Origin of the sequence: Streptomyces sp. NPDC051136 (assembly GCF_044455745.1) — a bacterium.
Classification (GTDB): Bacteria; Actinomycetota; Actinomycetes; order Streptomycetales; family Streptomycetaceae; genus Streptomyces.
In genome coordinates this window covers 1-55891 of sequence record NZ_JBITFE010000017.1, presented here as the reverse complement: position 1 = coordinate 55891, position 55891 = coordinate 1, and the positions used below count along the sequence as shown (strand labels likewise).

Here is a 55891-nt window from a genome sequence, read left to right as displayed (position 1 = left end):
GGCACGGGCCGGAGTAAGAGGCCGGGTCCGTCCGCTAGGCGTGGACGAGCAGCCGTGGGCGGGTCGTCCACCCACGGCACGCAGGCACTTCTTGGCTCAGGGGATCAGGACGCAGTGGTTCTCGATCACTCGGCCGCTACGGTCCAGCCCTCCGCAGACAGCCAATCGGCCGCTTCCGGGCTGGCCCAGTTCCCGGTTGACGGTGAACACGTGGCGGTCGTCGTTGGCCCTGGAATTCCGGTAGTCGGCCGCGAAGGCCCGCAGCGTCCCCGGCAGCCCGTCCCTGGTGAAGACGGTGATGTCCTGGACGTAGCGGGTGCCCTGGTAGGCGGTGGCCACGCAGATGTAGGTGCCGCATGTCTGCTTCACCGCGGCGCTCGCCGGCGCTGCGGTCACCAGGCCGCAGACACTGGTCGCGGCTAGCGCTGCTGCGGTCGTGGCGAAGCGCCACCGCGTGAACCTCGTCCGCGTGGCCTGGTCCTGATGCGGCTCTGTCGTGTTCCTGCGTTCTCTCATCGTCTCGTCCTCTGCGTTGATCGTGCTCGGAAACGCCCTCGGCCTGTTGCCCCGGCCCGGCTCGCGGGGACGGGCGGCAACTTCGATCACCGTCTCGTACACCGTCCTCATGGCGTCATCACCGCGTCACCATCGGCATTGGGAGGGCCTCTCCGTGCACGCTATGCTCCGATCGGATTGCTCTCAGTGAAGAGGGACGTTCGGAGGATGGACTTTCGCGTACTCGGCGCGCTCGAGGTGTGGACTGGACGACAGCGAATGCCGGTGCCCGGAGCGCGTCGGCAGCGAGTGCTGGCCGCCTTGTTGCTGACACCGAACTCGGTGGTGCCGCTGTCCAGGCTTGTGGAGATGACGTGGGAGGACGAGCCGTCTGGTACGGCTGTCAAGCAGCTGCGGAACTCCGTCTCTGCACTGCGTGAACGGTTGGGTGACACTGAGCAGCGACTCATCCGTACGGAGGCGCCCGGCTACCTGATCCGTATCGGTGAACAGGAGCTCGACTGGCTTCGGTTCGCCTCCGGGGTCGCCGGCAGCCGCCGTCACGCCGCTGAGGGAAGGATGGAGCTGGCGGTCGGGACGGTCCGGACGGCCTTGAGCCTCTGGCGTGGACCCGCGCTGGACGGACTGGGCACGGCATCGTTGAACAGGGCGGCAGCACGGCTGGACGAGCAGCGGCTCAGCGCGTTGGAGTTGTCTGTCCGGTGGAGGCTGGAACTCGGTGAGCATCAGGAAGTCGTCGAGGATCTCGTCGGTCTCGTGCACGACCATCCACTGCGCGAGGGGCTGCACGCGCAGCTGATGACGGCGTTGGACCGCTGTGGCCGACGTGCGGACGCGCTGCAGGTGTTCCACCGTCTCAGCACCCGGCTTGTCGAAGAACTCGGAGTCGGCCCCGGATCCGACGTACAGCGGCTGCATGAGCAGATCCTGCGAGGTGAGCCCCGATCCCGTGGCCGGACCTCCGACGCGGTGCCCAGCCCGAGGCGGCCCCGGAACATCGCTCCGCCGGTACCGAGGCATCTTCCCCCGTCGATCCGCGACTTCACCGGCCGTCTCGATCACCTGGCCGAGCTGGACGCCCTGTTGCCGCCGACCGGCGGGCAGGCCGTGGTGATCACCGCACTCGACGGATCAGGCGGCGTGGGCAAGACGACGCTCGCGGTGCACTGGGCCCACCGCGTGCAAGGTCGCTTCCCCGATGGCACGCTCCACGCCAATCTGCGCGGCTACGGTCCCGGGAAGCCCGCGCTCCCGGAGGAGGTGCTCCACGACTTCCTCGTCGCACTCGGCATTCACCCCGCGGCGGTACCCGCCGGGACAGGAGCGCGCTCCGGACTCTTCCGTACTCTTGTGGCGGGACGACGCATGCTGATCGTGGCGGACAACGCCAACAGCGCGGAGCAAGTCCGCCCTCTCCTGCCCGGAACACCCGGCTGCATGGTGCTGGTGACCAGCCGCGACAGCCTGACCGGTCTAGTGGTCACCGAAGCCGCGCACCGGCTCACGCTCGACGTGCTTCCGCCGGCCGAGGCCCTGAGCCTGGTCGTCGGCATCATCGGCCCCAGCCGAGCCCAGGCAGAACCAGCTGCGGTGGAGAACCTCGTTCGCCTGTGCGCGCGTCTGCCGCTGGCACTGCGGATCGCCGCCGGGCGCGCGGCCGCTCACGGGCACGCCGCCGTCGCCGACATCGTTGCCGAACTCGCCTCCGAGGATTCCAGACTCGACGCACTGAGCTGGGGCAAGGATCCCTACGCTGCGGTTCGTAAGGTGCTCGACTGGTCCTACGAGCAGTTGACCGCAGCGCAGGGATCTCTCTTCCGGCGTCTCGGCCTGCACCCCGGCCCGGACATCTCCACGCCCGCCGCGGCGGCCCTCGCGCACCTGACACCACGCGAGGCACGGCACCTGCTCAAGGCGCTGGGCGACGCGCACCTCATCGAACCGGTCACGTACGACCGGTACCGCTTCCACGACCTCCTGCGTGCCTACGCGAAGGAGTTGGCCGAGGAACACGAGACCGAGGACGAGCGCCGCGACGCCCTCGAAGCGATGCTCACCTGGTACAGCCACACGGCTCACGTTGCCGACAGCCGCCTGTACCCCACCTGCACGCGCGTGGTGACGGATCCCGCCCAGCCTGCCCATCCTCAGGCCATGCCCGACCGCACGCACGCCTGGACCTGGTTCACCGCGGAACGGGCCAACCTGACTGCAGCCCTGTACCACGCCGTCGATCACTCCATGGACCGCCACGCCCTGTACCTCATCGACGCGCTCGGGTTCCTGGTCCTCATGGGCGGCTGGGAGGAACGCATCGACACGGCCACCGCCGCCCTGCGCGCTGCAAAGAGGTCCGGCTGGACCGAGCACGAAGCCAACGTGCTGCTTGCTCGAGGAGAAGCGCTGGCCCACCTGCACCACCCCGACGCCCAACCAGACCTCACCCGCGCCTGCGCACTCGCACGGGACGTCGGCAACACCCATATCCAGATCGCCGCCCGCACCGAACTCGGCAGGTTGCTGCGGCGGCAGACCCGATTCTCCGAGGCACTGCACCATTTCGACGAAGTGCGGGCTCTCAGCCGAGGATTCGACACCGGACGCTGGGAAGCCGTGGCGGAAGGCAACACCGCTGCCCTCCACGCCGATCTCGGCAACCACCGGCAGGCCATCGACCACGGCATACGCAGCGCGGCGTTGCGCCGACAACTCGGCGACACGGACGGCGAGGCATGCGCGCTCGCGGACATCGCCAGAGGCTGGCAGGGGATCGGCGACCACGGCACGGCGATCGTCCACTGCCGGCGCGCCATCGCACTCGGGCGAACGTCCCTCGGCAGCCAGGACGAAACCCTTGCCGTGCCCCTCGCCGTGCTGGCCACCTCGTTGGCCCATCTCGGACGCGTGAACGAGGCCATCGACTGCTGGCAAGAGGCCGCCGCGATCTACACCGAGCGAGGACTGGATGCCGACGCTGCCAGGATGCACCACCACACCCACACGGCAGCCCGGCTACCTGGGGCGTCGAACGCCTACTTGCGTGGATGAAGCGGGCCCGTGGCCATGGTGACGGACCACGTGGCGGCTGCCGTCGAACGGACTGCTTCACCGGCCGCCGGCCGCCGGCCGTCTGCCCGGCGACCGGTCCCGCGTCCGCCTCCCCGTATGCCTGTGGCGGGGGAGGGGTTAGGCGGCGAGTCCCCAGCTCACCTGCTGGCCCGGGCAACTGCCCGCCGCCGCTCGCAGCGCTGCCGCCTCGGTCTCGTCTGCCGTCAGGTGTTAGCGCAGCTTCGTGCCGATCCATTCGGCGCTGTACCGGCAGTGCGCTTCGGCGGCCGGTGGCATCCACCGGGCCGGGCCGTAGTCGGCCTTGGACCGGTTCGAGTGCGCCGTGACCGCTGCCAGTGAGGTCTGCGCGCCCTGGTCGTTGGCGTGCGTCTCGCGCCGCTGGGCGGTCCAGGCGGAGGCGCCGCCGTTCCGGACCTCGGCGAGGGGCACCATGTGGTCGATGTCCAGGCCGGAGGCAGAGGTCACCCGGACGTGGTCGCAGTAGGACCGCCAGCGCTGGCCCGTCACCCGGCACCGGGGACGGACGGTCGGCGGCTCGGCGGCCTCGGCTGGAGCGCGGTACGCAGGGTCCGCAGCCGGTCGTCGCTTGTACGCCTGCGCGCCCATCGGCATGGTGCAGAGGACGCCGCAAAATCCGACAGAAGATGTCGGGTTTTGTGGACACAGTGGGGGCGCCGGTCGATGCCGTGGTGGCGCGGGCCGGGACGACGGACAGACAAGGACCCTCATGCGCGAAACACCCGACGATCTCCACCGGCTCCAAGCCCTCCTCGACGCCTCGCTCTCCCGGTCCACGGCGCACCTGCGGTCGATCATCAGCAGTGAGCGCACACTCACGGCCGAACAGCTCACCCGTGTGCTCACCGGCATGTGCACGCTTGCGCTGTCCACCGTGACGGCGAAGGGCGAGCCGCGGATCAGCGGCGTGGACGGGCACTTCCTGAACGGAAAGTGGCACTTCGGTACTGCGCGCGGCGCCGCCAAAGCCCGGCACCTCGCTGCCCGGCCCGCCGTCAGCGCCGCGCACATGCGCGGGGAGGACCTGGGCGTGTTCACGCACGGCACCGCAGAGGTCCTCAACCCCCACCCCGGCGAGCCGGCCGCCGACTGGCCGGACCTGCTCGCGTACTTCCGGGACTTCTACGGCGACGACGCCTTCGACTGGGACAACGACGTGGTCTTCTACCGGCTTCACCCGCAGTGGATGGCCGTGTTCGCCCCCGACCTCGCCAAGCTCGGCGCGAAGGGGGGCGGCGCGTGACCTCGCTCGTACCGGACCCGTGCCTGCCGGCCCCACACGCTGCCGGAGCCGGCAAGACGCGCAACACCATCGACGTCGTGGGCGCCCGCACCAACAACCTGCGCGACGTGTCCGTCAGCATCCCCAAAGGCCGGCTCGTCGCCTTCACCGGCGTCAGCGGCAGCGGCAAAACCTCGCTCGCCATCGACACCCTGCACAGCGAGGCGCAGCTGCGGTACTTGGAGGGCCTTTCGCCGTTCGTACGCCAGTACATCACCCAGCGCAACCGCCCCAAGGTCGACCGCATCATCGGCCTCGGCGCCACGCTCGCGGTCGACCAGCGCCGCCTGAACCGCAACCCCCGCTCCACGGTCGCCACGATCACCGGGATCGACGGACACCTCGGACTGCTCTACTCGCGCCTTCCGCGGATCGGCCAGGACACGGACACGGACCCGGCCGCGGACGTCGGCGCCCTGACCACTGCGCACTTCGACCGTCACACTCCCGAAGGCAGCTGCCCTGACTGCCATGGGGCCGGCGGACACTGGAAGGCCCAGGAAGACCTCGTCATCACCCGCCCGGACCTCCCGCTCTTCGAAGGTGCCTCCCCCTGGTACGCCAAATGGCGCTCAGGAGAGCACGTGTTCGTCCCCGCGCTCGCCGCCAAGCGCGGCGTGGACCTGCGCCGCACCTGGCAGTCACTGCCCGCGGCGTTCCAGCACGAGGTCCTGTACGGCACCGGCGAGGAGGCAGTCGAGGCCACCGTTGACATCCCGAACAGGAACGAGACGGCTCGTATGACCTACACCTCCAGCCAACCGTTGCGCGGCGCGCTCGCCGAGGTGGAACGGGTGTTCGTCAACGCCCGGACGGCCGACGCCAAGCAGCGCTACCTCCCGTACATGCGCAAGCAGCCCTGCGACACCTGCCACGGCAGCGGATTCGATCGGGTCGCCCGGTCCGTACGTCTCGGTGGCCTGACCTACCCCGAGTTGCTGGACGTGCACGTACGCGAGGTCCGCCGCTGGGCCGGGCATGTCGCCGACGCCCTCGACACCCGGCAGCACACCGTGGGCGATCCCCTGCTGCAGGACCTCGGACGCCGGCTCCGCCTCCTGGACCGGCTCGGCCTGGCCCACCTGCAGCTGTCCCGCAGCGCCGCCACACTGTCCGGCGGCGAGTTGCAGCGCACCCGGCTCGTCGCTCAGCTCGGCACCGAGCTGAGCGACGTCATCTTCGTCCTGGACGAACCCGGCGCCGGGCTGCACCCGGCGGACAAGGAGCACCTCCTCGACATCGCCCTGGAGTTGCGCGAAGCCGGCAACACCGTTCTCCTCGTCGAACACGATCCCGAGCTGATCGCGCGCGCCGACTGGATCGTCGACATGGGACCCGGCGCGGGCCGCCTCGGCGGCGAGGTCTTGGTCTCCGGACCGCCCGCACTGGCCGCCGACCTCGCCTCGCCCACTGGCCGCTACCTGGCCGGCAACGGGCCGCGGCTGCGCCGTACCCCCCGCCCGGTCCGCGATGACGCCGACTGGGTGGAACTGCACGGCCTGCGCGCGCACAACACGGCCGCGGAGCTGCTGCGTCTCCCTGCCCGGCGGCTCACCTGCCTGACCGGGGTCAGCGGCAGCGGCAAGAGCAGCGTCCTGGGCGCACTCGCCGCGGGCGCGGCGGCCGCCCTCAAAGGCACAGCCGCCGACACCGTGCGCGAGGTGACCGGACTCGACGGATTCGGCTGGGTCGCCGTGGTCGACCAGGAACCCCTCGGGCGCACGCCGCGGTCCAACCCGGCCACGTACAGCAAGGCGTTCGACCTCGTCCGCAAACTGTTCGCCGCCACCGACGCGGCACGCGCGCGCGGCGTCGACGCCTCCTGGTTCAGCTTCAACACCGCTGACGGCGGCCGCTGCGAGACCTGCGCCGGCCACGGCCGCAGGCTCGTCGACATGCACTTCCTCCCCGACATGTGGGTGGTGTGCGACACGTGCGACGGACGGCGCTACGGGCCCGAGGTCCTGGAGGTCACCTACCGGGGGCTGACCGTCGACCAGGTGCTGGACCTGACCGTCGCCGAGGCCGGGGAGGTCTTCACCGAACCCCGGCAGCTCGCGGAGACCCTCACTGCGCTCGACCGGGTCGGGCTCGGCTACCTCCGACTCGGGCAGAGCGCCACCGAGCTGTCCGGCGGCGAGGCCCAGCGCCTCAGACTCGCGTCCGCGATCCAGCGCGGTGCGGCGAGCCGCAAGGCCGGCCTCGTCATCCTCGACGAACCCGTCTCGGGCCTGCACCCGTCCGACGTCCAGCGGGTCGTCGACGCGCTCGACATGCTGCTCGACTCCGGCAACACCGTCGTCGTGGCCGAACACGACATCCCCGTCGCCGCCTCCGCGGACTGGGTGATCGACCTCGGACCGGGAGCCGGCGCCGACGGAGGCACCGTGGTCGCGCAGGGCACCCCCGACAGCGTCGCTGGCGCGGACACTCCCACCGCCGGATACCTCCGCCGCTACGCGGCCGGCCGGCCACTCCTGGACGCCTCGAAGGACACACGGCGCTGACGTACGGCGTGCCAACTCGACCGGGTGTCGTCAACGGCAGGTGATGATCAGCGAGGTCACCACGGTGCACGTGCGGGTGGCCGTGTCGTTCGCGGGCTGCGGGTCGACCGGGTTGCCGGCAGTGCGTGTCACTCTGACGGTGTAGGGCAGCCCCAGGGTGAGTGTGCCGACGGGAACCCGGAAGGTTCGGGTCGTGACAGCACCGGACGAGAGAGCTCCTACGGTGCAGACGACGCGGCCGCTCGTGGTGGTGCAGGAGCTGCTGGTGGCGGTCATCGGTGCGGGGAGGGCCGCGGTGACGGTGGCGGAACTCAACTCCGAGGGACCGTGGTTGCTGAGCGTGACGGTGTAGTCGATGTGTCCGTTGAGCAGGCCGGGGGCCTCCTTGGCCACCAAAGTCACACTCAGGTCTGCTGTGGGAGTGGGGACGAAGGCGATCCCGGTCGGCCGGCTGCCGACGGCGAACGTGGCGGTGGCGGCGCTGGTGGCGGTGTCGATCACTGTCACCGTGTTGCCGTTCGCGTTGGCGACGTAGGCGCGGCTCCCGGCCGGATCGAAGGCCACGGCCTCCGGTGCGCCGCCGGCCGGGACGGTGGCGGTGACGGTGCCGGTCACGGCGTTGATCACCGAGACGGTGTTGCTGCCGTTGTTGGTGACGTAGATGAGTCTCCCGTCCGGGGAGGAGGTCACCGCGTGCGGGGCGACTCCGACGGGGACGGTCGACGTCATCGTGCCCGTCGCGGTGTTGATCACCGCGAGGGATCCGCCGTTGACGAGTGTGACGTAGGCGAGGGTGCCGGAGGCGTTGAAGGCGACCCCGTACGAGTGGGCGGGCAGCGGTACGGAGGTGACGGTGTCGGTCGCGGTACTGATCACGCGGACGGCGTTGCCGTCGCTGTCGTCGGTGACGTAGACCTGCGAACCCGACGGGTTCACCGCCAGGGCGACGGGCCGCCCGCCGACCGTGATGGTGTCCGTGACGGTGCGGGTGGCGGCGCTGATCACGGAGACGGTGCCGTCGCCGGGGTGCGTGACGTAGATCCGGGCGTCGTCCGGAGCGACGGCCACCGCGTAGGGCGTCTGCCCGACCTGGATGGTGGCGGTCACTTCCGAGGTGGCCGTGTCGATCACGGAGACCGTGCCGTTGTCCGTGTTCGTGACGTACGCGAGGCTGCCGGACGCGTTGACGGCCACACCGTAGGGGACGGAGCCCACCTCGATGCTGGATGTGGTGGTGTTGCTGCTGCTGTCGACCGACGAGACGCTGCCGTCACCGCTGTTGACGACGTAGAGTGCGGGCCCACCGGGAGCAGCGGCCGCGGCGTCGGTGGTGGGCACAGCGGACATGGCGGTGGTCGCCAGCACCAGGCTCGCCAGCAAGCCGAAACGGCGACCGGCTCCGACCTTGCGTGGCGAACGGTTCCGTAACGTGAGGAACATCGACAACATCCCTTCCCCTGTGTCCCGCACCACGACCGCGGGAACCGGAGGGCCCCGGGAACCGGCGGCGGCACCGTCACACGGTCCCACCACCACCGGCCCCCTGACCACCTGCCGTCCTTCGCCGATCGTGGGCTCTCGCGGCGAGTTGAGGGGAATGGTTGCTGTTGGGAGCCTCCCTAATGACCTCGCAGGCGGGCACGCTGGGGACTTCGGGACACCGGGCAGGCGTCCGGGCCGTCGGCGACCAGTGTGGCCCTGTCGCAGTAGCCGGCCCGTGGGCAGTACTCCCCATCACCGCGGCCGTCCCCGCCGCGTCGCTGGCCGGAGGTACGACGTCTGGGCCGGTCGCTAGGCATAATCGGTGACTCCTCACTCCGGGCCGTAGTACAGCCGGAGGAACTCCTCCATCGCCGCGTCGACGCCGGCGCGGTCACCGGTGGCGAGCAGATCCAGCAGCAGGCCGCGGACGGTGGCGAGTCCGAGCCTGGCCCGGCTGCGGGCCAGGGCAGGGTCCGCCCCCGCTCCGACCTCGGCCGCCACGAGCGGCTCCAGCCAGTCCGTCACCAGCCCTTCGAGGACCGGAGCGGCCTCGGGGCGGCCGCGCAGCGCGTGTCCGCAGATTTCGAAGAAGAGCCGCTGCTGGCCGCCCAGCTGAGGAGCTGTGAGCTGCCGCCACAGCAGCCGGGCGGCATCGGCGGGCGAGAGGCCGGGCTCCAGGCGGAGCCGGGACAGCACGTCGCGCTGGCGTCGCTCCGACGTCCGGACGATCTCAACCAGCAGCTGTTCCCTGGAGCCGAAGTAGTGGATCAGCATGCGGTGGCTGACGCCGATCGCGGCGCCCAGCCTGCGCAGGCTCAGGTCCGCGATGCCGTGTTCCGCGACGTGGTCGACAGCCGCGTCCACCAGTTGTGCGCGCCGAGCCCCGTGCGCGCCTTGCTCGGCCTCGCCCTCGGGATGCGAGTCGTCCATGGTCACCACATCACGACTGTACCAATCGGTACATGGTGCATGTACCGTGTGGTACATGAAGTCTGTCATCGTGTCGATCGACGTACCTCAGACTCCCGAGCAGGTCTACGGTTTCCTCGACGTCATGGCGAACCACGAGCGGTTCACCGACCACTACCTGACCAACTGGCGCTGCACCGGCCCCGCCAGAGGCATCGGATCGTGCGCCACCGTCACCGCCGCGCTGGGCGGCACGAAGACCGACGTCACCATCGATGTCGTCGAGGCCGAGGCCCCTCGGCGCATCGTCGAACGCAACGTCAGCGCGGCCGGCCGGCGGCAGGGCCGCGGCACCTACACCATCGAACCGCTCCCCACCGGCGGGGCCCGCGTCTCGTTCACGTACACGTGGGTACGCGCCCCGCTCGCCGACCGGCTGCTGGCCCCCGTCGTACGGGCCACGATGCGGCACGCCAACCGCATCGTCATGCGACGCCTGGCCACCGAGTTGGCCTGCCACGTGTCCACCACCGAATCCTGACGGCGGCAGGCGCCGCCCCTTTGCCCCGGCGCAGGCCCGACTCCCACCGGGGGCCCTGCCCTCGGCCAAGGCCTCCTCCAGCCGACGCTGCGTCCCGACCAAGTGCTCACGCCTGCTCTTGGCGCAGGCCGTGCACATACCGGCCTCCTCGTCCCGAGGGAAACACCCCACCAGTACGCCGAAGTCCGGAGCCGCCAGGGGCAGGACGAGTTCGGCAGAACCTGCGCGCAGACGTCTCCCACCAATGCGAGCGAACCAGCCGTGGTGTACATGCGGTCCGCGGTTTCCACCAGGTCCTCCACCAATACGAGTATGTCGTGCAGTGGCCCGCGAGTCCCCCACAGGGCGTCGAGGCGCCGTGCCTCACGCAGGCGGTGTCGGGCGGTGACGGAGCGGAAGCCGAAGCCGCGTTCGTGCCCAGCCAGGGCGTCGCAGCGGCGGCCGCGCCGAGCGCAAGCACACTGCGGCGTGTGGTGGATGAATCGGGAGTACTCATGAGCAGCACGGTAGGGACGTGGGCCGCGCGGTGCGCTGGGGCTGCCACCCGGATCCGGCCGGGTGCACTCCCAGCACCACGGCACGCGCCAACCCGAGTTGCGGAACGATCCGGTCGCGAATGTGCTGCCGCTTCGAAGGCTGACCGTTCGGCAGGTCGCACGGGTCGGCTCTTCGCGCGGACCGCTCGGGAAATCTCGCATCCTCGCCCAGGTCCGCCACAGCGCCAGCCTCGACGAACGACAGCGCACCCTGACCGCCCTGGCTGCTCTTGAACACGACGGGACGGAACAAGACGCTCTTTGACTCTCGCTACCATCGACACCGAACCGAGAGATCGCGCCCTGATTCCTCACGCCTCGTCAAAGGCCTCGAGTAAGCGCTCGTACGCCGGCTTCGGCCGCAGGGCCACGTCCCACGGCAGGGAATCGGCCGTGCGCGGAGGATAGACCTTGGTCTCGGCGGTGGAACCGTACCGGTCGGTGAATCCCCATGTGGAGAACGATGTGCAGTTCGGCTCCTCCAGGCAGACCCGCAGCTTGCCCGCCATCTCATCAGCCTGGGTCTGCTGCCCGTCTTCCTCGTCCTCACCTATGGGGACGTCCATCTCCGACACCCGCGCCTGAACCCCGAGTTCCGCCAGGTCCCGCACATGGCTGCGGAAGGTCTCCGGGTCGATGCGGTCGCCGGGCGCATACTCATGGTTCTGGAAACCCACGCCGTCGATCGGTACGCCGCGTTCCTTGAGCCGCTTGACCAGATCGTAAAGGGCGTCCCACCGCTCGCCTTCCTCCTCGACCCCGTACTCGTTGAGGAACAGCCGTGCCTTCGGATCGGCCCGGTGGGCGGCCCTGAACGCCTCGTCGATGTACTCCTCGCCCATGGCCTCGTACCACGGGCTCTGCTCGGAGCGCAGACCGAGGTCCCCGTTGATGTAGCTCTTCGGGTCGTCGGACATGGGCTCGTTGACCACATCCCATTCCGCGACCTCTCCCTTGAAGTGCCCGGCGACCGTGGCGATGTGCTGGAGCATAGTCCGGCGCACCTCCTCGGGGTCGTCGTCCTCCCGCATCCAGTGAGGTAGGGCCTCGTGCCATACGAGGGTGTGCGCGTGCACCTTCATGTGGTTCGCGCGGGCGAAGCGTACGAGTAGGTCCGCGTCGCGGAAGTCGTAGACGCCCCGGCGCGGGTGGAGGAACTGTGGCTTGAACGCGTTCTCCGGAGTGAGCATGGAGAACTGACTTCCCGCGAGCGCCCGGTAGCGTGAGTCGGTGAGCAGCGGGTTCTCGGCCAGAGCGGTGCCGACGTCGAACGGCCGCCCCACGTCAGCGGCTCGCGCACGCAGCGAGTCGTCGGACTGCTCCTGGCGTAGCTGCGGCGCCTCGATCACACGGAGCGAGTCGCCGCTCTCTGCCCGCGCGATCAGCTGCGTCAGACGCCATCCCTCGCGGCGCTCGTCTTCGCCCGCGTCCGCCTCCAGGCCGAACCAGACCGTGCCCTCGGCGAACACCTCCGGGTCCTGCACGGTTCCCAGCCGCCGCCCGTCGGCTTTCACGCGGAAGGTGTCACCGATGCTCGACACGGCGAGCGTCACCGTCCCGGAGCAGCCACAGTCGAAACTCTTGGAGGTGGCTGGTTCATCGCCTTCGCCCTCCCAGATCTGTACCTTCACTTGTCCGTCAGCGGTCACACCGACGCGGAGTGAGGGCCGCTCCTGTCGCCACTCGTCGTAGATGACCGGTACACGTCCGTACAGCCGCAGCCATGAGTCGCCGTCATCATCACCCACACCGGACATGCGCGCGGTGACGGTGAAGTCGCCGTCGGACCTGAGATGCGGGCCGGCCAGGTTCACCGGGGGATTGGGCTGGCCGCCGGAGGAGTCCTGCTCCACGATGTGCCGATCCAATGCGCTGACCCGCAGGATGTCGTTCCGCACGGTGGTGCCCGGCATCTGCGTCCAGTCGTGACTCCGCAGCAGGTCTTCGTCTTTTCCGCCGTCCGTGCCGTCGCCCTTCCCCGTACACCCGGCCGCCACCGCCACGACGAGCACCAGGGCGGTCAGCCGCTGCCACGTCCCCCCACCAAGGCCCACGGTCCCTCTGCTCTCTTGTACGAGACGAGATCAACGTCTCGAAACCGGGCCACAGTTCATCACACGTGAGGTACGGGGGTGACGAGGTGGGCCGGGTCTGGAAGAAGTAGTTGGACCTGACCTGTTTCAGGGCAGACAGGACGGGGCGAGGATGCCGGTCACCGCGGCAGGAACAGGACGACTGTGCCGCGCGCCCTGCCGCGAGGAGTGCAGGGCGCCCGAGAAACGCACTTCCCAGCCTCCGAGCGTCAGGAAGATCTTCCCCAAACCGCGGCTCACCCGGGCTTCACCAGCCGACGCCGCGTCTACTCCGGGCCCGTGCTCCTGAGCCACGGCCGGGACCTTGAGAGAGGGGCGTGTCAGTGCTCGTTCGTAGGATCACGGCATGTCTGATGCCTTCACCGTGTTGTGGACCCATGACGTGTGCCGTGCGCTGCGCAAGGCCGGCCGTGTGGGGGAGCGGCCGCCGGTCGCGTTCAGCGGCGTTCACTCTTCCCTGCCCGCATGGACGGGCGCCGGCGCGGGGGATGAGGTGTACGCGCTGCATGTCAACCGGCGTGAGGTGTTCGTGGTGAGCCGGATGCGGGTGACCGACCGCGAGCGGCGCGGCTGCTGCGGCACGGCTCCTGCAACGGGGGAGGATCCTGCCTACCCCGGGCACGACGACTGGTCGATGCTCGGCGCCGAGGGCTGCGGCGCCGACGCGGTGCACGTGGACGCCACACCCGTACGTTTCGATACGCCCATCCCCGGCGAACTCCTCGCGAGGCTCACCTGGCGCAACCGCCGGGGCCAGACCCGCCAGCTGAAGTACGTGGTGGACGGCCGTCTTGAGAACTCGGTCAGCCTTCAGGGCTTCTACCGTCTGACTCCCGAGTCGGCCACAGAACTGGCAGACCTAGGGCGTGTCCGTCAAAGGCGAATCCAGACCAGCACTGCGGCGAGAACTGCGGCCGAGCGGTAGACGATCCCGAGCCCGTCGAACCTCCGAGCCAAGGCCCCGCCACCGCTTGAGCAGGGCGAAGGACCGTTCGACCACCCGCCGGTTCTTGTAAGCCACCGGATCGAAATTCGACAATGACCGCGGTGATCTCGCGGGTCTTGCCTTCTGCGCCGGTACGGTCACGGCAGCGCAGCGGCAGCGGCCGTAGCGGCGCTTCGCACGGCGCCGCCTCGGGATGCCGGTCAGCGTCATCTGGAGCTGGATGGACGAGTGGCTCTCTTGCCGCCCGGACCAAGAAGGAACATGCAGGAAGGGACTGAGACACGTCATGCAGAAGCGCAGTCTGAGGGACCTCGAGGTGTCGGCCGTCGGCCTGGGATGCATGGGGATGTCCGCGTTCTACGGCTCCGCCGACGAGGACGAGGGCATCGCCACCATCCGGCGCGCCCTCGATCTCGGCATCAGCTTCCTCGACACGGCCCAGATGTACGGCCCCCTCACCAACGAGTCACTGGTCGGCGAGGCGATCCGGGGACACCGTGACGAGTACGTGATCGCGACCAAGTTCAACTACCGGATGGACGACGCCGTACCCGGCGACGCCAGCACCGTCGGCCCGCAGGACGGCTCCGCCGAGCACGTGCGCAGCTCGGTCCACGGCTCCCTGCAGCGTCTGGGCACCGACCACATCGATTTGTACTACCAGCACCGGGTCGACCCGAACGTGCCCATCGAGGAGACGGTCGGCGCGTTGGGCGAGCTGGTGGCCGAGGGCCGGGTGCGGTACATCGGGCTGAGCGAGGCGAGCGCGGAGACCATCAGGCGGGCTCACGCCGTGCACCCGGTCACCGCCGTGCAGAGCGAGTACTCGCTGTGGTCGCGGGACGTGGAGGCAGAGGTGCTGCCCGCCTGCCGGGAGCTGGGGATCGGTTTCGTGCCGTACTCGCCGCTCGGGCGGGGCTTCCTCGCCGGTCGGTTCACCACGCCGGACGAGCTGGACGCAGACGACTGGCGCCGTCAGAACCCGCGCTTCCAGGACGCCAACTTGGAGGCGAACCTGCGGCTCGCGGCCAAGGTGAAGGAGATCGCCGCCGAGAAGGAGGTGACCCCCGCCCAGCTGGCCATCGCCTGGGTACTGGCCCAGGGCGAGCACCTGGTGCCCATCCCGGGCACCAAGCGCCGCACCTACCTGGAGCAGAACGCAGGAGCGGTCGGCATCGAGCTGACCGAGGACGACCTGGCGCGCATCGCCGCGGAGCTGCCGCCGGCGGCGGGGGAGCGGTACGACGAAGCGGGGATGCGGTCGGTCAACCGGTAGCCGCGCGGCCGTGCCTCCGCAGCCCGTGGTGAGCCGTCCGCCGTGACCGCGACGGACACCGTCCCCGGCCCGCCGGGGGCGGGGACTTTCGCGGGCGGGACTGCGAACGCGCCGGCCGGCACCGGCCGCCCTTCTCGCGTACGGAAACCGTACGGTTCACACGACGTGGACCGGGTGGCGGACGACCGCGTCGAACAGGTAGCCCTGCGTGTTGGCGGCGGTGGCGTCCGGCTGGGTCCGTCCGGTGCTGTCGGTGGCCCGGGCCAACAGGGTGCGGGGGCCGGTGGTCGACGGCCGCCACCGGGTGGACCAGCGGACCCAGCCGTCCCGCCGCGGCCTGTCGTGCAGCCGGGCCTCGTCCCAGGTGGTGCCGCCGTCGGTACTGACCTCGACCTGGACGACGCCCCCGGCCCCGGACCAGGAACGCCCGGTGAGCCGGTGCGTGGTGCCCGCGGGCAGGCGCGCCTCCCAGTTCAGCTCGAAGGCGCTCTTGACGGTCTGCCGGGTCAGCGGGGCGCTGCCGCCGGCCGGGTGGGCGTCCCCGAAGAGCCGGTAGAAGTCGGTGTTCCAGGGTGAGTAGAGGGGCTGCGCCGCCACCTCGATGTCGCCGATCCACTTGATGGAGGCGATGCCGATCCAGGACGGCACCAGAAGCCGCACGGGGTGCCCGTGGTCGGGCGGCAGGGGTTCGCCGTTCATCTCGTGGACGAGCAGGACGTCGTCGAGGGCCTTGGACAGCGGCAGCGGACGGCGGACCCGGCCGAGGTCGGTGCCGTCGGCGGTGGCGTAGGGGGCGTCGAGACCGCGCGGCATGACGTCCACGGCGCGCCGGTCCAGGCCGGCCCGCCTGAGGACGTCGGCGAGGCGGACACCGCGCCAACGGGCGGCGCCGATCGCGCCGAGCGTCCAGGCGGTGCCGCTGACGGACTGACCCTGTTGGGTGGTGAACAGGCTGCGCCCGTTGCCGGCGCACTCCACGAACGCGCTGTGTGAGACGGCCGGAAACGTCTTCAGGTCGTCGAGGGAGAACTCGACGGGACGCCGGTGGCGGAGGCCGTCCCCCCAGACGGTGAGCGACCAGTCGGCGGCGTCGAGGACGGGCGTCGTGGTGTGGTTACGGACGAAGAAGCGCTCGTTGGGGGTGTGGTAGCCGGTTCCGGCGAGGGCGGCGAACCGGGTCTCGGCGTTGGTGCCGCGAACGGTGAACCACGCCTCGGGCAGGGGCTTGACGATCCCGGCCGCGGTGGCGCCCCGGCCGGCGGCCCACGCGAGGGGGCTTGGCGCCGCGGTGGCGGCGCCGGCCAGTCCGGCGGCCGTCAGGAGGCGGAGCATGTCGCGGCGGGTGACGCCGTCGGCGCGGACCTCGCCGGCCAGCCACTGGCGGAGTCTGCGACGGTCGTGAGCGGTTTCGGAGGGATGCATGGCGGCCTGCCTTTCGTCCGGAGCACCGCCCTTGCCGGAGCACGGACGGTGCGTCGGGGACGCGGAGAACGAGGGGAAGGCTCCCGGGGCGGAGAGGCGCCCGGAGAGGCGCCCGGAGAGGCGCTCGGCATCGGCGCGGTGCGCCCACCTGGTGGACGGACGGGAACCGCGCGGCGCGGATCAGACGGTGGGGATCAACAACAGCCGTGGAGCACGAGCACACGGGACCGCGGGGCGGTGGTGCGGCGTCGGCTGGGGATCATGGCGCCATCCTACGAAAGCGGCGGCACGCGTGGGCCGGAACCGGCGTACTCGCCCAGTGGCTTCGCCGGTCCCGCGCGGTCCCGGTGACCCGCAGCCGCCACCCCGTCGGCGAGGCGTACATGGCGCACACGACGGCCGCACCGGACCCGGCCCGCAGCGCGAGCGCGGCGGGATGTCACGCCGGCGACGTCGCCCGGCGGGAGACCGCCGCCGTGGGTAAGCAGGCCGCCGTGCGGCCGGCCCCGGAAGGAGGACCGCGGCCAAGGGCCGGGCACGCCGCGCCGTGCCCTGCTCCGCGGCCGCGGTCAGGGCCGGCCGGAACGGCCGGCGCCGTCGCGCCCGCCGGGCCCGGGGGAGAGGCCGGCGTCACGGAAGAGGCAGGCCGCCCGCCTCTGGCCCGACCTCGGGCCGCTGATCACCCACCGGCCGAGGTTCTCGGGGCCGGGTACCGGGTGCCGGGTGCCGGGCGCAGCAACGTCCGCGTCATGCTGTGTCGGGACCATCCCGCTGTGGACCTTCTGCGTCCCGCCTCGTGCGATCGGCGGTCGCGGCAGCATGGCTCCGGCTTCCCGCCGCGGACTCCCTTTCGGCCCTCGCTGCACGGGTCAGGGAGAGGGACCGGGACGTTGACCGGTCGTGCGGGCCCTCCGCCGCAACCGTCCGCTGACGGAAGGAGCACGGCCACCGCTTTCCCGGCCGTGACGAACTGTCAGGCCGCCGCGGTGCGGTAGACGCTGGGGCTCAGGCCCCGGTGGCGTTTGAACGCGGCGCTGAAGCCGAAGGCATCGGCGTAGCCGACGAACCTGGCGATCTGTGAGACGGCGAGGTCGGTGTCGGACAGCAGCGCCGCGGCCTCGTCCATGCGGCACTCGGTCAGGTAGGCGAGCGGAGGACGGCCCATGACCTCCGTGAAACGCTTGGCGAACAGCGCGCGCGAGACACCGGACTCGGCGGCGAGCGAGGCCACCGTCCACCTCTGGGAGGGCCGGGCGTGGAAGGCGTGGAGCGCGGGGGCGAGCAGCGGGTCGGCCAGGCCGCGGTACCAGTGCGGGGCGTGCGAACCCGCCTGCTCGAACCAGGCACGCAACGTGCACACCAAGGCCCAGTCCAGGAGCCGGTCCATCAGCGCCTGCGAGCCGGCCGAGCGCTGGGCGGCGTCGGCGGCGGCCTGCTCCAGCCAGTCGCAGACCTCGGCGTCCTCGCTGACCACCAGCACCGGCGGCAGGCCGCGCAGCAGTCGCTCGTGGCGACGGCCCGAAGCACGGTAGGCGCCCACGATCAGCGCGGTCGCCCCGTCCGGATCGTCGCCCCAGCGGATGCCGCCGAGCTCCCGGACGGTGCGCTCGGCGGATTCCGTGAAGCAGGCGATCCCGTACTCGGCGTGGGGACGGTCGAAGGAGGCCGGCCCGTCCGCGAGGTGGAACGTGCCCGGACCGCGTACGACGGCCGTGTCACCGGCGCGCACCGCTCGTTCGGTTCCGTCGGGCAGGCGCAGGGCGCCGCCGCCGCGCAGCACGCTGACCATGGTGAGCGGAGCACCGTCGGCGAAGCGGACGGTCCAGGGCGCTTCCAGCACCGCGTGGCTGACCACCGAGCCCTCGGCCCGGATTCCGCTGAGCAGAGAACTCAAGGGATCCACGCGGGCCATCGTAGACGAACTCCTATGTCATGGAGCGTTTCTCCCATGGATCATCCAATCGATCACCCGTGTACTGGACGGGCAGCACCGACGGAGACCAGTCAGGAGAAACGATGCCGCACCCTGCCAGCGCAGCCCGGACCGCCCTCGTGGTCATGGCTCACCACCGCGCCGATTCCCTCACGGCGCACACGGCCCGCCGTACCGTCGCGCAACTCCGGGACGCCGGGTACGAGGTCGACCTGCTCGACCTGCACGCCGAAGGCTTCGACCCGCGGATGAACCCGGCGGACCAGCCCGACTGGGGTGACCGGGACAAGCCCTACTCGGACGAGGTCCGGGCCCACATGCGGCGCATCCTCGACGCCGGTCTCGTCGTCGCCGTGTTCCCCGTGTACTGGCAGAGTGTGCCCGCCCTCCTCAAGGGCTGGATCGACCGGGTCTGGAACTACGGATTCGCCTACGGCCGCAGCAAGCCCCGCCTGGCCGGCAAGCGCATGCTGTGGCTGGGTCTGGCCGGTGCCACCTCCGACGATCCCGTCACGGACGGGATGCGTGCCGTGCTGGAGGCCAACCTGAGCGAAGGCATCGCCTACTACTGCGGGTTCTCCCACTCGTCCGTCGCGCTCCTTCCCGACGCCGAGGAGCGCCCGCAGCGACTGGACACCGAGGGGAACCTGCTGGTCGGCGACGCGGTCGCGGGAGCCGAACGCGAGGCGCAGTACGCCGAGTTCGACCGCCGCGCGAGGAAGGCCGTGGAAGGCTTCCTCGCGACCGAGCCGGTGGCGGGCTGAGGACCCCCCGATCACGGCGGGCCGGCCGCCGCGGGGAGCCGGCCTCACCGGCCGGCTCCCCGCGGCGTCCTGCCTCACCTTCGCCAGAACAGGTGGTGCTTCACGCCACTCGGGCTGGGCACGACCTCCAGGTGGAACCGGTCGAGCAGCTCGTCGGGGGACTCCCACAGCCGTAGCCCTGACCCGAGCTTCACCGACGAGACCGCGACGTGCATGGTGTCGACGAGGCCGGCGTCGAGGAACTGCCGGATGGTGGTGACCCCGCCGCCCAGGCGGACGTCCTTGCCCCGCGCCGCTTCCCGCGCCCGCTCCAGGACCGCGGCCGGGTCGTCGCCGACGAAGTGGAACGTGGTGTCGGACAGCGTGAACGACGGCCGCTCGTGGTGGGTCATGACGAACACCGGGGTGCGGAAGGGAGGCTCCTCGCCCCACCAGCCGCGCCACTCATGATCCGGCCAGGGCCCGCGCTGCGGCCCGAACTTGTTGCGGCCCATGATCTCGGCACCGATGTTGCGCGCGAAGTCTCTCGTGAAGTAGTCGTCCAGGCCACGGCTCCCGCCGGGATCCGTGCGCATGGGCCAGTTCGCCGTGGCGCCGGCCCAGGCGAACAGCCTCTCGGGACGGTCCAGGCCGAACGGTTCCTCGAGACTCTGGTGCTCACCGGCACCGATTCCGTCACGCGAGACATTGAAGTTCATGACTCTCAGCAGTTGATCCACGGTCCCTCATCCGTTCCTGTCGCGGTGCGCGGCGAGACGCCGCACACCCATACGTCGAACGGGACGCACCCGGACAGACAGCGGCCCGCTACGCGCAGGATCGTCCACTCCACAGCGGAGGAACGCACCGCCTGCTCGGTGGTGAGGCACTCAGCTCGGCCCAGCACCGGGCGGACAGCAGCACCAGCCACTGGACGCCGACGCGGGCGACGAGTTGGCCCCGCCCGGTGCCGCGAAGTCGCGGACCTCGTCCGGCGCCTGGCGCCGTACCCGCCGGACTGGGCCGTGATCGTGTGTGCGCGCTACTCGGACCGGTGGCGGATTGCCGCAAGGAGGCGCCGCATGCCCACCGCGTGCCCACCCGTCCCGATCACCAGCCGCCGGTAGAGGCCGCCGGCCGGCCCGGGGAAAACGGCTCGGCTCTCGGCGCGCAGCCGTGACCGGCGCGGACTGACCTCTTCGAGGCGAAAGACCAGGGCGTAGGAGGAGAAACGATGACGGCCCACAAGGGCCAACTCCCGTCCCGGGACGGCGGCGAGCACCCGGAAACCGGGCAACGTCGAGCCTTCCGCCAGGGGCCGTGGCCCGGAGGCCGTGCAGTCGGCGGATCCCACCAGTCTGGCGTAGCATGCCATGCCGGGACCCGCGAAGGACCGGTCCAGGGTCTCGCCCAGACCCCGCCAGACGTCCTCGACCCCCGCCGCGACGACCGTCGCGTGCTCATCGATGTACGGCAACGAAGCGATCGGCATCAAAGCCTCCGTCTGGTTCCGTCCCCCGCCGCGGCGTCCGCGGTGCGAAGAACGGGAACGGCTTCTCCGTCCACGCGGTCATCGTCGCAGACCGCCCGGGGCACGTGCTGCCTGACGAGGCAATGGTTGCCCCGCCGTTGAGGGCCCGCCGCGCCGCCATGGGCTGGTCGGCATGCTTCCGGGACACGTTCAGCCGGCCGACGGGCCCCGGAAGCCGGGGGTGCCTCCGCAAAGAGGCGCGTCAGGCGCCGCCGTGCCCGGCCCCGCCATATCCCGGTCCACGGTCCCGCGCCCATGCCGCCCCGCTCGCCCGACGGCTTTCCGCCGCGCGCACCGGCCTCCCCCGCCCGGCCGCCGACTCATCTCGTCCGGTTGACGATATCTACGCCTCCCAGTTATCGTCGCACTGACGAAATCGAGGGGGTCCGTCATGGCCGACATCACCCGGCGCTTCGGATGGCGCCATCTGCGCTCCGCGCCCACCGCCCACATCCGCCACCACAAGCGGGGCCGGCTCGTCCACGACGGCCGGGGGCTCAGCTTCTGGTACCGGTCGCTGTCGGCGGCGCTGTCCGAAGTGCCGGTCGACGACCGGGAGCTGGCCATGGCGTTCCACGCCCGGACGGCCGACTTCCAGGACGTCACCGTGCAGGCCACCGTCACCTACCGGATCAGTGACCCGGCCGAGGCGGCGAACCGGCTGGACTTCTCCGTGGACCCCGACAGCGGGAGGTGGCGCGGCACCCCCCTGGAGCAGATCGCCACCCTCCTGACCGAGACCGCGCAACAGCACACGCTGGACGTGCTGGCCCGCACCCCGCTGGCCGTCGCGCTGGTGGACGGCGTCGCCTCCGTGCGGGAACGGGTCGCCGCCGGTCTCGCAGCCGAACCCCGCCTGCCGGCCACCGGCATCGACGTGGTCGCCGTACGCGTCGTGGCGATCCGGCCGGAGGCGGAGGTGGAGCGCGCCCTGCGCACCCCGGCCCGCGAACAGATCCAGCAGGAGGCCGACCGGGCCACCTACGAGCGGCGGGCCGTCGCCGTCGAGCGCGAGCGTGCCATCGCCGAGAACGAACTCGCCAGCCAGATCGAACTGGCCAGGCGCGAGGAGCAGTTGGTCGACCAGCGAGGCACCAACACGCGGCGCGAGGCGGAGGAGAAGGCGGCGGCGGACGGCGTACGGACCGAGGCCGAGGCGGCCCGCACGGTCCGCCTGGCCCGCGCGGAGGCCGAGGCCGCGCGCGCGACGGGCGCGGCGCGCGCCGAGGCCCAGGCCGCCTGGCTGCGGGTGCACGGCGAGGTCGATCCGGCCACGCTGCACGCCCTGGCGGCGACCCGGCTGGCGGAGAACCTGCCGCGGATCGAGAGCGTCACCCTTTCCCCGGACGTGCTCACCGGGCTCCTCGCCAGGATGGGGCGGCCGGCAGGTGGGGCGGACGTGTGAGCCTGGCCCCGCGGGCGGTGCTCGTGCACCGCAGGACCGAGTACGAGGAACTGCTCGCCCGGCACGGGACGCACGGGCAGGCGGCGTTCTTCCTCTCCAGCCGCGGCCGCTCGATAGACGAGGTGGCCCGCCGCCACGACGTCACCCTGCGGGCGCTGCGGGAGGTGGCGTCGGCGGTGCCGCTGACCTGGCGCAGCACCCGGGTGGAACGTGCGGACCTGGATCGGTTCCTGTTCGCTCCGGAGGACGTGGTGATCGTGGTCGGCCAGGACGGCCTGGTCGCCAACACCGCGAAGTACCTCTCCGGGCAGCCGGTGGTGGGCATCGACACCGATCCGGGACGCAATCCGGGGGTCCTGGTCCGTCACCGCTGCCCCGACGCGGCGGGCCTGCTGCGCGCCGCGACCGCGGCCCGGGACGGCGGCGGCGGGGTGGAGGAGCTGACCATGGTCGAGGCGGTCGCCGACGACACCCAGCGCCTCCTGGCGCTGAACGAGATCTATCTGGGGCCGCCCGGACATCAGACGGCCCGTTACCGCCTGGGTACCGTCACCGGGACGGATCCGGGCGAGGCCCAGGCTTCCTCCGGCGTCCTCGTCGGCACCGGCACCGGCGCCACCGGATGGCTCCGCTCCCTGTGGCTGGAGCGCGGCGCCACCGTGCCGATGCCCGCGCCACGCGATCCGCGACTGCTGTGGTTCGTGCGCGAGGCCTGGCCTTCGCCCGCGACCGGTACCTCGAGGGTCTCGGGTGAACTGGGGCGGGGACAGGCGCTGCGGCTGACCGTGGAGTCGGACCGGATGGTGGCCTTCGGGGACGGGATGGAGGCCGACGCCCTGGAGCTGACCTGGGGCCAGAGCGTGCGGGTGGGGATCGCCGCGGCGTCACTGCGCCTGGTGACGTGAAGGGACCTGCCGGCGGGCACCGGTGACCGGTGGGGGGCGATCGCGGTCGACCCCCACCGGTCACCGGGAGGAGGAGCCGTCGCCCGCGTGAGGCGCCCGGACCGCCGGGGGAGCCTACGGTCTCGGGCGGGGGAGCGGTGCACCACCGTACGGCGGGCGTGCCAGGGCCGCGTCCGGCCGACACCGATCGGCACCGAGGCGGTCAGGACGTTCCCGGCGTGTCGTCATGGACCAGAACGTCGACAGCACCACCTCCGTCGAGGACTACGCCGGCGCCCTCCTCGACGAGATCGAGCAGCCTCGCCACCACCGCCGGCGCTTCACCGTGGGTTACTGACCACCCACACCCACACCCACACCCACACCCACACCCGCCCCGGCACCGCCGGTGAGGCGCCGATGGCAACCTGGCGGCGACCGGCACGCCGCCTACCGTGCACGAGCTACGGGCCACCAACTCCGGTGTGAGCGAGGCCTACCGGTAGTCCAACTCGGCCAGTCGGCGCGCCAGCTTGTCGCGGACGGCCGGGATCCGCCCCAGGTACGGGAGCACCGTGTTGCGGGCGGCTCGTAGAATCGGGTTCCGCGTGGTGGCGATCTTGGTCATCCGGTCGGTGAACGCGACGACCTCGGCCGCGATCGGCCGTCGGCGGCCCTCGTACTCTTCGACGCGCGCCGCCGCTATGGCGCGCCCGAGGGCGACACCGTCCTGGATGCCGGTGTTCATGCCCTGCCCGCCGGCCGGGCTGTGCACATGCGCGGCGTCCCCGGCGAGCAGCAGCCGACCCGCGCGGTAGGAGTCCGCCACCCGGTGGTGGATGCGGAATCGCGAGGACCAGGTCACCCGGTGTGCCCGTGCCTGATCCGGCAGGCGTTCGTCGAGCAGCCGCTGCAAGAACCTCAGTTCGGGCTCCGCCGGGGCCTCGGCACAGGTGGCGACGACACGGTAGTGGCCGCCGGGCAGCGGCGCGACGACGGTCAGACCTGCCGTGCCGAAGGTCAGCGAGACCTCCTTCGGCCCCGGTGCCCAGTCCATCTCGACGTCTGCCAGTACGAAGGACTCCTCGTACGCACTGCCGCTGAAGCCGATGCCGGCCGCCTCGCGCACCGAACTGTGCATGCCGTCGGCACCGACCGCGTAGTCGGCGCGCAGAGTCTGCCCGCCGGCCAAGGTGAGGGTCACACCGTCCGCGTCCTGCGCGAGAGACTCGACCTCGTAAGGCCGGTGCACATCACGGCCGAGCTGGCGAAGGCGGGCGAGCAGCAGAGCCTCGGTCTTGTACTGCTCGAGCATCAAGGTGTACGGGTAGGCGGTCGGCAGCGCGCCGAAGGGGACGGTGAGCAGTTTCCTGGCTCCGTCGCGGACCGCGAACTCCTCGACCTTCAGGCCCTCTTCGACCAGCGGGGAGGCCGCACCCAACTCGTCGAGCACCTCGAGGGTGCGGGCGTGGACGACAGCGGCACGGGAGGTGTTGGCGCCCTCGGCGAGCCGGTCCAGCAGCACGAAGTCGACGCCCTCGGTAGCGAGGGTGAGCGCGAGGGCCAGGCCCGTGGGACCGGCGCCGACGATGGCCACCCCGGTTCGGGCGGGGAGAGCAGCGGGCTGTGCGGTGGCGTTCACGGCTTTGCCTCCGATTTTTCTTGCCAACAGCCGTTGGCAAACAACTGTTGGCATTGAGAATGAACCTGCGCCGATGGCATGTCAACACCTGTTGGCCTACAGTTGTTGGCATGACTGGGAACAGGGAGACAGCACCCGAGAACGAGGGTGCGGCGCGCCGCTCGAGCCGCACCCGGGCGGCGATCCTGGACGCGGCCAGGCGGCGCTTCGCGGAGCAGGGCTACGACCGCACCACCATCCGCGCCGTCGCCGCGGACGCGAACATCGACCCGTCGATGGTCATGCGCTACTACGGCAACAAGGAACGCCTCTTCGAGGCCGCGCTCGCCGTCGACCTGCACCTGCCCGATTTCACGGCCGTGCCGCGCGAACAGCTTGCGCGCACGCTGGTCGTGACCTTCCTCGACCGTTGGGAACGGGCCCCGGCGGGCGACACGCTGCTGCTGCTGCTCCGGTCCGCCGTGACGGCCGACCATGCGGCCGCCCGCATGCGGGAAGTCTTCGCCAGCCAGGTGGGCCCGGCGCTCGTCCCAGTCATCGGCCCGCAAGGAGCGCCGGCCCGGGCGGCACTGGTGGCCTCACAGCTCCTCGGCCTGGCCCTGGGCCGCTACATCCTGCGCATCCCCTCCCTGACACACCCGTCTCCGGAGGAGATCGCGGACCTGCTCGCTCCGGCCGTCGCGGCAACGCTCGACTGACACCGCGACGGCCGTTCCTGACCGTGCGGAGCCGCTGCGGCTGGCCTGGGGCGCTACCCCCTGGTTGGGCGAGGCGCGCCTTCTCGGTGCGGTGCGGCGCGATGGCGCGACCACGGTGCGGGATGCGAGGTCGTCAACACGGCCGACGGTAGGGCACGTTGCTCAGGTAGCGCCGCCACTGCTCGTGGGTCAAGGGTCGGCCCGCGTAGCTGCACGCGTGGGCGACGGCCCCGCCGAAATCGGCCGACAGGGTATGGGTGGTCCCGTCGAAGACACCGGTGACCACCTGTTTGCCGTCCGGAGTGAACCTGACCCCCAGCACCGCCGTGGTGAATCCCGTGAGCACGGCCTCTCGCCGCGGCCGTCCGTGTGCCGGCACTCGCCAGATCCGGGCGGTGCGGTCGTCACTGCCCGCCGTCAGCAGGCGGCCGTCGGGGCTGAAACCCACACTGCCGACCACGTCGGTGGGCCCGTCCAGCGCGGCGAGCAGCACCGGTTGGCGCGTCCCCGCGACACGCCACAGTTTCACTGGCCGGTCCCCGCCGCCGGACGTGGCGAGGACGCCGGTGCGCGGGTTGAAGGCAACGGAGAGAGCGGTCGTGCTGTGCGCCCGCCAGTCCGCACGCTCGACGGGGTGGTCCGGAGAGGTGGTGTCCCAAAGGATGACGCGTTCGTCGCCGCCCCCCGCGCTCGCCAGCAGCCGTCCGTCCGCACTGAAGGCCACGGACCGAACTTCGTCCCGATGACCGCGCAGACTGACGCCGCGGACGGGCTTGCTGACAGACCGGGTGTTCCACAGCACCACGTTCCCCTCGCTGCCGGCGCTGACGAGGGTCTGCCCCGAAGGGCTGAAGGCGAGCGCGCGTACGGTCTTCATGTGTGTCCGCAAGGTGGCGGTCCGGTGCGGCCGGTGCGGGTCGCTGATGTCCCACAGGATCAACGATCCGTCGGCTCCCGCGCTGGCCAGTACGGGGCGATGCGGGTGCATGGCGACCGCGTAGACGGCGTCCCTGTGGCCGGTGAGCACGGCTGTGCCGTTGGCGCGCCGTGCGGTGTGCAGGTCCCACAGGCGCACGACGCGGTCCCGTCCTGCCGTCGCCAGGATGCCGCCGTCCGGGCTGACGTCCATGGCGTACATCTCGGCTCGGTGCGCGGTCCACGGGAACATCAGGGTGCTGAGAAGCGCGTCGCGGCTGTGCTGGTTGGGCTGCAGTCGATGGGCGGCCAGGGCGATCTGGATGGCGAGGCCGGGTGACCGGCGCGTCAGCGCGGTTGCCGCCGTGCTCGCATTGTGGGCAACGGCTTCGTCGCGCTGCGCCGTAACCTTGCGGCCGGCGTGTATGGCGAGGACGGAGGTGGCCAGGGAGATGGCGAGCAGCACCGCCGACGCGGCGATCAGCAGGCGCCGTAAGCGTTTGCGTCGGGTCGCGGCGGTCCGGTCCGCGCGCTCCGCCGCCAGGCTCGCCTCGAGGAATTCCCCCTCGCGCGGGGTGAGGCCCGCGTCCTCGGCCTGGGCCAGAGGACGAACCGCCTCCAGGCGGGTCCCTCGTAGCAGGGCGCCCGGATCCTGTTCCAGGTGCGCCCAGGTAGCGGCCGTTTCCGTCAACTGCCGACGGGTGTGGAGGAGTTCGCGGTTCTCGGTGAGCCAGTCGCCGAGTCTCGGCCACCACCGGATGAGGGCTTCGTGGGTCAGATCCACGTGCTGGCCGTCCACGGTGATCAGCCGTTCGGTGGCGGCCCGTTCGACGACCGTCACCGTGTCCGGGTCGGGGGGCAACTCGAATCGGGCGACGCGGCGCTTGCTGTACTCGATGCCCTCCCCTGGGGCGACGAGCCGAAGGAAGAGGTGCCTGGCTGCTTCCTTCTGGGGCAGGCTGAGCGCCTCGTAGAAGCGTTCGGCGGTATGCGCCAGGGCATGCTCGATGAATCCCGCACTCCGGCAGGCCTCCATCGTCAGCAGCGTGCCCCGGCGGTGCCTCCATGTCTCCCGGAGTGCATGGGAGAGCAGTGGGAGCATCCCGGCGTTGCCCTTGGCCTGAGCGATCAGGTAGGCCAGCAGCCGCCCTTCGGCTCGGCACCCGACCGCCTCCGCGGGACGGCAGATGGCTCGGTGGAGTTCCTCGGAGTCCATCGGGCCCAGCGTCACCATCGCCGCGTCCAGGGCCCTGGCGAGGGCGACATGGGCGATGCAGGAGGCGTAGAAGTCCGCCCGGACTCCCAGCACGATGCGGCACACACTGCTCTCGGCGCGGGCGGCCAGGAGGAGGGCTTCGATGAAGTGGTCACGTTCCTCACGGCGGGAGCAGAGCGTGAAGAGTTCCTCGAACTGGTCGACGATGAGGATCACTTCGTCCCGTCCGGGATCCTCGGCGACGATCTGACGGAGCAGGGGGTGCAGGTTCCTCGGGTCTGCTTGCAGCTCTTTGAGCAGCCGCCCCGGCGTGTTGGCACCATGACCCGACAGACGCACGGCCAGTTCCTCCAGGGGCCGGACACCTGGGGTGAGCGTGACGACGGCCTGGCCCCCGGCTCGCAGATACGGTGACAATCCGGCGTCCAGCACAGAGGACTTACCCGCCCCCGAGGCACCGAACAGGGCGATGAACCGTTGCTCCGTGAGCCGCCGCCGCAACTGCTCCACCACTCGTTCGCGGCCGAAAAAGATCCGGCTGTGCCGAGAACCGAAGGAGGCCAGCCCCGGATAAGGCGAGTCGTCCTGATCCGGTGGGGGAGCGGCGTCGTCCGCCGGATCCCCGGCGAGAGCGACGGCGGCGGCCGTGGTGTGCCAGAGGGCTTCCCACCGCTCCACGTCGCCACCGCAAGCGCCGACATACCCCCGCGTCACCTCCAGGGACGGCAGCCGCCGGCCCGCCGCAGCGCTCGACAGCGTCGCCACCGAGTAGTGCGCCCGTCTCGCGAGATCGCGGTAGGAGGGCCCGCCCGCTGCCCGGCGAAGTTCCCTGAGCTCCGCGGCGAACTGCACCACCGGGCCGTCGTCCAAAGGAAGCGGTGACTCTTTACGTGGCATGTCTCCCCCGATCCGAGCTGTTCCCCCACAAGTGTCGTGGCCTGCGGAGATCACCGGCAGCGGGGAGACGACTTTCGGCCCGGCCCTCTCGGTCCGGCTCGGCATGAGCCGGCTCCTCGGTCCGGCGGAAGACGCCTCGTGCGGGCAGCTGTCGCCGTCCTGACGGCCCGTCCGGCCGGCCGGTGTCGCGATGTTCCACATGTGATTGTTCACCGCACCGCACCGCACCGCACGCACCGCACCGCTCCGGACACCGGGCAAGGGGCTCGGGCTGTTCGTGAGACGGAGGCCCGGCGAACGGTCGCAGTCAGGCGGAACCCGTGCAGGAGGCTCCGGAAGGCGCACGATCTCGGCCGGAAACCCCCGGTCACCCGGACCGAAGGTTCGGGTGCCGGCCCCGACGGGTCTCTGACTACTTGCCGCGGCCGCGGCCGCGGCGCTGCTCTGTGCCGCTGTTGGGTCGGCGAGCCGGGCTGGGGCCGGGCGCCGCGAGTGCGCCGGCCGGCCCCAGGGGAGCGGTGGTAGAACGGCTACGTGCCGCCGCGGCGCTGGGCCGGGCAGGCAGAGCCGAGCCCGGCTCGCTGACGGCGCGGTGCGCGGCCGTGTGCACGACTTGGCGCTGCTGGTGCTCCTGTGCCCGCTGGTCGGGCGTGAGCGTCGCGCGCCGGGCGAGCTCCCCAAGCAGTCGCTCGGCAGCTGCCTCATGCCGCGCGGCGGTCTGTGCGGTGCCTGAGGACAGGGCCGCATGGCGGTCGACGAGGGTGTGTGCGAGGAGCTGCACGACGTCGGTGTCGGTGTGGGCGAGCAACGTCGGGTCGGGCTCGGCCGGAGCGGTGCCGCGCAGTTGAGCAGCACGGGCTGAGGCCTCCCGCCACGGTGTGGTGGGAGGGGGGAGAAGCGGGGCGGCTGCCTGGGCGATGTACTCCAGCTCCGGTATCGCGAAGTCGGGCGCAATCAGAGTCGCGGCCGCGTGCCGGGCGGCGAACTGGGCAGCTTCGGCGGGCGACTGAACGCGGGCGTGTTCGCTCCTGATCGCGGCGACGAGGGTCAGCTGGTCCTCCGGCGTTCCCTGGCCGGAGGCGATGGGCTGGGAGTGAACGGTAAAGCCGTTGCGGCGCAGCACGGCCGCGTAGTCCCCCAGCCCTTCCGCCTCGAAGGCCGTCGCGCCGCGGACCACTCCGGCGAGAGCGGCGTCATGAATCACGGGGTCGACCCTGCGGCCGTGTCCGCGCTCCTGGAGTTCCTCCAAGTAGCGGGACATGATGCCCAGCCGGCTGATCGGGCCGGGTACGGCGACGAAGGCCGTCTCGATCCGGTACGGGGCGACACCGGGCGGCAGTTGCGCGGACCGGATGCGGCGGCAGATGTCCTCGTACTCGGCCGGGGTGACCACGGCGGATTCCAGCAGGATGTGGAAGCCGCGCTCCAGCGCGTACTGCTGGGCCTGCTCCCACCACGCGTCTCCGTCCGGCCGGACCAGGGCGTCGGCCTCCTGCGGCCGTTGGGCCTGCCAGCGTGCGTAGTCGGGGTGGTGCGGGTTGTAGAAGTCCATGTTGATCCAGGCCGCCTGCCCGTTGCGCTCCAGGGTGTCCTTCACCATGCGGGTGACGGCCGTCTTTCCCGCCCCGGTCTGACCGGCCACGATCACCACGACCGGCGCCTGCTGCGGGGTGCAGCCGTCCAGGTAGACGGGTGCGATCTGCTCGCGGAAGATGCGCCGGTTCTCCTCCGGCGGCAGCTGACCCTCGGTGGTCGGACTCACGCGGTCTCGTCGGCCAGGTAGCGGCGCACCGTCCGGGACAGAGCGTGAGCGCGCTCCAGGGCGTCGGTGTCGTCCGGGCGCAGCTGGAGCTGGGCCCGGCCCAGGTCCTGCTGGTAGCGGGTGAGCTGCTCGACGTGCGCGCCGTCGGCCTCGCGCAGGGCGGCGGAGACCTCTGCCACGGCCGACCGAAGGTCGGCGAGGGCTGCCTCGTAGGCCTGGTCCCCGTACAGTCCGCCGGGGACCGGATCGACGTGAGCGAGGATGGGGTCGGTGGGGGAGTCGTCGGGGGAGTCGTCGTTCATACGTGCGTCGTTCCTTCCATGTCGTTCAGCGACGTCAGGTGGGCGGTGTCGCCCCAAACGGCCAGACGCAGCTGATGGCCGTCGCCGTTCCAGTGCGACACCGAAGCGTTCGGGACCGGCGGCAGTTCCGCGGGCGCGACGGCGCCGATCCCGGCGAGGACGTGGCGCAGGGCGATGACCACTCCGTCGTGCGCTACGACCAGGACCCGCCGCCCAGGCGCGGCCCGCCCCAGGTCGGAGACGAACTGGCCCACGCGTACGGCGACGTCGGCGAAAGCCTCCCCGCCCGGCGGCCGGTAGCACCACTCACCGACCAGGTCCCGGCGGTCCGCCTCCTGCGGGGACCGGGCCCGCAGCGCCGCCGGGGGGTGCAGCTCGAAGACGCCCATCTCCCGGTCCCGCAACCGCTCGTCGACGAGCATGTCCAGCTGCGGCCCACCGAGATCGGCAGCACGGGCCGCCATCCCCTCCCACGTCTGCATCGCGCGCACATAAGGGGAGCAGACCACCAGGTCCGGTCCGGCCTCCGGTGCCTGCCCGGCCAGCCAGTCGCCCAGCGCGACCGCCTGCACGGCGCCCAGGTCGGACAGCGGAACGTCCCGGTCCCGGCCGGGCACCGGCACGGTGGTGCCGGAATCCTCCGCCGCGGCGAAGGCGACGTTGGCCGTGCTCTGCCCGTGCCGCACGGCCCACAGTCCGCCCAGCGCGCAGGGCGGCACCAGGGCAGCCGGCGGCATCCCATCGGGCAGTGTCCGTACGGTCATGACGTCCCCTCACCGGACTCTCGGGCTTCGGCACGGAGCAGAACGGCGAGAGCCCGGACCTCCTCAGCCTGCTGCGCGGCTTCAGCGCGTCCTTCTTCCGCGGCGATGCAGTCGAGCAGCGCAGCCTTGCGCTCGGTCAAGCGGGCGCGGGCCAGTGGATCCGGAGGCGTACACATGTCGCCGTACGGGTGATTGAGGCCATCGAGTACCTGCGCCATCTCCTCCGCCGTGTTCAGGACCGGCAGATGGCCGGTGACGGAGTGGTCCGTCTCCCGGTGGGACGGGATGTGCTCGCGCACCCACGCGTCGAGTCTCTGACCGGCCCTGGCGGGCGCGTACGCGGCCTCCTGCAGAAGCGGACCGCGTGCAGGGGCGCCCGGCGGAGCGGGGTAGTAAGGCTGCTGGAGGGCGAGTTGCCACTCCGCGACGGTCTCCTTGTACCGCTCGTGCGCGGACAGCCTCTTCACGTCGAGCCGTTCGCCGATGACCTCCCGGTTGGTGTGCTTCTGCCGTTCGTACACCACGGCCTGGGCCGGCACCTCCTGGGCGTGATGCACCAGGCCGAGCGCAGTACCCACCACCTCTCCGGGCCGGGCCCACACGTCATGCGTCGTGGGGACACCCGCCAAGGCCCTGTCGGCGAGCTCGCGCTGCTCCGCCGACAGGGCGAGGCGGGCCAGCGCGGTGCGGCCGTATGCGCAGCGGTCAGCGTCGGGATCGGGCGTGTCCGTCATGCCGTCAGGCTAGGCCTGACGCAGGACGTGTCAGGCCTAGCCTGACAAGATTCAGCCCTCTTGCGCGCTCCGCGCGCCGCCCTGGACAACCGCCGCGCCCGCCAGGACCCGCATCTCGCCGCCCCGCTGCACGCCCGCCTCGCCGTCGGCCAGCCCCGCACAGCCGAGCGCACTGCGGCCGCCCGCTGTCTGCTGGCCACCGGGCGCGCCTACGACCGCATCGACCCGTCCGCCCCGGCACTGGCGTGGCCGGCGTTCCTCACCCCGGCTGAGCTGTCCGGGCTGGCCGCCCTCACCCACCAGGCACTGGGCCGCTACGACCGCGCCGAGGCCGCCACCGTCCAGACCCTCCGCCCTGATCCCCACAGCGATACGCCGCAACCACCCGTACGGCACCGTGCAACTGGCCGAACTGCAGCCGGCCCGCAGCGAGCGCGAACAGGCCGAGGCGACCGCCGCCGGCCTCGACGCCTTGCTGCTCGACAGCCGCCGCATCACCGGCCAGCTGGCCACCGTCCGCCGCACCCTCACCGCCCAGGAGTCCCGCCCGTGACCGCGCTCGACCTCTCGACCTACAGCACTACGGCCCTCACCAGGCTGCCCAGGTCCGCCCACTGCTGCTGGAGCCGCCGCCTCGGCTGAACCTGAGTGGTCGGCCACGACCGCGACCAAGCCGTCGGCTACGCCTATGGCGCCCCGCTCGCGCCCGGCTTCTCCTGGTGGGGCAGGCTGCTCATTCCCGCGCTTCCCCGACGCGCCCCTGTTCCACGCCCTGCTACTCGACCTCTCTAGCGCTGACCACAGCCCACCGCGGCCGAGGCTGTCGCAGCATGCAGGAGACGACGTTCCCCTCAGCCAGCTTGCGCTTGTCATAGAGACCGGGAAGCTGGAACCTTCGGTGTGCAGCACCGGGTCCACCCATGCGCAGGTGGACCCGGCATGCCGCGTGATTACTCCCAGCCCGCCTCGACCTTCTGGACAGCGCCCCAGCAGTTACCCGTAAGGGTCGCTGTCGAGCCGTTCTGTACGACCGCCGTGTCGCGCACGTCCGGGTCCCAGAAGTCGACGCAGGTCACCAGGATCCAGGCAGTGCGGTCGTAGCCGAAGTTGTTGTAGCAACTGGCCTTGCCCCAGGCACCGTCGATCCATGTCTGGCAGTAGGCCTGCGTCCCGGTACCACCCTGCTCCGTCGCCTGGGCGGGTGACACAGACAGCGCGCCGATCATCAGGGCCGAGGCGCCGAGGGCGCTTGCGATTCTCGTTCGGGTTCGCATCGTCTCCCCATTTCGTTGTCTCTGCGGCTGTTGTTGCGGACTGATGTCCACCCCTTTCCTAGCTGGTACGCGTTGTTCGGGATCGGGCTCGGGTATTGAACAAACGGATGCCGAACAACTGAACCGAACGCGGGGGAAGGCGGATGTGGTGCCACGGGGGAACGTCCGCCGGAAGCGGGAGACGGTCTACTGCTGTGCCGGCGGCGGGGCTGCGGAGCCTGCGGCACAGGGTTGGCAACGGGACATACCGGCAGTTGGCCGAGCCGACCTTCGGCGCAGCGCGGGACGATCCCGATGCACCCGTCGCTGCCTCCGCGCTCTGGTCCCCACGGCTCCTGAACCCGGACCCGACTCCGAGGCCACTCCGGCTGTTCTCCTTGGCCACGCGGACACCGCTGGCGGCGGGGCACAGCCGGCGCTCGGGGCAGCAGCAGCTCGAGATGACCTACCGCACCGTCAAGCAGCTCGCCGACGCCGCAATGCCGGAAGGGCTGTTCACCGGTCAGCGGCAGAACGGCCCTCCGTCTTCGACGACTACAAGCCCTACCTTGACGACCGCTGGAACGAGGCCTGCACCAACGCCTGGAAGCTAGGGGAGGGGATCGTGCCACTCGGGTACAAGGGCAGCCGCCAGCGCGTCCGCGCCTACCTGCACGACAAGCGCACCGCACCGCACCCGGTGACCGCCCGGCCGCCCTCGCCCAGGACCGTCGCCGGATGGATCCTCCGCCGTCCGGGACCCTCACCGAGACCGAACAACTCCAGATCAAGGCCGTCCGGGCGCACTGCTCAGAACTCGACGCCCTCACCGCGCACGTCCGCTCCTTCGCGACCATGCTCACTGAGCGCTAGGGCGAGCGCCTGCCTGACTGGCTCGACGCCGTCCGGGGACGACCTGCCAAGCCTCCACACCCTCGCCGCAGGCATCGACCGCGACCGCGACGCCGTCATCGCCGGCCTGACTCTGCCCTGGATTTCAGGCGTCGTCGAAGGACACGTCAACCGGATCAAAATATTCAAGCGCCACATGTTCGGCCGCACAGGCTTCGCTCTCGTGCGGAAGCGCGTCCTCATGTCCTGGTCACCGACAACGGGAGGAACTCGATGGCAGCGGCGACGGCGGATGTGCAAGCCTTCCCCTCCCAGATGCCGACGGAGAAGACCTTGATGACCAGCGATGACGCCCTGGATCAGTTCAGACACATCGCGCGCGAGAGGGCATTTGGCAGGCATGTCGGGTCAGACAGACTCATTCAGGCAGGTCTCGACGCGCTGACAGCCGGGGTCGAGAGCCCGTCCCTGGCCATGCTGGCGGGACTCCTTCGGAGCGAAGAGCCTGAAGCGCCAGAGCTCTTCGACCAGGTACTGGACGAACTGGGACTGCTCTTCCACCCGCCCGCGGACCCCCGAGCCGCAAAGTGGGCGATGGCCTACTGGATCGCTGGTCAGATTGCCGACGGGTCCCTGGATCCCGCCGCCGGCACTCACCTCATCTGGGCGGACATCGCCTATGACCTCGGCTACCCCGAAGAGCTAGAACCCCTTGTGCACTGCGCGCACAACCTGGACGGCTGGGAGGAGAGCTGGGGAGTCTCCGTCGAGGAACTCAACGGAGAAGCGGTTGAGGCGGCGAAGCAGTTTCTCAGAGGTCATCTCAACTGGTTTGACCACTAGGCTGGCGGCTCTGATAGCGATGGCGGAGCGTCTGGTGCCGGATGGGTTGTGGGAGTTGTTCCAGCGGGTGGTTCCGGCTGCTCCGGTACGACCCCAGGGTGGTGGCCGGCGCAGGTATGGGGACCGGCAGGTGCTGGCGGCGATCGTGTTCGTGGCCACGACGGGCTGCACGTGGCGGCAACTACCGCCGGGTTTTGGTCCTTCCGGTCCGACTGCGCACCGGCGGTTCACCGAGTGGAGCCGGGCCCGGGTGTGGGGCAAGCTCCATCGCCTGGTTCTGGACGAACTCGGCGCCCGCGGAGCCTTGGACTGGTCGCGGTGCGCGATCGACTCGGTCGACATGCGGGCAGCGAAAGGGGGGACCTCGCGGGTCCGAATCCCGTAGATCGTGGCAAGAAGGGATCAAAAATCATTTGATCACTGCGCGGACCGGTCTGCCCTTGTCTATCGGCATCTCCGCCGCGAATACCCACGACAGTCAGGGTCTGGAGCCTTTAGTGCGGGGTATCCCGCCGATCCGGTCCCGGTGCGGGCCCCGTCGGCGACGCCCCGCCACGCTCCACGGGACAAGGGCTACGACTACGACCATCTGCGCCGGTGGCTCCGCTCCCGGAACATCACTCCGCGCATCGCCCGCAGAGGCATCGACTCCTCCCAGCGGCTGGGCCGCAATCGTTGGACCGTGGAGCGCACGGTGGCGTGGTTCGCCGGATGCCGCCGGCTGCACCGCCGTTACGAGCGCAAGGCGGAACACTTCCTGGCCTTCGCCGGGATCGCCGCCGCCCTGATCTGCTATCGCCGTCTTGCCAGGTAGACGGTCCACCAGTTCTCCGTATCCCGTTGCAGCGGACAGTTCTACGGGCAAGCATGGCCGTCATGGACCGACCGAGGCAGATCATCGAGTGCGGAGACTTCGTCCTGCGGTGCTGGCGGGGGCAGAGTGACTTCGCTCCGGCATTCAAGTTGATCGAGGAGTCTCTGGACCACTTGCGCCCCTGGGAGTCGTGGGTCGCCCGTCACAGTGCGAAGAGCACCCGCGAGTTCCTCGCGACGTCCGAGTCGAAGTGGGCAAGCGGTGACGTGTACAACTACGCCATCGCCAAGGACGGCAGTCTCATTGGCATGTGCCAGACCTACCGTGGGGCCGAGCCTCAGGGCCGGCGCATGGGGTATTGGCTGCACCCTGCCGCCACTGGACAGGGCATCGCCACCAGAGCAACGGCGGCCATGGTCACCGAGATGTTCACCTTGCCGGATGTGGAGTACCTGGAAATCACGCACGACCTGTCCAACGCCTCCAGTGCCGCGATTCCACGCCGGTTGGGCTTCACCGAGGTCCTGCGTGAACGGGGAACGCCGCCCGCAGTTCCCTCGGGCAGCGGGATCGCCGTGGTTTGGCGGCTGAACCGTCCTACGCCGCCCATCAACGGAACTCCCTGCCCCTGAACATCCGAACGCACCGAGCTCGCTTCCTGTCCCTGCGGCAACAAACGAGACGACCTCTCAACAAGGGACCGGGAGCCGAGGCGCGGGACTGACCAGCGGTTCGTTCTCGCCACCGGGATTGGCCACCCGTGAGCTGAGCCGTCACTCAGCGTGGCCTCACCACAGCGGTTGTGCCAGAGCCGCTACCCGTGAACAAAGCCAGTCAGCGGGAGGTGTGTACCTTCCGCCAGTCGTCCCCCTCCCCGGCAGCGAACCGCGGCCGCGCCCACGCCCGCGGCGATCGAGGCGCAGGCCGCCTGAGGCAACCATGCAGCTGTAACTGGCCTTCTTCGGGGGACGACCCCGGTCCGACGATCCCGTCCTCTTCTGATGTGTCTTCCTGCTGCCACCGGGAAGGTGAGGATTGACGCCCCGTCCCCTCCCGCCCGAGGAGGGGCCGAGGCGGGCTTCAGGCCGGGAGGGACATCAGGGCGATCGGGGCCGATGTCGGACGGTCGGAGCCTCCGGCCGGTTCGACGGTCATGCCCAGAGCAGAAGCTTTCTCCACCGGGCCGTGCAGAAGCACGGTCTGGCTGGTGCGGTCCGAGTCCATCAGGCCGACGGAGCGCATGGTGCCGTGATCGTCCAGCCACAACTGGTACACCTTGCCACTCGGTGGCGGACTCATCCTTGCGGAGACGAAGACGCCCTGGTTGAGGCTGCGGGAGGTGACGACGGTGGCACTGGCGCCGCCGGCGAGGCGGGCTGTCGTGGTGTGCGCGTCGGGAGCGGCCAGCACGGAAGTGATGGCCTCGGCGTGCGCCTGCGCGCGGTGAGCCTGGGTGCGCGCCTGGTCTGCCTGTTCCTGCTGCCAGGCAGCGAGGCCGCCGAAGGCCGCTGCCGCGGCGATACACGCGGTCAATGCCCACGGGGAGGCGCGCCGGGCACGCAGCGCCGCCGTCCACCGCGGCCGCGCCGGCTCCACCGTCCGCGGCGATTCCTGCCGCACCCCGGCGATACGGCGCAGCACCTGCTCACGCGAATCAGGACGAGGGGCATCGGACTCCGCCAGTCCCAGGCGTGCCGCCGTGGCGGAGAATTCGGCGACCTCCTGCGCGCACGGTGGGCAGTTCTCCATGTGGCGGCGGAAGGCGGCACGCTCGTCCTCACCGAGCGCGTGCAGCGCGTACGCACCGGTCAAGGCGTGCAGATTCTCGATTGTCCTCACGCGGTCACCCCCAGGCAGTCACGCAGCCGGATCAGTCCGTCCCGCAGACGGGTCTTGACCGTCCCCAAGGGCAGCGCCAGGGCCTCGGCCACCTGCCGGTAGGTCAGCCCGCGGTAGTAGGCCAAGGTCACGGCTTGGCGCTGCAGGTCCGTCAGGGTGCGCAGACAGCGGCGCACCTGCTCGCGCTCAAGCCGGGTGTAGACCTGCTCGGTGACCTCGTCGTACTCCGGCAGTCGGTCCAGCAGCGCGGCCTTGTTCTCGCGTGCCGCCGACGCCTCGACGGACCGGACGCGGTCCACCGCCCGCCGGTGGGCCAGCGTGAGGATCCAGTTGACCGCGCTGCCCCGGTCCGGGCGATAACGCGCAGCCGTGCGCCACACCTCCACCAGCACCTCTTGCATGACCTCCTCCGACTGTGCCCGGTCCCGCACCACGCTGCGCACGACGCCCAGCACGGAAGGGGCCACCGTGTCGTACACGGTGGCGAAGGCCTCCTGGTCACCGAGGGCAACGCTGTTGATCAGCTGTTGCAGGTCCGGCTCGATGGCAGGATTTGCACCGATATAGACCGGTTCTTTCACGAGGTTCCTTCCGCGGCGTGCACTGTCCAGATGGAATTCGAGACTGCTCGGCCCGCGGATTGGTCCCAACTGGTTTCGCGGCTGGTTCCGCGCCGGAACCGTCACGGCGATCAGCAGGTTCGCGCAGTGCCTGGTGAAGCAGCGCGGCGCGGGCACTCTGCGGATTTCTCTCACGGGGCCACCCTCGCGTCTTCTTCCGGGCCGACAAGGTCAATACGGAGCCGATGCCAGAACGGATTGGTGCGAGAAAAAGATTCACCGGATATGAGGTTCGACCAATCCGCGGCCCTGCCGGAGACGGATTCCCCGTGTGACGGACGAGACGCTGAAACCAGACGGGCAGGGCCGCGGGCACCGGGTGCTGCTCGGCACGCTGGGCGCCCTCAGCGGCCTGCTGGCCGGGGTGACCGCGCTGTCGGCGGCCGAGTTGGTGGCGGCGTGGGTGCGTCCGCAGGCCGGCCCGGTCATCGCTGTCGGGCAAGCCGCCATCGACCGCACCCCGGCGGCGGTGAAGGACTGGGCCATCCGGCAGTTCGGGACCGATGACAAACTGGTGCTCCAGCTCGGCATTCTGGCCGTCCTCGTTCTGTTCGCGCTGGCACTCGGGGTCCTCGCCCTGCGCCGCCGGCGCATCAGTGCTGCCGGCGTCGCGCTGATCGGTGCCGTCGGAGCGATGGCCGCTGTCAGCCGCCCGGACTCCTCCAGCGCCGTCGACGCGGTGCCGTCCCTCGCCGGTGCTCTCGTCGGAGCGCTGCTGCTGTACCTCCTCAGCGGACGCCTGCGACCGCCGATACCCCCCGCCAGGGCCACGCCCTCGGCAGAGGGGGCCGACGCCGGTGAGGCGGCCGGCTGGGACCGCCGCGGGTTCGTCATCGCGGCCACCGCGGCCGCCGCCGCATCGGCAGGCGCGGGCGCTCTGGGGCGCTCTGTCGGCGGAGCGCGCGGCCGCGACGCGGCGGCCTCCCGCGAGAACCTCGTCCTGCCTGCCCCGGCGTCACCGGCCGCGCCGGTACCCAAAGCCGCGCAGGTGAGGGCCACGGGCATCAGCCCCTTCACGACACCGAACAACGCCTTCTACCGCGTGGACACCGCCCTGGTGGTCCCCAAGATCAACGCCAGGACATGGCGCCTGCGCATCCACGGCAAGGGCGTCACCCGCCCGGTCACGCTGTCGTTCGCGGACCTGCTGCGACGCGATCTGGTCGAACGGGACATCACCCTGACCTGTGTTTCCAACGAGGTGGGCGGCCCTTACGTGGGCAACGCCCGCTGGACAGGCGTACGTCTCGCGGACCTGCTCGCCGAGTCGGGCGTCAGGCCCCCGTCGCGAGGCGGACCGGCCGACCAGTTGGTGGCCCGCTCGGAGGACGGCATGACGATCGGCAGCCCCGTCGAGGACGTGATGGACGGCCGCGACGCCCTGCTCGCCGTCGGGATGAACGGACAACCCCTTCCCTTCGAGCACGGTTTCCCCGCGCGCATGGTGATGCCCGGCCTGTACGGCTATGTCTCCGCCTGCAAGTGGATCAAAGACATCGAGCTGACCACGTTCGACGCCTACGACTCCTACTGGGTCAAGCGGGGCTGGGCCCGCAAGGCGCCGATCAAGACACAGTCCCGCATCGACACGCCGAAGCCCTTCGCCCGGCCCAAGACGGGCTGGGTCATGGTCGCCGGCGTCGCCTGGGCCCAGCACCGCGGCATCGACCAGGTCGAGGTCCGTGTCGACGACGGCCCCTGGCAGCAGGCCACGCTGGCCGCCGAGGACACCCGCGACACCTGGCGACAGTGGTCCCTGCCCTGGCGGGCCACCAAAGGCGGCCACACCCTCACCGTCCGCGCCACCGACCGCACCGGCCAGACGCAGACCCAACACCGCACCCGAACCGTCCCCGACGGCGCCAGCGGCTGGCACTCCGTCGTCGTCACCGTCGAATGACCCGCCCGAACCACCCCCGCAACCCATCAACGCCGCGGCACGCCGCGACCACCCCAGGAGAAGACCCCATGAACGCCCGTATCCGCCGTATCGCTGTCACTGTGGCCGCCGCCTCGGTCCTGCCCATCGCCCTCACCGCCTGTTCCAGCGACAGCGACAACGACTCCTCGGCCAAGACGTCCTCCTCCGCACCAGCCTCGGCTTCGGCTTCGGCCTCGGACGACGGCACAAGCGGCGCCGGTGCGACGTCGACGGCCGACCAGCCCTTCGGCCCCGCCTGCTCCGCGGTACCCAAGAACGGCGCCGGCTCCTTCGACGGCATGGCCAAGGACCCGGTGGCCACCGCCGCCTCCAACAACCCCGCCCTGTCCACCCTGGTCACCGCGGTCAAGAAGGCCGGCCTGGTCGACACCCTCAACAACGCACAGAACATCACGGTCTTCGCCCCCACCAACGACGCCTTCAGCAAGATCCCCAAGGCGACCCTGGACGAGGTCCTGAACGACAAGGCGCAGCTGACGAAGATCCTCACCTACCACGTCGTCGGCAAGAAGCTCACACCCAACGACCTGACCGACGGCTCCTTCGACACCCTGGAGAAGAGCAAGCTCACGACCAAGGGCTCCGACGAGTCGTACACCGTGAACGACTCCGCGAATGTCGTGTGCGGCAACGTCAAGACCGCCAACGCCGACGTCTACATCATCGACACCGTCCTGATGCCCACCAGCTGACACCCGGGCTCCAGCCGGACGTCCGAAAGGCCGCCCGGCTGGCCCGTGCCCGCGACGGCCGCGTCGAGCAGCGGAGACGCTCGCAAGTGTGCAGCGGGCGGCCGCAGGAGCACCGCCCCTCGCGGCCGCCGCTGTCACCTGCTCGTGCCAGTCAGTAGTGCCCGCAGCCCAACGGCTCCAGCGCCCTCGCCAAATGCCGGGGTGCGCGGCGCCCGAGCCGGTTCGGCCGGCCACGCGGGCGCGAAAACGGGCCAGCCGTACCGTCCGTTAGCCGATGAACAGGCACGTCACGTGCTCACCACCACCCGATGGACCCCGTGGAGCCCGGCGAGACCCTGCCGGACACGCAGGTCCGCGAAGTCCGCCAAGTACGCGAAGAGACGGGATGGCGCCTGCGCCAGGTCCGGCGGCTGCTCGGCATCACCACCTGGACCGGAGACGACGGCGACGGAATGCGGCACGAGGTTGACTACCTTGTCGACGTCGACGTCGACGGCGACTTGCCCACCCCGCTGCGGAATGGTCCAAGCACACGGCGTGCGACAGGTTCGGCCCCGAAGACCTGCCCCGGCTCAAGGAGAACCGCGGACCGGGAGAATTCCTCATCCACGACCTGGTCGCTGCGGCGCTGCAAGAGCGCGAGACAGGAGGGGGCGCGGCTTTCTGTAGCTGTGGTGGCCGGGCACGGTGGGAGGCTTGCCCGCGATCGGGCTGCCGTCGGCCGCCGAGGAGGACTGCGGCCAGGGGCGCCAGTGACATGACTGCAAGGCCGCCCTGACGTACGTACTGAAGCGCGGCGGTACGGCACGGATCACGGGCCGGCCGTGAAGGCCGGGGGCCAATCAGCGGCCGTCCGCCGCCGGCTCCCGGCGGACGCGGTAGCGCAGGTGCAGGACCCGGCGGCCCTGGATCACCGTGTGCGGGTCCTCCAGCAGATGCTGAGCGTCGACCGAGCCGAAGTACCGCTTGCCGGTACCGAAAACCACCGGCACGACGTCCATCGCCACCTCGTCCACCAGACCCAGTGCGAAGGCCTGACCGCCGACGTCGCCCGCCGCGATCGCCACGTTGCGCTCTCCGGCCAGCTCCCCGGCTCTGCGGACGGCGCCGGCCACGTCGTCGACGAAGTGGAACGGCGCTTCCGGGTGCCAGCCGGGGGGCTTAGGCCGGTGCGACACGACGACGACGTGGTCGCCGGTCGGGGGCTTGCCCTCCCAGCTGTTGGTCATGTCGAAGACGTGCCGTCCGACCACCAGCGCGCCGACGCCCGCCATCATCGACGAGACGTAGTCGGCCGACTCCTTCGACACCGTGCTGGTGACGACGGTGTCGATCTCCTGGTCGCCGTTGGAGTACCAGTCGAAGAGCGGCCCGACGCGGTCGTCCGCGTCGGCGATGAAGCCGTCGAGGGACACGACGTTGTGCATCACTACGGTGCTCATCAGATCTCCCGGGGTGGTGGAGGACTTCCTCAGACATGGAGACCGGGAGGGCGCTCGGAACTCATCGGCGGGCCGCGAGGCAGTTCGACCACGACGTCGGCTGTCAGCTGAGGGGTCGGCGTTCTTCGAAGGCCGCTGTGGTTCTTTCGAGTTCAGAGAGTGCTCGCAGCATCCGCCGACGCCGTTCTGCGGCAGGCGCTGCGGTGAGCGATGGCGGTCTCAGGCGGCCCGGAGGCAGAAGGGGTGCCCGGCGGGGCTGGCGTACACGCGGCTGCCGGTACTGGCGTCGGCGGTGATCTCCTGCGTCGGTCGCAGACGGGTGGCGCCGGCGTCGGTGGCGGCGCGGTCGGCGGTCGCGAGGTCTTCGACGCCGAAGTCGAGGTGCATCTGCTGGGGAGCGCCGTCCGGCCAGCTCGGGCCGGTGTGGCCGGGGGCGGACTGGACGACGATCACGGGCAGGCCGGGTGCCTGGATGAAGTGGTGGGTGGGTGTGGTGGTGGTCGAACCGCCGAGCAGGCGGTGCCAGAAGGCGCCCTCCGTGTCGATGTCGGCGGCGTCGATGATCACGGAGGTCAGGGCGATGGGCATGGTGGGTTCCTGTTCTTCACGCTGATCGGTGTTCAGACGGTAGGGAGGATGCCGCCGTCGACGCGGAACTGAGCTCCGGTGAGCCATTTCGCGCGGCTGGAGGCGAGGAAGGCGATCATCTCGGCGACGTCCTCGGGGTCTCCGGGGCGGCCCATGGGGACGTTCAGACGGTCCACGATCCGACGCGTGATCTCGTCTGCGCTCACGCCCTGTTGTTCGGCCATGTGCCGCAGGTGGGCGGCGGCGCCGTCGGTGACGACGAAGCCGGGCAGCACGCAGACCACACGCACGCCGTGCTCGCCGACCTCGGTGGCCAGTTCGCGGCTGTAGGTGTTCAGCGCGGCCTTGGCGGCGGCGTAGGAGGCTTCCGCGCGCTGGGGCAGCTGGCTGGCGATCGAAGAGACGTGCACGACGACGCCGGAGCCCCGCTCGACCATCCCCGGCACCAGAGCCCGGTCCAGGCGCACGGCGCTCAGGAGGTTCATCCCCAGGTCCGCCTGCCAGGATTCGTCCGACCGGCTCAGAGTCGGCGCAGGAGGGCTCGCCGCGCCGGCGTTGTTCACCAGGACGTCCACACCGCCCACGTGGTCGATGACGCGGCGGCCGAGTTCGGCCACCCCCTGCGGTGTGGAGAGATCCGCCGGTACGAAGGTGGCGCCGCTGTCCTCCGTGGGCCGGCCGCGGGAGGCAATCAGCACAGTCGCACCTGCGGCGACGAAGCGACGCGCGGTCGCCGCGCCCAGTCCCCGGCTGCCGCCGGTGACCAGGACCCGCAGGCTCTTCAGCTCTTCGTCGGCATCCGGCATCGGGCAGTCCTTCCATAAGATGAACCTGACTCCGGAAACGGTACACCTAAACGGAACCGGACTCACCTTACGGAGGTTTCCTTGTCGTCATCACGCCCGCTGCGCGCCGACGCGCGCCGCAATCGCGAAGCCCTGCTGGCCGCCGCCCGTGCAGCATTCCTCGCCGGTGACACCGACGCGCACGTGGAGGAGATCGCCCGCAGCGCCGGGGTCGCCGTCGGCACGCTCTACCGCCACTTCGAGACCCGCGAAGCACTGATCGAGGAGGTCTACCGCAAAGAGGTCGACGACCTCTGCGCCGCCCCCGAGCGCCTGCTGGACCACCACACCCCGCAGGAGGCACTGTCCCGCTTCCTGCTCCTCCTGGTCGACCACGCAGCCGTGGGCAAGGGAATGTCGGTCGCACTGGAGAGCATCATGGCCAGCGACTCACCGGTCTTCGACGACGCCCGTGCCCGCATGGGTGCCGCCCTCACCCGCCTCCTCGACGCCGGCGCCGCAGCCGGCACGGTCCGCGACGACGTCAGCGGCCCCACTCTGCTGCGTGCCCTGGGCGGCATCTGCGCCATGCGCGTGAAGGACGGGTGGCTCGACGAAGCCCGCCAGATCACCAGCCTCCTCCTCGACGGTCTGCGCCACAGCGCCCCCACGCGACCTGCGCCGAAAGCCGTCCGGCGTGCCGCACCTGCCAGATCCAAGATGTCCCACGAGCCTTAACGAAGTCTGGAGAAGGCGGCTACCGCGCCCAGCTCGCCCGCTGGGCCAACGGACGAGTGCTGCTGCACTCGAGGCAGAGCACCGACATGACCGCCGCGTTCCCGGTGATTCGCGACGCTGCGCGCGCGCAATTGCCCGGCGACGCCGGCCTGGATGGGGTCATCTGAGCTGTACGTGTGTCTCAGAACGGGGGTGTCTCAGGCGGTGCACCTCTGTGGACGAGTCGCGTTCGCCTCCGACGTCTCGGGATCCGAGGGAGGCAAAGGGGATGTGTGGCCATCGGCACCGCACGGATAACCTGCGCGAATGAAGCGGATTCAGCGGGCTGCTGGCGCGGTCGTCGGCTCGGCGGTGGGTGACGCGCTGGGCGCCCCCTTCGAGTTCGGCCCCCAGCGGGCGTTCTCCGCGCGGTTTCCCGCGCCCGGTGCCGGTGGCGAGATGTGCGGAGGCGGTGGCTGGGACCCCGGCGAGGCCACCGACGATACGCAGATGGCCGTCCTCGTCGCGGAGTCCCTGCTGGAAAGGGGCGGGCTGGATCTGCCGGACATCTTCGCCCGCTTCCAGCGGTGGGCGGCGTCAGAACCGAAGGACATCGGCTTGCAGACGGAAGACGTCCTGACCAACGGCATGCCCTGGGACCTCGCTGCCGCTATCCATTTCCAGGTCAACCAACGAGCGGCCGGAAACGGCTCCTTGATGCGGGCGGCGACCTCCTCGGTTCACTTCGCGGCCGCTGGCCAGGAAGCCACCATGGACGCTGCGCGCCGCATCGCTGCTCTCACCCACGGAGACCGAGCGGCCTGGGAGGGCACCGCGATCTTCCACGAACTCATCCGCGTCACTCTCGAGGAGGTCGACCCTCTCGCCGCACTCCCGGACACCCTGGGCCTCATCCACCCCGGCCACCGTGGACGGTACGCCGTAGTCCTCTCGTCCGACTGGCACCCCGAGCAGGCGACCGAGTTCAACGGTGCCGTCTGGCCCTGCCTGGGCTCCGCCGTCTGGGCCCTGCGCACCACCACCAGCTTTGAAGACGCCATACGCGCGGCGATCGACCTCGGAGGTGACACGGACACCGTCGCCGCAGTCACCGGAGGCCTCGCGGGGGCGTACTACGGGCTGGACGCAATCCCCGTCCGCTGGACCCAGCCGCTCCATGTCCCCCTCCCAGGCTTCGACGGACGGGTGCTGCACCTGACAGACCTGCTGCGCCTCGCACACCGTCTCGCGGGAGAGCCATGATGAGACGGGCACGGCAGCCCCCATAAACGGGGAGCTGGTGGTGTGGCGAGCCGGCCGCCTGGCGTTTGAGCGGCTGCGGCAGCGCCACACCCTGCAGCCCGGCGACCCATGTCAGCCTGCGCGGCGGCCGCGGCACCGACTCGGACGCCAAGAACGTCGTCTACCGCCAGAACTGCAACGTCATCTGGAACAACGACAAGGACACCATCAAGTTTCACGAGCCTTCCGGCTCCCGCGCCGACGTCAACGCCTGCACCAAGAAGGCCAACGACCGCGACGGCAACGGCTGCATCACCTACTGTTGGCGGTGGGGGAGGGGCATACGCCGGGGGTCCTGGGCTGTGACCGAGCGGCCATTTCTGCGGCTCGTCTCAGGCACCCTGGCCCTCGCCCGTCCAGAGGCTCTCCACGGCCCGCGCCGGGCCGCCCACTCGGCTGACTTCCTCCATGGCCACCCGGACGAACGCCCGTAGCCGGGCCGTCTCGTGACCGGTGGGCCAGACCAGGGCGTAGTCGATGTCCGGGGAGTCCGTGAGCGGCTTGAAGACCAGGCCGGGGCGGCTGTAGTAGTGCGCGCCGGCGGCGGCCACCGGTGTCACGCCCTTGCCCGCCAGGACCAGGGGGAGCGCATCCTCCCAGTGCGTCATCGCCTGCCCGTGCGGGATGGGCCGCCCTGACGGTGTCTGCCGCGGGAAGTGGTGGTCCAGCCAGTGCGCCGGCACGTTCCCGGCGACCGTCAGCAGCGTCGCCTCCGCCAGGTCCTCGATGCTCACCGAGTCCCGCCCCGCGAACGGGTGCGCGGACGACATCAGCAGCACTCTGGGCTGCGACACCAACACCGGCCCCAGCGTCAGATCGCGTTCGGCGATCGGAGGCTCGGTGACCTGCAGCTCGACGTCGCCTGCGCGTAGCGGACCGAAGGGGTCCGAGATCTGCACCTGGCGAACCTGGACGTCCACGCCCGGGTGCTGGCGCCCGAACACCTCGGTGATGTTGTGCAGCAGGTGGCCGGTGAACGCGCCGGAAAAGCCGATCCGCAGCGCGCCGGTGATCCCCCGTCCGGCCGACATGGCCCGCGCGACCGCTTCCCCCACCCCCCGCCACGCGGGCGCGAGGTCGGCCTTGAGCTGCTCCCCGATTGGTGTGAGCGCGACCTGACGGCTGGTGCGGTCGAACAGCTTGGCACCGATCCGGCGCTCCAGCTTGGCGATGGTCTGGCTGACCCGGCTCTGTGAGACGCCCACGCTCTCGGCGGTCCGCCCGAAGTGCAGTTCTTCAGCGAGAGTCAGGAAAATCTCGATCTCCTGGCGTTCCATGACCGAATCTCCCCGCGTCCTTCATGTCACCGACCTCGAACGATGAGCCCAGCGAATCGATCGTTGCACAGATCGTGCTTGTTGCGCAGGGCTCCCGGTTCGAGGCTGATCAGGTCCGTCGAACAGCCTGGAAGGACCACTCATGGCCGTCACCGAATCCGCACCATCCACCCGGCAGGCTCAGGACGTCGCCGCGCCACCCGGGCCCGCCGCCGACGGTGCCGCCCTCGGGACACGAGAGTGGCTGGTGCTGATCACTCTGTGCTGCGCGACCTTCATGTGCGGCTTGGACTTCTCCATCGTCACCGTCGCCCTGCCCGACATCGGCACCGCCCTCGGCTTCTCCTCGGCCGGCACCCTGCAGTGGGTGGCCACCGCCAGCCTGCTGCCGTCGGCGAGCCTGCTGCCCCTGTTCGCCCGGGTCGCCGATCTGATCGGCCGCAAGCGGCTGTTCACCCTCGGCGTCGCCGTCTTCACTCTGTTCTCCCTCGGCGCCGCCCTCGCCGACAGCCCCGGCATGCTGATCGCCACCCGCATCGGCCAGGGCACTGCTGCCGCGATGATCGCCCCGTCCGCCATCGCCCTGATGACCGGCTACTTCCAGGAAGGCCCCAAGCGCGCCCGTGCGCTCGGCCTCAACGGCGCCGTGATGTCGCTGGGCTTCGTGCTCGGCGCGCTCGGCGGCGGTGTCATCACCAACGGCTTCAGCTGGCGCTGGACCATGGTCGTGCTGTGTGCGATGGGTGTGCTGGCGCTGGCCGGCGCGCTGGCCCTGCCGTCGATCCACCAGTCCGGTGCGGCCCGGCGCATGGACATCCCGGGTGCCGTCCTGGCGACCCTCGGCCTCTTCGGCCTGGTCTACGGCATCTCCACCGGCGGTGACGAGGGCTGGACCCGCCCCTCGGCGCTCGGTCCGATCATGTGCGGACTGGTCCTGTTGGCCGTGTTCCTGCTGGTCGAACGGCGTCACCCGGAGCCGCTGGTGCCGCTGTCCGTACTGAACCGGCCCTGCGTCAAGTGGTCGGGGCTTCTCGGTGTCATCACCTTCGGCATGTGCGCCGGTACGACCGTGCTGCTGAGCCTGTACATGCAAGACGTGCTGGGCTTCACCGCCCTTCAGGCCGGACTGAGTTACCTCGGGGAGGGCGCCGCCGCGACACTCGGCGGCATGTACGTCGCCCGGCTGCTGGGCCGGTTCGGCGGGGTCAAGGTACTGGCCGCGGGCCTGCTGATCCAGGGCGCCGGCACGGTCGCGATGTTCACCCTGCCCGCAGACGTGAACCTGACCGCCCTGCTCGTCACCTCGTCGGTCATGGGGCTCGGACACGTCTTCAGCGTCGTCTCCTTCATCACCGTGATGACCACGGGCGTCACCGAGGAGGACCAGGGCGTCGTCGGCGGCCTGTCGCAGCTGCCGCAGTACGTGGCCGCGATCGGCGTCTCCGGGCTGAGTGCGATCGCCGCCGCCCGCACGGGCGCCCTCTCTTTGGGCGCCGTCCCGTCCCGCGCCGACATCCTGGGCGGACTGCAAGCGGGGATGGTCGCAGCGGGCGTCGTCGCCCTCGTCGGCGCCCTGCTCGCCGGCACCGTACTGCGCAAGCGGACGACAGCGTAGGCCATCCCGTGCCCGGCCACGGCACCGTCCGCGCACCCGACGCTGCGCGCCCAGCAGCACGCGGGGTCCGGCCGCCCACGGCCACGCGGCGGACGGCCGCGCCGCCCGTGTCAGAGCCGCGCCCCACGCTTTCCACCGCGAGGAGACCGTCATGAACGACAACCGACTGCGCAGGCCCTCCGCGGTGTGCACCCTGCGTGTGGGTGAGCTGAAGGTCAGCTACGTGCCCGACGGGGCGATGCTGCTGAAACCGGCCGGCACCCTCCCCTCAACCGTGGACCGCCAGTGGAGCAGATACGGCAGCTACCTCAACGACACCCACCGGCTGGTCGCCAACACCGGCGGCCTCCTCGTCGAACTCGGCCCGAGGGCTCTGCTGATCGACGCCGGCTTCGGCCCGCACGCGGTACCGGAAGACCCTGACCACCCCTACCGGGGCGCCGTGCACGGCGGCTCGCTGCCCGGCAACCTGGCCATGCTCGGACGGTCGCCGACAGACATCGAGACGGTGGCCTTCACCCGCCTCCACACCGACCACACGGGCTGGGCCGGCGTCGAACCTCCCCTGTTCACCCGGGCCACCTTCGTCATCCCGAAAGTCGAGTGGGACCACCGCGACGCCGCCGCGACGGACCTCGAACCACGCGCCCGACCGGTACTCAACGGCGACGAGATCTTCCCCGGTGTCCACGCGCTCACCCTGCCCGGCCACACCGCGGGCCACACCGGCTTCGTCATCGCCTCGCACGGCACGCGCCTGCTCGCCTTCGGCGACACCCTGCTCTCCCCCCTCCAGATACGACACCCCGAGTGGTCCGCAGTGTGCGACGCGGACCACACCCAGTCCGAGTGCCACCGCCGCCGTCTGATCACCGAACTCCTGAGCCCGGACACCCTCGGCTTCGGCATCCATTTCGCGGACGTGGTCTTCGGCCGGGTCCGGCCGCACGGGAAGGGTGCCGCCTGGCATCCTCTGTGACCCCGGTGCCGTGGGTGGCCGTGCGGCACTCGGCGGATGCCCAGCAACCGTGACGCCATCCGCTGCGACTGGCTGGGATGCTGCTGACCCACCGGCGCACACGGCCCCGACCTGGCCTGCCACTGCGGCTCGCGCCTGACCACCTGGGCCGCCGACCGTACGGGCCACAACGAACTCCTCGACCCGTCCACGTCTACGTCTACGTCGGGCAACGGGACGGACCAGTAGAGACGATCCTTGGCCAGCCCCTCCCCATCAGGGCGCATGCCGCTTACTTGGCATACCTACCGGGTGCCAGCAGTACGACCGGACGTGCTCGGCAGCGTCTTCTGGTTCGGTTGAGGTGGTGGCCCACCGGGCGGCCGGGGCTGTGTGGAAGGTGAACATGGTCTTGTCGCCGGCTGCGGCGATGTCGACCACGACCAGGCCGGGTTCGGACACGTGTACGTCGTGGATCGCTTCCATGACCGGCACGACGCCGAGGCCCTAAACGGCAGTTCTCCTTCCGCTTCGCATTCGCCCCTGCGGGGTCTTCGTCGCCCGCTCCCCGCCCGACGCACACCTCTCGGGTGAGAACGTCCTGCCGCAGTCTGGTCGTGGAAGTGACAGAAGGGGAAGCCTCAGCCCAGCTTCTTCCACACGATGACGCCGATCAGCACGATCAAAGCAATAGCGCCGGCGACACCGGCCGCCTGGCCTTCGAAGAGGTACTCCCGAGCGAGATACATCACGCATTCCTTTCCTGACGGCGCGCACCAGCGGGCTGGCGGTCCTCCGGGACAACGATGAGAAGGGCCTACCCGCGTACTCGCATACCCGCCGTGGTCAGAGTGCCGCGTGAGGACCAGCACAATTTCGAGCCTCAGTGCATGAGTTCTCGCTGAGGCCTGCACTCCTTCGGTCCGAAGACTGGCTCGTACTCCACGCTCAGCGGGCACCCACAGTCAGCCAACCGCCCAGCGGTCGGGTCGCCCCGGACGTCGTCAGGGGCTTGATCCGTCGTTCTCGGGGGTGCGGCCATCCGCTGCGGCTGTGCGGCGTTGCAGGCGGACCGGGCCGGGGCCCTGTTCGCCGAGTGAGTCGTCGGGGTTGAGGAGCAGGCAGGCCTTCATCGACAGACAGCCGCAGCCGATGCACCCAGTGAGTTCGTGTTCCAGGGCCTCGATCGCGCGGCGGCGCTCCTCCAACTGGCGTTTCCACGCGAGAGACAGTCGCTGCCAGTCCTTGTGGGTGGGGGCGCTGTGGCCGGGCAGCGTGGCGAAGACCGCGGCCACGTCGCCGAGTGGGATGCCGAGACGTTTGGCCACGATGATCAGCGAGATGCGCCGGAGCATGTGGCGCGGGTAGAGACGCTGGTTGGTGCCGTCCCGTTCGGAGAAGATCAGCCCCTTGCGTTCGTAGAAGTGCAGCGCGGAGGCGGACACGCCGGTGCGGCGCGCCACGTCGCCGATCGCGAGGAGGGCGTCGGGGTCGACCTGCACAGCGGCCTCCGGGCGTCATCGGTACGGCGTTCAGATGGTCTTGGGGCGTGGACCATGGTGACGGATGAGCGCCACGACGGTGACGGACAGGAGCAGGCACAGCACGGCCACTCCCAGTTGCGTCATGCGCCACGACCAGGTGAGGGCATCGAGTTCGGCGTGCCGGTGTACATGGGAGATTCGCCCGGCGCTGACCGACGCCGCCTGCTTGCCGTCGCCCAGACGGTTGCCGAGCAGGCCGAGCAGTGCGGCTCCGAACGCGGCGATCACCATGGCCTCGGCGGCTCCGCGCAAGGTGTTGAGGAAGCCTGCGGCCATGCCGACGGAGTCGGCCGGCACCAGTGCCATGGCCTGCCCGTCGGTGATGCCGAAGGAGGCGCCCATGCCGACGCCGATCGCGAGAAGCGGGCCCGCGACACCCGCGACGGTGTGCTGGGGACTGAGCGTGCCCAGCCAGAGGTTGCCGATGGTGACCAGCGCGAGAGCGGCCATGATCAGTTTGCGTGCGGACACGCCCTTGTTGACGAGTGTCGCTGCGGCCAGTGGTGTGACCAGGACGGGTGCGGTCAGCAGCAGCATCGCCGTGCCCGCCGCCGCGGGGGTGAGGTCGGCGGCGGCCTGGAGGTAGGTCGGCAGGAAGACCAGGACACCCAGAAAGCCGACCGACGTCGTCAGGGTGGCCAGACTCCAGCCCACGAAGCCGCGGTTGGCGATGAGAGAGGGGCTCAGGACGGGTGAGGCGCTCAGCCGTTGCAGGGCGACGAAGACGGCGAGCGCCACGAGTCCTCCGACGGCCGTGGTGATGACGGCGCCATGGGTCCAGCCGAGGGAGGACGCCTCCAGGAGGGCGAACATCAGGAGTGCCAGCGCGGCCACGAACAGCAGGCTTCCCGGCCAGTCGGCCGGTCCGGTGGCCGCGCGGGACTCGGCCATCCGGGTCGCACCCGACGTGATCAGCAGACCGACGACCGTGTAGACCACGAAACTGCCCCGCCATCCCGTCGCGGAGATCAGCAGCCCGGACAGCGTGGGACCGACGGCGATGCCGATTCCCGCCATTGTGCCCATCAGCGCGAACGCCCGGTTACGGGCCGCTCCCTCGTACGAGGAGGCGAGGATGGCGCCACCCGCGGCCATGATGCCGGCGCCGCCCGCGCCGGAGACGATGCGTGCCGCGTCGGTGAACAGGACGGACGGGCTCACGGCGGTGACCAGGAAGCCGCCGGAGAAGACCAGCGCCGAGACGACGAAGGTCCTGCGCCGTCCCACTCGGTCCGCGGCCGAGCCCGCGACCAGCGTCATGGCGGCGAAGGCCAGGTTGTAACCGGCGACGACCCAGTTCAGGGCCGAGCCGGAGGCATCCAGGTCCCGGCCGATGCCGGGCAGGGCGACCGCCGTGCCGGAGATGGACATCGCCACCAGGACGACTCCGGCCAGGACCACGGGAAGGGGCAGGGCCGAGGGACGTGCTTGGGGGGAAAATCTTGCAGTTTCGGTTGTGGTGGCGTCCACGTCGGTCACTCGCTTTCCTCCGAAGGGAAGGGAATCGCGAGCACCCCATCACTTCAACCGCGGTTGAGGGCAAGAGGGCCGGTCAGGTGGGTGGTTCCGGGCCAGGCCGCAGGCGCCCCCGCCGGCAGTGCCACCGTGATGCAGCAGTGGCAACGGGTACGCATGTACGTCGCCTGTGACATGGGCTCATCCCTGCTCGGTGCCCGGCCGACGGAGGATGATATGCGGAGTCGCAAGTTCCAACCTGCGGCTGGACGATGGAAGACGGGAGCATCGTCACGAACTGAGGTACTCCGGCCTATCGGATAGGTCAGGATGGCCGCCATGGATCCCGCAGTCACCGCTGCACTTGTTGCAGTGCCCGCATCCCTGGTCGCTGCCGCCGCAGCGTTCGCCGTCGGGCGGGCCCAAGCACTCGCGACCCATCGAGGTCCCGTCGACGCCGTACGTCGGCCACATCCGCGCGAAGCGTACGCCTCTCTCCTGTCGGCTCTCGACGCGTACATTGAGGAGACACTTCCGCTGACTGAATCGGTCGCGGACGGCAAAAGTCGTAACGGCGACCACCCTCGTGACCTCATGAATGCCGCTGGGTTGGACGACATCCGCAAAGCTTGCTCCGCTGTCAAGCTGGAGGGACCCGATTATGTGGCCGCGGCCGCTAACGCGGCGTTCGAAGCCGCTGTCGCAGTCCTTGACGAGGTAATCGTCTCCGACGACGTCCCTTCCCCGGAGGCTCGGGGCGCACACCGTGCGCTACAGGCCGCCACAGAGTCCTTTGTGCAGTTGGCTCGGACGCGCCTGAACGACAGCGGGCTCTGAGCCGCCACGGTGGGGTGCTCCGCCGGTCACTCCGAGGATCCGTCGGCACACAGCAGGGCTTTGGTAGTGACGACCAGGACGTCAGGCGCGGCGGCTTCGTACGGCTGGAGCCCGCGCTCGCGGTGGAGGCGGTGCGCATCCTCGTCGCCACGCTGGAGGCCGCGCCTGGACCGTGGAGCCGGCCCTGGCCTAGTAGTGCTTCGTTGGGTTGTGAGCTGTCTGCGGCTGCTTTGGGGGTGGGGCAGGGGGCGTCCGCAGGTGGTGCAGGTGCCGGTCCAGCACCTCAGCAGGTCCTGAAGAACGTCGAGGACCTGGTAGAGGGTCAGCCTGGTGTGCGGGCTTTTGGGTCGAGCCGCCTGAGGGTGAGGAAGGCCTGGGCGGCGGTGACGAGGGTGACGTGGTGGTGCCAGCCGCGCCAGGTGCGGCCCTCGAAGTGGTCGAGCCCGAGTCCGTGCTTGAGTTCGCGGTAGTCGTGCTCGATGCGCCAGCGCATCTTCGCCCACCGCACCAGGTCAGCGACCGGGGTGGTGGCGGGCAGGTTTGATATCCAGTAGTTGGTCGGAGTGTCCTGGCCGTCCGGCCACTCGGCGAGAAAGTGTCTGGACGGGCAGGACACCGTCCCAGCGGTTGCGGCCGCCGCCCGCTTCCTGGGCTGCGGCCACAGGCTGCTTGCCAGCAGGCCGCGCTGTCAGCACCGCGAACCGTGAGGTCATCGCGCCTTTGCTGCCCTGCCTCCAGGTCACCTCGGTGAACTGCTCCGCACCCGCCTGCGCTGCGAGGACGCGGACGGCTCGCAGTGGGGTGCGGTAGCGGGCAAGGGCGGGCGGTCCGAGCCCGCCGTAGGCCGGCTGGTGCGGCTCGGCATCCTCCGGGTGGGCGACTTCCTTCCCGGTCAGGGCCAGGACATAGGACAGCCCTCGTTCCTGGAGACCGAGGCGGAAGGAGGTGCTGAGGCCGTAGCCGGCGTCGGCGACCACGACCGGCGCCTTCAACTGCCACTCGGCGAGTGTGTCCAGAAGGCCGAGCGCGAGACGCCACTTCTCCTGGTGCACCACGTCGTCGGGGACTCCTGCCCTGCGGCACCGCTCCGGCTCGTCCGTCCACTCACGCGGCAGATACAACTGCCACTCCAACGGGCACGAGGCCGTGTCGGTGGCGGCATGGACACTGACCGGGACCTGGCAGTTCGCCCGTTTCCCGGCCGCCCCGCAGTACTGGCGGGCCACCCCGACCGACGCCTTGCCGCACTTGGGGAACGACGCATCGTCGATCACCCACACCTCGGGCCTGACAACTCCGGACAGCCGCTCAGCGATCCGCTGCCTGACTGGCAGCGGATCCCACTTGTCCGGTCGATCACGGTCTCGACTGGCCGGGACCTGAGTTACCCGGTCCAGAGGGTGGCTGCTGACCAGGTGCTGGCAGGTTCTACGATCAGTCCGTGATGGAAACTCCAGCGCATTGGACCGTGCGCCATTTCTCGCAGGCCAACCCTGCTGGCCCTGGCTGCGCCAGCGTTCCGGCTCTCTTGCGACGGCTGGCAGACGCCATCGAGGCGTTGGGCCCGGCGGAGATTCAGCACGTGGTGCTCGAGTCAGAGCCGACCGAACACGGCCCTTGGCGGTCGGGCACCGTCTACTTTCACCTGCCGGAAGACGAATGAGGACTGATTCTTACGCTCACGAGCGGAGCCAGATCACCAGTCGCGTAGTTCTAGGGGGAGGGGGATGATCCGTCCGGGCCAGGCAGTGGCCAGGTCGTCGAGGGCGGTGGTGTCGCGCGCGGTGACCGCCACTTCGTGCCCATCCCGCGCTGCTGCTTCGGCCAGCGCCCGGCCCAGTCCCGAGGAGCATCCCGTCACCAGCCAACGTCGTCCCATCGCTGCCTCCCGCACGTTCTCGACGGCCCTGGCCTCTTGGCGCCGGTCCCGGCCCGGCCCGCTCCCATGATTGGCGCTGGAGTGCCGACGGTCATCTCTTCATGCGGGGGCGCTCCGGTGCATGCCGGGGTTCGACGGCGGGCAGGGGCCTGCGCCCCGGGGGTTGCCGAGCTTTCTGGCGGCTCTCAGTTTGGCGTCGCTGAGGCGGTGACGTGGCGGCTCGTCAAGGGCCGCAGGGGGTGTGGTCAAAGGACTGACCCCTGTCGTTGAGCGGGACTTGCCCAGTTGGGGAAGTCCCGCGATCTTTGGCGGCAGCTCCATGGGCACAAGGCCGCGGGCGTCTCGCCTTCCGACGCCGACGCGAACCAGTGAGGCGTTACGGGCCGGTGAGAGTGTCGTGGGTGCCGATGCGACGTCAGACCATGTGCCGCTCGTCGGGAGGCCTGAGGCTCCGTACTGCCAGGTGGCGTGTCCCTCAGGGCCGCCGGTGCTCGCGGTGTGTGAGGGGTGGTGGGGTGCCTATTCCTGGTGGATTTCGGTGTTGCCGTTGATGGTGTGCAGGGTCAGGCGGTGCCGGGTTTCCTCCGGGCCGGCGGCTGGGGTGTCCGTGCTGG

Annotated in this window: 52 protein-coding genes and 3 pseudogenes; 27 read left to right on the top strand and 28 right to left on the bottom strand. The window is 70.5% G+C overall.

Annotation, left to right across the window (positions count from 1 at the left end):
• Positions 1–96: 96 nt before the first annotated feature.
• Positions 97–396, bottom strand: a complete 300-nt coding sequence (locus ACIBCJ_RS35135; RefSeq protein WP_362513603.1) for a hypothetical protein — start codon at positions 394–396, stop codon at positions 97–99.
• Between the two features lie 327 nt (positions 397–723).
• Between ACIBCJ_RS35135 and ACIBCJ_RS35130 the strand changes: the two genes are divergently transcribed.
• Positions 724–3564, top strand: a complete 2841-nt coding sequence (locus ACIBCJ_RS35130; protein WP_365981057.1) for a BTAD domain-containing putative transcriptional regulator — start codon at positions 724–726, stop codon at positions 3562–3564.
• Between the two features lie 231 nt (positions 3565–3795).
• On the opposite strand, the gene ACIBCJ_RS35125 is transcribed toward ACIBCJ_RS35130, so the two are convergent.
• Entirely contained in the window at positions 3796–4050 is a 255-nt protein-coding gene (locus tag ACIBCJ_RS35125; protein WP_365981056.1) for a hypothetical protein, read from the bottom strand.
• A 262-nt stretch (positions 4051–4312) separates the two neighbouring features.
• Here ACIBCJ_RS35125 and ACIBCJ_RS35120 point away from each other — a divergent pair, with 262 nt between their 5' ends.
• Positions 4313–4846: a pyridoxamine 5'-phosphate oxidase family protein gene (locus ACIBCJ_RS35120; RefSeq protein ID WP_365981055.1), complete on the top strand. Its 534-nt coding sequence runs from the start codon at positions 4313–4315 to the stop codon at positions 4844–4846.
• The gene (locus tag ACIBCJ_RS35115; RefSeq protein ID WP_365981054.1) at positions 4843–7392 is read left to right on the top strand and encodes an excinuclease ABC subunit UvrA; all 2550 of its coding nucleotides are present in this window, start codon (positions 4843–4845) and stop codon (positions 7390–7392) included. Before ACIBCJ_RS35120 ends, ACIBCJ_RS35115 begins: the two co-directional genes overlap by 4 nt.
• A 30-nt stretch (positions 7393–7422) precedes the next feature.
• Here ACIBCJ_RS35115 and ACIBCJ_RS35110 read toward each other — a convergent pair whose 3' ends face one another.
• Together ACIBCJ_RS35110 and ACIBCJ_RS35105 are read right to left on the bottom strand one after the other, a co-directional pair.
• A complete protein-coding gene (locus ACIBCJ_RS35110) occupies positions 7423–8772 on the bottom strand; it encodes a beta-propeller fold lactonase family protein (protein ID WP_365981053.1) in 1350 nt (449 codons plus the stop codon).
• Between the two features lie 432 nt (positions 8773–9204).
• Positions 9205–9804: a TetR/AcrR family transcriptional regulator gene (locus ACIBCJ_RS35105; protein WP_365981099.1), complete on the bottom strand. Its 600-nt coding sequence runs from the start codon at positions 9802–9804 to the stop codon at positions 9205–9207.
• A 55-nt stretch (positions 9805–9859) separates the two neighbouring features.
• Between ACIBCJ_RS35105 and ACIBCJ_RS35100 the strand changes: the two genes are divergently transcribed.
• On the top strand, positions 9860–10324 hold the full coding sequence (locus tag ACIBCJ_RS35100) for an SRPBCC family protein (protein WP_365981052.1): 465 nt from the start codon (positions 9860–9862) through the stop codon (positions 10322–10324).
• An 847-nt stretch (positions 10325–11171) separates the two neighbouring features.
• Here ACIBCJ_RS35100 and ACIBCJ_RS35095 read toward each other — a convergent pair.
• Positions 11172–12914: an endo-1,4-beta-xylanase gene (locus tag ACIBCJ_RS35095; protein ID WP_399284300.1), complete on the bottom strand. Its 1743-nt coding sequence runs from the start codon at positions 12912–12914 to the stop codon at positions 11172–11174.
• A 385-nt stretch (positions 12915–13299) separates the two neighbouring features.
• Here ACIBCJ_RS35095 and ACIBCJ_RS35090 point away from each other — a divergent pair, with 385 nt between their 5' ends.
• Both ACIBCJ_RS35090 and ACIBCJ_RS35085 read left to right on the top strand, forming a co-directional pair.
• Positions 13300–13878 carry a hypothetical protein gene (locus ACIBCJ_RS35090; protein WP_365981050.1) on the top strand — a complete coding sequence of 193 codons (579 nt, stop codon included), beginning with the start codon at positions 13300–13302 and terminating at the stop codon, positions 13876–13878.
• A 307-nt stretch (positions 13879–14185) separates the two neighbouring features.
• Positions 14186–15175 carry an aldo/keto reductase gene (locus ACIBCJ_RS35085; protein ID WP_365981049.1) on the top strand — a complete coding sequence of 330 codons (990 nt, stop codon included), beginning with the start codon at positions 14186–14188 and terminating at the stop codon, positions 15173–15175.
• A gap of 156 nt (positions 15176–15331) precedes the next feature.
• Here the strand turns inward: ACIBCJ_RS35085 and ACIBCJ_RS35080 are convergent, their stop codons facing one another.
• Positions 15332–16597 carry a sulfite oxidase gene (locus ACIBCJ_RS35080; RefSeq protein ID WP_365981048.1) on the bottom strand — a complete coding sequence of 422 codons (1266 nt, stop codon included), beginning with the start codon at positions 16595–16597 and terminating at the stop codon, positions 15332–15334.
• A gap of 973 nt (positions 16598–17570) precedes the next feature.
• Positions 17571–18509: an AraC family transcriptional regulator gene (locus tag ACIBCJ_RS35075; RefSeq protein WP_365981047.1), complete on the bottom strand. Its 939-nt coding sequence runs from the start codon at positions 18507–18509 to the stop codon at positions 17571–17573.
• Positions 18510–18613: 104 nt separating this feature from the next.
• Here ACIBCJ_RS35075 and ACIBCJ_RS35070 point away from each other — a divergent pair, with 104 nt between their 5' ends.
• A complete protein-coding gene (locus tag ACIBCJ_RS35070) occupies positions 18614–19294 on the top strand; it encodes an NAD(P)H oxidoreductase (protein WP_365981046.1) in 681 nt (226 codons plus the stop codon).
• A gap of 74 nt (positions 19295–19368) precedes the next feature.
• Here the strand turns inward: ACIBCJ_RS35070 and ACIBCJ_RS35065 are convergent, their stop codons facing one another.
• Positions 19369–20013, bottom strand: a complete 645-nt coding sequence (locus tag ACIBCJ_RS35065) for a dihydrofolate reductase family protein (RefSeq protein WP_365981045.1) — start codon at positions 20011–20013, stop codon at positions 19369–19371.
• A 302-nt stretch (positions 20014–20315) separates the two neighbouring features.
• Positions 20316–20765, bottom strand: coding sequence for a hypothetical protein (locus ACIBCJ_RS35060; protein WP_362107246.1), 450 nt, complete (start codon positions 20763–20765; stop codon positions 20316–20318).
• A 430-nt stretch (positions 20766–21195) separates the two neighbouring features.
• Between ACIBCJ_RS35060 and ACIBCJ_RS35055 the strand changes: the two genes are divergently transcribed.
• Entirely contained in the window at positions 21196–22209 is a 1014-nt protein-coding gene (locus ACIBCJ_RS35055) for an SPFH domain-containing protein (protein WP_365981044.1), read from the top strand.
• Positions 22206–23114, top strand: coding sequence for a hypothetical protein (locus ACIBCJ_RS35050; protein WP_365981043.1), 909 nt, complete (start codon positions 22206–22208; stop codon positions 23112–23114). The genes ACIBCJ_RS35055 and ACIBCJ_RS35050 overlap by 4 nt, the downstream gene beginning before the upstream one ends.
• 475 nt (positions 23115–23589) lie before the next feature.
• Here ACIBCJ_RS35050 and ACIBCJ_RS35045 read toward each other — a convergent pair whose 3' ends face one another.
• On the bottom strand, positions 23590–24735 hold the full coding sequence (locus ACIBCJ_RS35045; protein WP_365981042.1) for an FAD-dependent monooxygenase: 1146 nt from the start codon (positions 24733–24735) through the stop codon (positions 23590–23592).
• A 110-nt stretch (positions 24736–24845) separates the two neighbouring features.
• Here ACIBCJ_RS35045 and ACIBCJ_RS35040 point away from each other — a divergent pair, with 110 nt between their 5' ends.
• Positions 24846–25433 carry a TetR family transcriptional regulator gene (locus tag ACIBCJ_RS35040; RefSeq protein ID WP_365981041.1) on the top strand — a complete coding sequence of 196 codons (588 nt, stop codon included), beginning with the start codon at positions 24846–24848 and terminating at the stop codon, positions 25431–25433.
• Positions 25434–25566: 133 nt separating this feature from the next.
• Here the strand turns inward: ACIBCJ_RS35040 and ACIBCJ_RS35035 are convergent, their stop codons facing one another.
• The 6 genes from ACIBCJ_RS35035 to ACIBCJ_RS35010 all read right to left on the bottom strand — a co-directional run bounded on the left by ACIBCJ_RS35035 (position 25567) and on the right by ACIBCJ_RS35010 (position 32389).
• Positions 25567–28566: a helix-turn-helix domain-containing protein gene (locus tag ACIBCJ_RS35035; protein WP_365981040.1), complete on the bottom strand. Its 3000-nt coding sequence runs from the start codon at positions 28564–28566 to the stop codon at positions 25567–25569.
• Between the two features lie 307 nt (positions 28567–28873).
• Positions 28874–30223 carry a zeta toxin family protein gene (locus ACIBCJ_RS35030; protein ID WP_365981039.1) on the bottom strand — a complete coding sequence of 450 codons (1350 nt, stop codon included), beginning with the start codon at positions 30221–30223 and terminating at the stop codon, positions 28874–28876.
• Positions 30220–30525: a hypothetical protein gene (locus ACIBCJ_RS35025; protein ID WP_365981038.1), complete on the bottom strand. Its 306-nt coding sequence runs from the start codon at positions 30523–30525 to the stop codon at positions 30220–30222. The genes ACIBCJ_RS35030 and ACIBCJ_RS35025 overlap by 4 nt, the downstream gene beginning before the upstream one ends.
• Positions 30522–31262, bottom strand: coding sequence for a histidine phosphatase family protein (locus ACIBCJ_RS35020; protein ID WP_365981098.1), 741 nt, complete (start codon positions 31260–31262; stop codon positions 30522–30524). Before ACIBCJ_RS35020 ends, ACIBCJ_RS35025 begins: the two co-directional genes overlap by 4 nt.
• A gap of 23 nt (positions 31263–31285) precedes the next feature.
• A complete protein-coding gene (locus tag ACIBCJ_RS35015; RefSeq protein ID WP_365981037.1) occupies positions 31286–32023 on the bottom strand; it encodes a hypothetical protein in 738 nt (245 codons plus the stop codon).
• A 51-nt stretch (positions 32024–32074) separates the two neighbouring features.
• Positions 32075–32389 (bottom strand): hypothetical protein, encoded by a 315-nt coding sequence (locus tag ACIBCJ_RS35010; RefSeq protein ID WP_365981036.1) that lies wholly within the window; start codon positions 32387–32389, stop codon positions 32075–32077.
• 31 nt (positions 32390–32420) lie between these two features.
• Between ACIBCJ_RS35010 and ACIBCJ_RS35005 the strand changes: the two genes are divergently transcribed.
• Positions 32421–32576 carry a hypothetical protein gene (locus ACIBCJ_RS35005; RefSeq protein ID WP_365981035.1) on the top strand — a complete coding sequence of 52 codons (156 nt, stop codon included), beginning with the start codon at positions 32421–32423 and terminating at the stop codon, positions 32574–32576.
• A gap of 397 nt (positions 32577–32973) precedes the next feature.
• Here ACIBCJ_RS35005 and ACIBCJ_RS35000 read toward each other — a convergent pair whose 3' ends face one another.
• Positions 32974–33297, bottom strand: coding sequence for a hypothetical protein (locus tag ACIBCJ_RS35000; RefSeq protein ID WP_133889849.1), 324 nt, complete (start codon positions 33295–33297; stop codon positions 32974–32976).
• A gap of 717 nt (positions 33298–34014) precedes the next feature.
• Here ACIBCJ_RS35000 and ACIBCJ_RS34995 point away from each other — a divergent pair.
• The 6 genes and pseudogenes from ACIBCJ_RS34995 to ACIBCJ_RS34970 all read left to right on the top strand — a co-directional run bounded on the left by ACIBCJ_RS34995 (position 34015) and on the right by ACIBCJ_RS34970 (position 36417).
• Positions 34015–34149 (top strand): hypothetical protein, encoded by a 135-nt coding sequence (locus ACIBCJ_RS34995; protein ID WP_365981034.1) that lies wholly within the window; start codon positions 34015–34017, stop codon positions 34147–34149.
• 252 nt (positions 34150–34401) lie between these two features.
• Complete coding sequence (locus tag ACIBCJ_RS34990; RefSeq protein ID WP_365981033.1) at positions 34402–34971, top strand: hypothetical protein; 570 nt, start codon at positions 34402–34404, stop codon at positions 34969–34971.
• Between the two features lie 19 nt (positions 34972–34990).
• The gene (locus ACIBCJ_RS34985; protein WP_365981032.1) at positions 34991–35356 is read left to right on the top strand and encodes a transposase; all 366 of its coding nucleotides are present in this window, start codon (positions 34991–34993) and stop codon (positions 35354–35356) included.
• Between the two features lie 7 nt (positions 35357–35363).
• Positions 35364–35429, top strand: a pseudogene (locus ACIBCJ_RS34980) (hypothetical protein); the annotation flags it as partial.
• Positions 35430–35497: 68 nt separating this feature from the next.
• Positions 35498–35785 carry a transposase gene (locus ACIBCJ_RS34975; protein ID WP_365981031.1) on the top strand — a complete coding sequence of 96 codons (288 nt, stop codon included), beginning with the start codon at positions 35498–35500 and terminating at the stop codon, positions 35783–35785.
• A 53-nt stretch (positions 35786–35838) separates the two neighbouring features.
• Positions 35839–36417: a GNAT family N-acetyltransferase gene (locus tag ACIBCJ_RS34970; protein ID WP_365981030.1), complete on the top strand. Its 579-nt coding sequence runs from the start codon at positions 35839–35841 to the stop codon at positions 36415–36417.
• A gap of 448 nt (positions 36418–36865) precedes the next feature.
• Here the strand turns inward: ACIBCJ_RS34970 and ACIBCJ_RS34965 are convergent, their stop codons facing one another.
• Positions 36866–37624, bottom strand: a complete 759-nt coding sequence (locus ACIBCJ_RS34965) for an anti-sigma factor (RefSeq protein ID WP_365981029.1) — start codon at positions 37622–37624, stop codon at positions 36866–36868.
• Positions 37621–38205, bottom strand: coding sequence for a sigma-70 family RNA polymerase sigma factor (locus ACIBCJ_RS34960; protein WP_365981028.1), 585 nt, complete (start codon positions 38203–38205; stop codon positions 37621–37623). The genes ACIBCJ_RS34965 and ACIBCJ_RS34960 overlap by 4 nt, the downstream gene beginning before the upstream one ends.
• Positions 38206–38530: 325 nt before the next feature.
• On the opposite strand from ACIBCJ_RS34960, the gene ACIBCJ_RS34955 reads away from it, so the two are divergent.
• From ACIBCJ_RS34955 to ACIBCJ_RS34945, 3 genes are all read left to right on the top strand, one after another.
• The gene (locus ACIBCJ_RS34955) at positions 38531–40144 is read left to right on the top strand and encodes a molybdopterin-dependent oxidoreductase (RefSeq protein ID WP_365981097.1); all 1614 of its coding nucleotides are present in this window, start codon (positions 38531–38533) and stop codon (positions 40142–40144) included.
• A gap of 68 nt (positions 40145–40212) precedes the next feature.
• Entirely contained in the window at positions 40213–40878 is a 666-nt protein-coding gene (locus ACIBCJ_RS34950; protein WP_365981027.1) for a fasciclin domain-containing protein, read from the top strand.
• A gap of 308 nt (positions 40879–41186) precedes the next feature.
• Positions 41187–41639 (top strand): NUDIX domain-containing protein, encoded by a 453-nt coding sequence (locus ACIBCJ_RS34945; RefSeq protein WP_365981026.1) that lies wholly within the window; start codon positions 41187–41189, stop codon positions 41637–41639.
• Positions 41640–41720: 81 nt separating this feature from the next.
• On the opposite strand, the gene ACIBCJ_RS34940 is transcribed toward ACIBCJ_RS34945, so the two are convergent.
• The 3 genes from ACIBCJ_RS34940 to ACIBCJ_RS34930 all read right to left on the bottom strand — a co-directional run bounded on the left by ACIBCJ_RS34940 (position 41721) and on the right by ACIBCJ_RS34930 (position 43714).
• Positions 41721–42320 (bottom strand): dihydrofolate reductase family protein, encoded by a 600-nt coding sequence (locus ACIBCJ_RS34940; RefSeq protein WP_365981025.1) that lies wholly within the window; start codon positions 42318–42320, stop codon positions 41721–41723.
• Between the two features lie 219 nt (positions 42321–42539).
• On the bottom strand, positions 42540–42908 hold the full coding sequence (locus ACIBCJ_RS34935) for a VOC family protein (protein WP_362513099.1): 369 nt from the start codon (positions 42906–42908) through the stop codon (positions 42540–42542).
• A gap of 32 nt (positions 42909–42940) precedes the next feature.
• Positions 42941–43714, bottom strand: coding sequence for an oxidoreductase (locus ACIBCJ_RS34930; RefSeq protein WP_362513102.1), 774 nt, complete (start codon positions 43712–43714; stop codon positions 42941–42943).
• 81 nt (positions 43715–43795) lie between these two features.
• Here ACIBCJ_RS34930 and ACIBCJ_RS34925 point away from each other — a divergent pair, with 81 nt between their 5' ends.
• The 3 genes and pseudogenes from ACIBCJ_RS34925 to ACIBCJ_RS34915 form a co-directional block, all read left to right on the top strand.
• A complete protein-coding gene (locus tag ACIBCJ_RS34925; protein WP_362107307.1) occupies positions 43796–44431 on the top strand; it encodes a helix-turn-helix domain-containing protein in 636 nt (211 codons plus the stop codon).
• A 306-nt stretch (positions 44432–44737) separates the two neighbouring features.
• Positions 44738–45673 (top strand): ADP-ribosylglycohydrolase family protein, encoded by a 936-nt coding sequence (locus tag ACIBCJ_RS34920; protein ID WP_365981024.1) that lies wholly within the window; start codon positions 44738–44740, stop codon positions 45671–45673.
• Positions 45674–45752: 79 nt separating this feature from the next.
• A pseudogene (locus ACIBCJ_RS34915) lies at positions 45753–45972 on the top strand (lamin tail domain-containing protein); the annotation flags it as partial.
• Positions 45973–46044: 72 nt separating this feature from the next.
• Here ACIBCJ_RS34915 and ACIBCJ_RS34910 read toward each other — a convergent pair.
• A complete protein-coding gene (locus tag ACIBCJ_RS34910; protein WP_365981023.1) occupies positions 46045–46989 on the bottom strand; it encodes a LysR family transcriptional regulator in 945 nt (314 codons plus the stop codon).
• A gap of 142 nt (positions 46990–47131) precedes the next feature.
• Between ACIBCJ_RS34910 and ACIBCJ_RS34905 the strand changes: the two genes are divergently transcribed.
• Both ACIBCJ_RS34905 and ACIBCJ_RS34900 read left to right on the top strand, forming a co-directional pair.
• A complete protein-coding gene (locus ACIBCJ_RS34905; RefSeq protein WP_365981022.1) occupies positions 47132–48604 on the top strand; it encodes an MFS transporter in 1473 nt (490 codons plus the stop codon).
• Positions 48605–48755: 151 nt separating this feature from the next.
• Positions 48756–49583 (top strand): MBL fold metallo-hydrolase, encoded by an 828-nt coding sequence (locus tag ACIBCJ_RS34900; protein ID WP_365981021.1) that lies wholly within the window; start codon positions 48756–48758, stop codon positions 49581–49583.
• 255 nt (positions 49584–49838) lie between these two features.
• Here ACIBCJ_RS34900 and ACIBCJ_RS34895 read toward each other — a convergent pair whose 3' ends face one another.
• The 3 genes from ACIBCJ_RS34895 to ACIBCJ_RS34885 all read right to left on the bottom strand — a co-directional run bounded on the left by ACIBCJ_RS34895 (position 49839) and on the right by ACIBCJ_RS34885 (position 52507).
• Entirely contained in the window at positions 49839–50048 is a 210-nt protein-coding gene (locus ACIBCJ_RS34895) for a DUF6207 family protein (RefSeq protein WP_365981020.1), read from the bottom strand.
• Positions 50049–50566: 518 nt separating this feature from the next.
• Positions 50567–51064 (bottom strand): redox-sensitive transcriptional activator SoxR, encoded by a 498-nt coding sequence (gene soxR, locus ACIBCJ_RS34890; RefSeq protein WP_365981019.1) that lies wholly within the window; start codon positions 51062–51064, stop codon positions 50567–50569.
• A gap of 30 nt (positions 51065–51094) precedes the next feature.
• A complete protein-coding gene (locus ACIBCJ_RS34885; RefSeq protein ID WP_365981018.1) occupies positions 51095–52507 on the bottom strand; it encodes an MFS transporter in 1413 nt (470 codons plus the stop codon).
• 393 nt (positions 52508–52900) lie between these two features.
• Here ACIBCJ_RS34885 and ACIBCJ_RS34880 point away from each other — a divergent pair, with 393 nt between their 5' ends.
• Complete coding sequence (locus ACIBCJ_RS34880; RefSeq protein ID WP_365981017.1) at positions 52901–53398, top strand: hypothetical protein; 498 nt, start codon at positions 52901–52903, stop codon at positions 53396–53398.
• Positions 53399–53720: 322 nt separating this feature from the next.
• Here the strand turns inward: ACIBCJ_RS34880 and ACIBCJ_RS34875 are convergent.
• Positions 53721–54741 (bottom strand): annotated as a pseudogene (locus ACIBCJ_RS34875) (IS701 family transposase); the annotation flags it as partial.
• A 101-nt stretch (positions 54742–54842) separates the two neighbouring features.
• On the opposite strand from ACIBCJ_RS34875, the gene ACIBCJ_RS34870 reads away from it, so the two are divergent.
• Entirely contained in the window at positions 54843–55061 is a 219-nt protein-coding gene (locus ACIBCJ_RS34870; RefSeq protein ID WP_365981096.1) for a hypothetical protein, read from the top strand.
• A gap of 33 nt (positions 55062–55094) precedes the next feature.
• Here ACIBCJ_RS34870 and ACIBCJ_RS34865 read toward each other — a convergent pair whose 3' ends face one another.
• Positions 55095–55277 carry an SDR family NAD(P)-dependent oxidoreductase gene (locus tag ACIBCJ_RS34865; protein ID WP_365981016.1) on the bottom strand — a complete coding sequence of 61 codons (183 nt, stop codon included), beginning with the start codon at positions 55275–55277 and terminating at the stop codon, positions 55095–55097.
• Positions 55278–55891 lie beyond the last annotated feature (614 nt).

Bases quoted from the DNA above. Each gene is read 5' to 3' on its own strand.
- ACIBCJ_RS34895 (WP_365981020.1), bottom strand. From the start codon at position 50,048: ATGGAAGCGATCCACGACGTACACGTGTCCGAACCCGGCCTGGTCGTG.
- ACIBCJ_RS35040 (WP_365981041.1), top strand. From the start codon at position 24,846: ATGACTGGGAACAGGGAGACAGCACCCGAGAACGAGGGTGCGGCGCGC.
- ACIBCJ_RS35080 (WP_365981048.1), bottom strand. From the start codon at position 16,597: ATGCATCCCTCCGAAACCGCTCACGACCGTCGCAGACTCCGCCAGTGG.
- ACIBCJ_RS34995 (WP_365981034.1), top strand. From the start codon at position 34,015: ATGGATCCTCCGCCGTCCGGGACCCTCACCGAGACCGAACAACTCCAG.
- ACIBCJ_RS35130 (WP_365981057.1), top strand. From the start codon at position 724: ATGGACTTTCGCGTACTCGGCGCGCTCGAGGTGTGGACTGGACGACAG.
- ACIBCJ_RS35025 (WP_365981038.1), bottom strand. From the start codon at position 30,525: ATGAACGACGACTCCCCCGACGACTCCCCCACCGACCCCATCCTCGCT.
- ACIBCJ_RS34985 (WP_365981032.1), top strand. From the start codon at position 34,991: ATGGCGGAGCGTCTGGTGCCGGATGGGTTGTGGGAGTTGTTCCAGCGG.
- ACIBCJ_RS35120 (WP_365981055.1), top strand. From the start codon at position 4,313: ATGCGCGAAACACCCGACGATCTCCACCGGCTCCAAGCCCTCCTCGAC.
- ACIBCJ_RS35060 (WP_362107246.1), bottom strand. From the start codon at position 20,765: ATGCCGATCGCTTCGTTGCCGTACATCGATGAGCACGCGACGGTCGTC.
- ACIBCJ_RS35000 (WP_133889849.1), bottom strand. From the start codon at position 33,297: ATGCGAACCCGAACGAGAATCGCAAGCGCCCTCGGCGCCTCGGCCCTG.
- ACIBCJ_RS34970 (WP_365981030.1), top strand. From the start codon at position 35,839: ATGGCCGTCATGGACCGACCGAGGCAGATCATCGAGTGCGGAGACTTC.
- ACIBCJ_RS34900 (WP_365981021.1), top strand. From the start codon at position 48,756: ATGAACGACAACCGACTGCGCAGGCCCTCCGCGGTGTGCACCCTGCGT.
- ACIBCJ_RS35085 (WP_365981049.1), top strand. From the start codon at position 14,186: ATGCAGAAGCGCAGTCTGAGGGACCTCGAGGTGTCGGCCGTCGGCCTG.
- ACIBCJ_RS34990 (WP_365981033.1), top strand. From the start codon at position 34,402: ATGGCAGCGGCGACGGCGGATGTGCAAGCCTTCCCCTCCCAGATGCCG.
- ACIBCJ_RS35075 (WP_365981047.1), bottom strand. From the start codon at position 18,509: ATGGCCCGCGTGGATCCCTTGAGTTCTCTGCTCAGCGGAATCCGGGCC.
- ACIBCJ_RS34910 (WP_365981023.1), bottom strand. From the start codon at position 46,989: ATGGAACGCCAGGAGATCGAGATTTTCCTGACTCTCGCTGAAGAACTG.
- ACIBCJ_RS35090 (WP_365981050.1), top strand. From the start codon at position 13,300: ATGTCTGATGCCTTCACCGTGTTGTGGACCCATGACGTGTGCCGTGCG.
- ACIBCJ_RS35055 (WP_365981044.1), top strand. From the start codon at position 21,196: ATGGCCGACATCACCCGGCGCTTCGGATGGCGCCATCTGCGCTCCGCG.
- ACIBCJ_RS34950 (WP_365981027.1), top strand. From the start codon at position 40,213: ATGAACGCCCGTATCCGCCGTATCGCTGTCACTGTGGCCGCCGCCTCG.
- ACIBCJ_RS34905 (WP_365981022.1), top strand. From the start codon at position 47,132: ATGGCCGTCACCGAATCCGCACCATCCACCCGGCAGGCTCAGGACGTC.
- ACIBCJ_RS34870 (WP_365981096.1), top strand. From the start codon at position 54,843: ATGGAAACTCCAGCGCATTGGACCGTGCGCCATTTCTCGCAGGCCAAC.
- ACIBCJ_RS35100 (WP_365981052.1), top strand. From the start codon at position 9,860: ATGAAGTCTGTCATCGTGTCGATCGACGTACCTCAGACTCCCGAGCAG.
- ACIBCJ_RS35070 (WP_365981046.1), top strand. From the start codon at position 18,614: ATGCCGCACCCTGCCAGCGCAGCCCGGACCGCCCTCGTGGTCATGGCT.
- ACIBCJ_RS34945 (WP_365981026.1), top strand. From the start codon at position 41,187: ATGGACCCCGTGGAGCCCGGCGAGACCCTGCCGGACACGCAGGTCCGC.
- ACIBCJ_RS35105 (WP_365981099.1), bottom strand. From the start codon at position 9,804: ATGGACGACTCGCATCCCGAGGGCGAGGCCGAGCAAGGCGCGCACGGG.
- ACIBCJ_RS35015 (WP_365981037.1), bottom strand. From the start codon at position 32,023: ATGACGGACACGCCCGATCCCGACGCTGACCGCTGCGCATACGGCCGC.
- ACIBCJ_RS34940 (WP_365981025.1), bottom strand. From the start codon at position 42,320: ATGAGCACCGTAGTGATGCACAACGTCGTGTCCCTCGACGGCTTCATC.
- ACIBCJ_RS34880 (WP_365981017.1), top strand. From the start codon at position 52,901: ATGGATCCCGCAGTCACCGCTGCACTTGTTGCAGTGCCCGCATCCCTG.
- ACIBCJ_RS34865 (WP_365981016.1), bottom strand. From the start codon at position 55,277: ATGGGACGACGTTGGCTGGTGACGGGATGCTCCTCGGGACTGGGCCGG.
- ACIBCJ_RS34930 (WP_362513102.1), bottom strand. From the start codon at position 43,714: ATGCCGGATGCCGACGAAGAGCTGAAGAGCCTGCGGGTCCTGGTCACC.
- ACIBCJ_RS34935 (WP_362513099.1), bottom strand. From the start codon at position 42,908: ATGCCCATCGCCCTGACCTCCGTGATCATCGACGCCGCCGACATCGAC.
- ACIBCJ_RS35020 (WP_365981098.1), bottom strand. From the start codon at position 31,262: ATGCCGCCGGCTGCCCTGGTGCCGCCCTGCGCGCTGGGCGGACTGTGG.
- ACIBCJ_RS34920 (WP_365981024.1), top strand. From the start codon at position 44,738: ATGAAGCGGATTCAGCGGGCTGCTGGCGCGGTCGTCGGCTCGGCGGTG.
- ACIBCJ_RS35035 (WP_365981040.1), bottom strand. From the start codon at position 28,566: ATGCCGAGCCGGACCGAGAGGGCCGGGCCGAAAGTCGTCTCCCCGCTG.